Annotated in this window: 47 protein-coding genes and 1 pseudogene (1 of these 48 running past the window's edge); 23 read left to right on the top strand and 25 right to left on the bottom strand. The window is 70.9% G+C overall.

Annotated features, from left to right (window positions below; translation table 11 throughout):
- The 3 genes and pseudogenes from NQ165_RS09995 to NQ165_RS09985 all read right to left on the bottom strand — a co-directional run.
- A pseudogene (locus tag NQ165_RS09995) lies at window positions 1-910 on the bottom strand (hypothetical protein); the annotation flags it as partial.
- Between the two features lie 2 nt (window positions 911-912).
- Complete coding sequence (locus tag NQ165_RS09990) at window positions 913-1,905, bottom strand: electron transfer flavoprotein subunit alpha/FixB family protein (RefSeq protein ID WP_257533134.1); 993 nt, start codon at window positions 1,903-1,905, stop codon at window positions 913-915.
- 14 nt (window positions 1,906-1,919) lie between these two features.
- Complete coding sequence (locus tag NQ165_RS09985; protein ID WP_257533133.1) at window positions 1,920-2,696, bottom strand: electron transfer flavoprotein subunit beta/FixA family protein; 777 nt, start codon at window positions 2,694-2,696, stop codon at window positions 1,920-1,922.
- 158 nt (window positions 2,697-2,854) lie between these two features.
- Between NQ165_RS09985 and coaE the strand changes: the two genes are divergently transcribed.
- A complete protein-coding gene (gene coaE, locus NQ165_RS09980; protein ID WP_257533132.1) occupies window positions 2,855-3,511 on the top strand; it encodes a dephospho-CoA kinase in 657 nt (218 codons plus the stop codon).
- A 32-nt stretch (window positions 3,512-3,543) separates the two neighbouring features.
- Here the strand turns inward: coaE and NQ165_RS09975 are convergent, their stop codons facing one another.
- Genes NQ165_RS09975 through NQ165_RS09965 form a run of 3 tightly spaced genes read right to left on the bottom strand, consistent with a single transcriptional unit; the run spans window position 3,544 to window position 6,145 of the window.
- Window positions 3,544-4,467 (bottom strand): NAD(P)-dependent oxidoreductase, encoded by a 924-nt coding sequence (locus NQ165_RS09975; protein ID WP_257533131.1) that lies wholly within the window; start codon window positions 4,465-4,467, stop codon window positions 3,544-3,546.
- Window positions 4,464-5,246, bottom strand: a complete 783-nt coding sequence (locus NQ165_RS09970; protein ID WP_257533130.1) for a MaoC/PaaZ C-terminal domain-containing protein — start codon at window positions 5,244-5,246, stop codon at window positions 4,464-4,466. Before NQ165_RS09970 ends, NQ165_RS09975 begins: the two co-directional genes overlap by 4 nt.
- Entirely contained in the window at window positions 5,243-6,145 is a 903-nt protein-coding gene (locus NQ165_RS09965) for an SDR family oxidoreductase (protein WP_257533129.1), read from the bottom strand. Before NQ165_RS09965 ends, NQ165_RS09970 begins: the two co-directional genes overlap by 4 nt.
- 127 nt (window positions 6,146-6,272) lie before the next feature.
- On the opposite strand from NQ165_RS09965, the gene NQ165_RS09960 reads away from it, so the two are divergent.
- Genes NQ165_RS09960 through NQ165_RS09945 form a run of 4 tightly spaced genes read left to right on the top strand, consistent with a single transcriptional unit; the run spans window position 6,273 to window position 9,710 of the window.
- Complete coding sequence (locus NQ165_RS09960; protein ID WP_257533128.1) at window positions 6,273-7,031, top strand: enoyl-CoA hydratase family protein; 759 nt, start codon at window positions 6,273-6,275, stop codon at window positions 7,029-7,031.
- Window positions 7,028-7,891, top strand: a complete 864-nt coding sequence (locus NQ165_RS09955; protein WP_257533127.1) for a CoA transferase subunit A — start codon at window positions 7,028-7,030, stop codon at window positions 7,889-7,891. Before NQ165_RS09960 ends, NQ165_RS09955 begins: the two co-directional genes overlap by 4 nt.
- The gene (locus NQ165_RS09950) at window positions 7,888-8,640 is read left to right on the top strand and encodes a CoA-transferase subunit beta (RefSeq protein WP_257533126.1); all 753 of its coding nucleotides are present in this window, start codon (window positions 7,888-7,890) and stop codon (window positions 8,638-8,640) included. Before NQ165_RS09955 ends, NQ165_RS09950 begins: the two co-directional genes overlap by 4 nt.
- Window positions 8,637-9,710 carry a nitronate monooxygenase family protein gene (locus NQ165_RS09945; RefSeq protein ID WP_257533125.1) on the top strand — a complete coding sequence of 358 codons (1,074 nt, stop codon included), beginning with the start codon at window positions 8,637-8,639 and terminating at the stop codon, window positions 9,708-9,710. Before NQ165_RS09950 ends, NQ165_RS09945 begins: the two co-directional genes overlap by 4 nt.
- Before the next feature lie 12 nt (window positions 9,711-9,722).
- On the opposite strand, the gene NQ165_RS09940 is transcribed toward NQ165_RS09945, so the two are convergent.
- From NQ165_RS09940 to NQ165_RS09930, 3 genes are read right to left on the bottom strand one after another with little or no spacing between them, the layout of a single operon-like run.
- Window positions 9,723-10,874, bottom strand: a complete 1,152-nt coding sequence (locus tag NQ165_RS09940; RefSeq protein WP_257533124.1) for an acetyl-CoA C-acetyltransferase — start codon at window positions 10,872-10,874, stop codon at window positions 9,723-9,725.
- Window positions 10,875-10,892: 18 nt separating this feature from the next.
- Window positions 10,893-11,684: an SDR family oxidoreductase gene (locus tag NQ165_RS09935; RefSeq protein ID WP_257533123.1), complete on the bottom strand. Its 792-nt coding sequence runs from the start codon at window positions 11,682-11,684 to the stop codon at window positions 10,893-10,895.
- Window positions 11,681-12,847 (bottom strand): acyl-CoA dehydrogenase family protein, encoded by a 1,167-nt coding sequence (locus NQ165_RS09930; RefSeq protein ID WP_257533122.1) that lies wholly within the window; start codon window positions 12,845-12,847, stop codon window positions 11,681-11,683. The genes NQ165_RS09935 and NQ165_RS09930 overlap by 4 nt, the downstream gene beginning before the upstream one ends.
- A gap of 103 nt (window positions 12,848-12,950) precedes the next feature.
- Between NQ165_RS09930 and NQ165_RS09925 the strand changes: the two genes are divergently transcribed.
- From NQ165_RS09925 to NQ165_RS14660, 4 genes are read left to right on the top strand one after another with little or no spacing between them, the layout of a single operon-like run.
- Entirely contained in the window at window positions 12,951-13,805 is an 855-nt protein-coding gene (locus NQ165_RS09925; protein ID WP_257533121.1) for an enoyl-CoA hydratase, read from the top strand.
- Window positions 13,802-14,971, top strand: coding sequence for an acyl-CoA dehydrogenase family protein (locus NQ165_RS09920; RefSeq protein WP_257533120.1), 1,170 nt, complete (start codon window positions 13,802-13,804; stop codon window positions 14,969-14,971). Before NQ165_RS09925 ends, NQ165_RS09920 begins: the two co-directional genes overlap by 4 nt.
- A complete protein-coding gene (locus tag NQ165_RS09915) occupies window positions 14,971-15,939 on the top strand; it encodes an acyl-CoA dehydrogenase family protein (RefSeq protein WP_257533119.1) in 969 nt (322 codons plus the stop codon). The genes NQ165_RS09920 and NQ165_RS09915 overlap by 1 nt, the downstream gene beginning before the upstream one ends.
- 13 nt (window positions 15,940-15,952) lie before the next feature.
- The gene (locus NQ165_RS14660; RefSeq protein ID WP_257533118.1) at window positions 15,953-17,062 is read left to right on the top strand and encodes an acyl-CoA dehydrogenase family protein; all 1,110 of its coding nucleotides are present in this window, start codon (window positions 15,953-15,955) and stop codon (window positions 17,060-17,062) included.
- On the opposite strand, the gene NQ165_RS09905 is transcribed toward NQ165_RS14660, so the two are convergent.
- Window positions 17,048-17,662, bottom strand: coding sequence for a gamma carbonic anhydrase family protein (locus tag NQ165_RS09905; RefSeq protein WP_257533116.1), 615 nt, complete (start codon window positions 17,660-17,662; stop codon window positions 17,048-17,050). The genes NQ165_RS14660 and NQ165_RS09905 overlap by 15 nt on opposite strands.
- Window positions 17,662-18,405, bottom strand: coding sequence for an SDR family NAD(P)-dependent oxidoreductase (locus tag NQ165_RS09900; RefSeq protein ID WP_257533114.1), 744 nt, complete (start codon window positions 18,403-18,405; stop codon window positions 17,662-17,664). The genes NQ165_RS09905 and NQ165_RS09900 overlap by 1 nt, the downstream gene beginning before the upstream one ends.
- Before the next feature lie 47 nt (window positions 18,406-18,452).
- Here NQ165_RS09900 and NQ165_RS09895 point away from each other — a divergent pair, with 47 nt between their 5' ends.
- Window positions 18,453-18,890 carry a VOC family protein gene (locus NQ165_RS09895; RefSeq protein WP_257533112.1) on the top strand — a complete coding sequence of 146 codons (438 nt, stop codon included), beginning with the start codon at window positions 18,453-18,455 and terminating at the stop codon, window positions 18,888-18,890.
- Here the strand turns inward: NQ165_RS09895 and NQ165_RS09890 are convergent.
- Complete coding sequence (locus NQ165_RS09890) at window positions 18,884-19,771, bottom strand: aldo/keto reductase (RefSeq protein WP_257533110.1); 888 nt, start codon at window positions 19,769-19,771, stop codon at window positions 18,884-18,886. The two genes, NQ165_RS09895 and NQ165_RS09890, sit on opposite strands and share 7 nt — an antisense overlap.
- A gap of 100 nt (window positions 19,772-19,871) precedes the next feature.
- Here NQ165_RS09890 and NQ165_RS09885 point away from each other — a divergent pair, with 100 nt between their 5' ends.
- Together NQ165_RS09885 and NQ165_RS09880 are read left to right on the top strand one after the other, a co-directional pair.
- Window positions 19,872-20,741, top strand: coding sequence for a CoA transferase subunit A (locus NQ165_RS09885; RefSeq protein WP_257533108.1), 870 nt, complete (start codon window positions 19,872-19,874; stop codon window positions 20,739-20,741).
- A complete protein-coding gene (locus tag NQ165_RS09880; protein WP_257533106.1) occupies window positions 20,738-21,490 on the top strand; it encodes a CoA-transferase subunit beta in 753 nt (250 codons plus the stop codon). The genes NQ165_RS09885 and NQ165_RS09880 overlap by 4 nt, the downstream gene beginning before the upstream one ends.
- A 13-nt stretch (window positions 21,491-21,503) precedes the next feature.
- Here NQ165_RS09880 and NQ165_RS09875 read toward each other — a convergent pair whose 3' ends face one another.
- A complete protein-coding gene (locus tag NQ165_RS09875) occupies window positions 21,504-22,115 on the bottom strand; it encodes a TetR/AcrR family transcriptional regulator (protein WP_257533104.1) in 612 nt (203 codons plus the stop codon).
- A 116-nt stretch (window positions 22,116-22,231) separates the two neighbouring features.
- Here NQ165_RS09875 and NQ165_RS09870 point away from each other — a divergent pair, with 116 nt between their 5' ends.
- On the top strand, window positions 22,232-23,848 hold the full coding sequence (locus NQ165_RS09870) for an AMP-binding protein (RefSeq protein WP_257533102.1): 1,617 nt from the start codon (window positions 22,232-22,234) through the stop codon (window positions 23,846-23,848).
- Window positions 23,849-23,916: 68 nt separating this feature from the next.
- Here NQ165_RS09870 and NQ165_RS09865 read toward each other — a convergent pair whose 3' ends face one another.
- A complete protein-coding gene (locus tag NQ165_RS09865; RefSeq protein WP_257533100.1) occupies window positions 23,917-25,137 on the bottom strand; it encodes an acetyl-CoA C-acetyltransferase in 1,221 nt (406 codons plus the stop codon).
- Entirely contained in the window at window positions 25,134-26,000 is an 867-nt protein-coding gene (locus NQ165_RS09860; protein WP_257533098.1) for an SDR family oxidoreductase, read from the bottom strand. The genes NQ165_RS09865 and NQ165_RS09860 overlap by 4 nt, the downstream gene beginning before the upstream one ends.
- A 25-nt stretch (window positions 26,001-26,025) precedes the next feature.
- Between NQ165_RS09860 and NQ165_RS09855 the strand changes: the two genes are divergently transcribed.
- Window positions 26,026-26,853, top strand: a complete 828-nt coding sequence (locus NQ165_RS09855) for an SDR family NAD(P)-dependent oxidoreductase (RefSeq protein ID WP_257533095.1) — start codon at window positions 26,026-26,028, stop codon at window positions 26,851-26,853.
- Here the strand turns inward: NQ165_RS09855 and NQ165_RS09850 are convergent.
- The 5 genes from NQ165_RS09850 to NQ165_RS09830 form a co-directional block, all read right to left on the bottom strand.
- Window positions 26,844-27,296: a nuclear transport factor 2 family protein gene (locus NQ165_RS09850; RefSeq protein WP_257533093.1), complete on the bottom strand. Its 453-nt coding sequence runs from the start codon at window positions 27,294-27,296 to the stop codon at window positions 26,844-26,846. The two genes, NQ165_RS09855 and NQ165_RS09850, sit on opposite strands and share 10 nt — an antisense overlap.
- Before the next feature lie 67 nt (window positions 27,297-27,363).
- The gene (locus NQ165_RS09845) at window positions 27,364-28,086 is read right to left on the bottom strand and encodes an ABC transporter ATP-binding protein (protein WP_257533091.1); all 723 of its coding nucleotides are present in this window, start codon (window positions 28,084-28,086) and stop codon (window positions 27,364-27,366) included.
- Window positions 28,079-29,896 carry a branched-chain amino acid ABC transporter ATP-binding protein/permease gene (locus tag NQ165_RS09840; protein ID WP_257533089.1) on the bottom strand — a complete coding sequence of 606 codons (1,818 nt, stop codon included), beginning with the start codon at window positions 29,894-29,896 and terminating at the stop codon, window positions 28,079-28,081. The genes NQ165_RS09845 and NQ165_RS09840 overlap by 8 nt, the downstream gene beginning before the upstream one ends.
- 2 nt (window positions 29,897-29,898) lie before the next feature.
- Complete coding sequence (locus NQ165_RS09835) at window positions 29,899-30,756, bottom strand: branched-chain amino acid ABC transporter permease (protein ID WP_257533087.1); 858 nt, start codon at window positions 30,754-30,756, stop codon at window positions 29,899-29,901.
- A 103-nt stretch (window positions 30,757-30,859) separates the two neighbouring features.
- Window positions 30,860-32,071: an ABC transporter substrate-binding protein gene (locus NQ165_RS09830; protein ID WP_257533085.1), complete on the bottom strand. Its 1,212-nt coding sequence runs from the start codon at window positions 32,069-32,071 to the stop codon at window positions 30,860-30,862.
- A gap of 135 nt (window positions 32,072-32,206) precedes the next feature.
- Between NQ165_RS09830 and NQ165_RS09825 the strand changes: the two genes are divergently transcribed.
- Entirely contained in the window at window positions 32,207-32,977 is a 771-nt protein-coding gene (locus NQ165_RS09825; protein WP_257533083.1) for an SDR family NAD(P)-dependent oxidoreductase, read from the top strand.
- Between the two features lie 15 nt (window positions 32,978-32,992).
- Here NQ165_RS09825 and NQ165_RS09820 read toward each other — a convergent pair whose 3' ends face one another.
- Window positions 32,993-33,535, bottom strand: coding sequence for a PadR family transcriptional regulator (locus tag NQ165_RS09820; protein WP_257533081.1), 543 nt, complete (start codon window positions 33,533-33,535; stop codon window positions 32,993-32,995).
- Window positions 33,536-33,653: 118 nt separating this feature from the next.
- Here NQ165_RS09820 and NQ165_RS09815 point away from each other — a divergent pair, with 118 nt between their 5' ends.
- The 6 genes from NQ165_RS09815 (at window position 33,654) to NQ165_RS09790 (ending at window position 39,282) form a co-directional block, all read left to right on the top strand.
- Window positions 33,654-34,586: an alpha/beta hydrolase gene (locus NQ165_RS09815; RefSeq protein WP_257533078.1), complete on the top strand. Its 933-nt coding sequence runs from the start codon at window positions 33,654-33,656 to the stop codon at window positions 34,584-34,586.
- Window positions 34,583-36,184: an NAD(P)/FAD-dependent oxidoreductase gene (locus NQ165_RS09810; RefSeq protein ID WP_257533077.1), complete on the top strand. Its 1,602-nt coding sequence runs from the start codon at window positions 34,583-34,585 to the stop codon at window positions 36,182-36,184. The genes NQ165_RS09815 and NQ165_RS09810 overlap by 4 nt, the downstream gene beginning before the upstream one ends.
- Window positions 36,185-36,254: 70 nt before the next feature.
- Window positions 36,255-37,001 carry an SDR family NAD(P)-dependent oxidoreductase gene (locus NQ165_RS09805; protein WP_257533075.1) on the top strand — a complete coding sequence of 249 codons (747 nt, stop codon included), beginning with the start codon at window positions 36,255-36,257 and terminating at the stop codon, window positions 36,999-37,001.
- Window positions 36,998-37,432, top strand: a complete 435-nt coding sequence (locus NQ165_RS09800; protein WP_257533073.1) for a thioesterase family protein — start codon at window positions 36,998-37,000, stop codon at window positions 37,430-37,432. The genes NQ165_RS09805 and NQ165_RS09800 overlap by 4 nt, the downstream gene beginning before the upstream one ends.
- Window positions 37,429-37,863 (top strand): nuclear transport factor 2 family protein, encoded by a 435-nt coding sequence (locus NQ165_RS09795; protein ID WP_257533071.1) that lies wholly within the window; start codon window positions 37,429-37,431, stop codon window positions 37,861-37,863. The genes NQ165_RS09800 and NQ165_RS09795 overlap by 4 nt, the downstream gene beginning before the upstream one ends.
- 9 nt (window positions 37,864-37,872) lie before the next feature.
- Entirely contained in the window at window positions 37,873-39,282 is a 1,410-nt protein-coding gene (locus NQ165_RS09790) for an MFS transporter (RefSeq protein ID WP_257533069.1), read from the top strand.
- A gap of 19 nt (window positions 39,283-39,301) precedes the next feature.
- On the opposite strand, the gene NQ165_RS09785 is transcribed toward NQ165_RS09790, so the two are convergent.
- Window positions 39,302-40,018: an SDR family NAD(P)-dependent oxidoreductase gene (locus NQ165_RS09785; RefSeq protein ID WP_257533067.1), complete on the bottom strand. Its 717-nt coding sequence runs from the start codon at window positions 40,016-40,018 to the stop codon at window positions 39,302-39,304.
- 70 nt (window positions 40,019-40,088) lie between these two features.
- Here NQ165_RS09785 and NQ165_RS09780 point away from each other — a divergent pair, with 70 nt between their 5' ends.
- Window positions 40,089-41,273 (top strand): NADH:flavin oxidoreductase/NADH oxidase, encoded by a 1,185-nt coding sequence (locus NQ165_RS09780; RefSeq protein ID WP_257533065.1) that lies wholly within the window; start codon window positions 40,089-40,091, stop codon window positions 41,271-41,273.
- Between the two features lie 21 nt (window positions 41,274-41,294).
- Here NQ165_RS09780 and NQ165_RS09775 read toward each other — a convergent pair whose 3' ends face one another.
- Together NQ165_RS09775 and NQ165_RS09770 are read right to left on the bottom strand one after the other, a co-directional pair.
- Window positions 41,295-41,765, bottom strand: coding sequence for a nuclear transport factor 2 family protein (locus NQ165_RS09775; RefSeq protein ID WP_257533063.1), 471 nt, complete (start codon window positions 41,763-41,765; stop codon window positions 41,295-41,297).
- Window positions 41,750-42,502: a hypothetical protein gene (locus tag NQ165_RS09770; protein ID WP_257533061.1), complete on the bottom strand. Its 753-nt coding sequence runs from the start codon at window positions 42,500-42,502 to the stop codon at window positions 41,750-41,752. Before NQ165_RS09770 ends, NQ165_RS09775 begins: the two co-directional genes overlap by 16 nt.
- 84 nt (window positions 42,503-42,586) lie before the next feature.
- On the opposite strand from NQ165_RS09770, the gene NQ165_RS09765 reads away from it, so the two are divergent.
- Window positions 42,587-43,060 carry a nuclear transport factor 2 family protein gene (locus tag NQ165_RS09765; protein ID WP_257533060.1) on the top strand — a complete coding sequence of 158 codons (474 nt, stop codon included), beginning with the start codon at window positions 42,587-42,589 and terminating at the stop codon, window positions 43,058-43,060.
- Window positions 43,061-43,081: 21 nt separating this feature from the next.
- Here the strand turns inward: NQ165_RS09765 and pulA are convergent, their stop codons facing one another.
- A protein-coding gene (pulA, locus tag NQ165_RS09760; protein ID WP_374940941.1) for a pullulanase-type alpha-1,6-glucosidase crosses the window boundary here: on the bottom strand, window positions 43,082-46,927 show its 3' portion. It continues 2,202 nt past the right edge of the window; the window shows 3,846 of its 6,048 coding nt (coding positions 2,203-6,048); its start codon lies off the right edge, out of view; its stop codon occupies window positions 43,082-43,084.

Here is a 46,927-nt window from a genome sequence, read left to right as displayed (position 1 = left end):
CGGGGGTGGCCGTGGCCACCGGGGCGGCGGCGGATGCCGCGGCCGGGGCTGCGGCCGGTGCGCTGGGCGCGGCCGGGGCTGCGGCCGGTGCGCTGGGCGCGGCCGGGGCTGCGGGGGTGGCCGCTGCCGGCGCGACGGCGGGTTCGACCGGGGTGGGCTCGGCCGGGGCCGGCTCGTTCAGGGCGGTTTCGGCCGGGGTCGCCGGCTCGGCGGCCGCGGCGGCGCCGGTCGCTCGGGGGTGCGCGAATCCGGCGGGCGGCCAGGGCTCGCCCCCGACGACGCGCGGCAGCCCGCGACGCAGCGCGACGGCGTCGCCGTCTCCGGTGGCGGCAGCGGCCTGCGCGGCTGCGGTGGCCGCTGGGCCCGCGGTCGCGGTCGCGGTCGCGGTGCGGGGCTGCTCGAGTGTCGCTTCCGCACGGTCCGCGGCATCCGCACCCACCGTTTGCGACACCGGAGCCGCGCCGGCGGGCGCGGGCGCGCGGGTCGCGGGCGCGGGTGCGGCGCCGGCGGGTGCGGCGCCGGCGGGCGGCCAGGGCTCACCCCCCGGTACGCGCGGGAGTCCACGGCGCAGCGAATGGGTGACCATGGACTGCTCGGGTGTCGCTTCCGCACGGTCCGCGGCATCCGCACCCACCGTTCGCGACACCGGAGCCGCGCCGGCGGGCGCGGGTTCGGCGGGCGCCGGCTCGGCGGCGTCCGGAGCGGGGGCAGCGGGCGCCGCGGCGGCAGCGGGAGCGGGCGCCGCAGCGGCGGGAGCAGGAGCGGCAGCAGCGGGGGCACCAGGAGCGCCCGCCCCAGCCTCCGGGGCTGCGGCCGCGAGCGCCGCGGGAACCTCGCCGGCCGGCGGCCACGGCTCGCCACCGGTCACACGGGGAAGTCCCCGGCGCAGCGTCCGCCCGTACGTCGCCATACCTACTTGGCCTTGTTCGCCTCGAGCGCCGCGATCAGCTGCGGCACGACCTGGAACAGGTCGCCCACCACGCCGAAGTCGGCGATCTCGAAGATCGGGGCGTCGCCGTCCTTGTTGATCGCGACGATCGTCTTCGCCGTCTGCATGCCCGCCTTGTGCTGGATCGCGCCGGAGATGCCCAGAGCGACATACAACTGCGGCGACACGGAGACTCCGGTCTGACCGACCTGGTAGGAGTACGGCACGTAGCCGGCATCCACCGCGGCACGCGACGCGCCGATGGCAGCGCCGAGCACGTCGGCGAGCTGCTCGACGAGAGCGAACTTCTCCTGCGAGCCGAGACCGCGGCCGCCGGAGACGACCTTGCCGGCGCCGCGCAGTTCGGGACGGGTCGACGTCACAGCCGCTTCCTCGAAGGACTCGATCGTCGCGGCGGGGGCTCCGGATGCCGTGACCTCGAGAGCCGTGACGGCGGGTGAGCCCACAGCCTCGGCGCGGGCGTCGACGGCGCCCTGGCGAACCGTGACGACGTACGCACCGAATGTCGGCGCCGACGTGACGTTGTACGCGCCGCCGTAGACGGAGTGCTGAGCCAGCACGCCCTCGTCGTCGCGGGAGACGCCCACCGCGTCGACCGACAGCGCACGCCGCGTGCGGGCGGCGAAGCGACCCGCGATATCGCGACCCTCGATGGAGTTGGAGATGAGCACCGCATCGGGCTGCACGAGGTCGGCGGCCGCGGTGAGGGCGTCGACGAGCGGCACGGTCAGCGCGGTGTCGGCGCCGCCGAGGTCGGCCACGAGCACCGCCTGCGCGCCCAGGGCGCCGGCGGCAGCGGCGAGCTCGTCGTGGCGCTCGGCGCCCGCGACGATCAGTGCGACGGGGGTCCCCACCGACGCGGCCGCTCCGAGCAGGCCGGCCGCCGACTTGGCGAGCTCACCGCTCGGCAGCACGTCGAGGTGGACGAGGATCGAATCTGCAGCGAAGTCACTCATGGTGCCGATACCCCTCACGCCAGCCGGTTCTCGATGAGGAACGCGGCGAGCTTCTCGCCCGCATCGCCCTCGTCGGTGATCTTCACACCCGCCGAACGCGGCGGTTTCTCGCTGACCGCGGTCATGATCGAGCGGGCGACGGTGTCGACACCGGCATCCACGTCGAGGTCGGCGAGGGAAATCGTCTCGAACGGCTTCTTCTTCGCCGCCATGATGCCCTTGAAGTTCGGGAACCGCGCGTCAGGCAGCGCCTCCGTCACGGAGATGACGGCGGGAAGCTGCGCCGTCACGCGCGCACTGCCGGCATCGGTGATGCGGGTGCCGGAGACGGATCCCTCGGAGATCTCGACCGAGCCCAGCGCTGTGGCGTGCGGCACGTTCAGGTGCTCGGCGATCATCGCGCCGATGACACCGCCGGAGCCGTCGGTGGACTGGTTGCCCGTGATGACCAGGTCGAACCCGGTGCGCTTCACCGCAGCTGCCAGCACTTCGGCGGTCAGACCCAGGTCGGCACCGGCGAGGGCCTCGTCGACGACCTGCACGGCGGATGCCGCACCCATCGCGAGTCCCTTGCGGATCGTGGCCGCAGACGCCTCCGGCGCCATCGACAGCACGACCACCTCGGTACCCGGGTTCTTGTCGGCGTAGCTCAGCGCGACCTCGAGCGAACGCTCGCCGATCTCGTCCAGCACCCGCTCACTCGCGTCACGGTCCGCCAAGCCCGTTTCGAGACTCAGCTTGCGGTCACCGTAGGTGTCTGGCACCTCTTTGACCAGCACGACAATCTTCATCGACTCTCCTCACGCCTGCCCTCGCAGTCTAGGCGTGCGGCGCACTATGTACCCAATCAGCCCGATGAGCGCGGGCTTCGCGCCCATCGACGGCTTCTGTGTATGCATAAGCGCCACTTCGGCGGCGAAGCGGGCATGCACCGTCCTACAGTCTGTGCATGCACATCCCCCACCCACGCGCGGATGACGCGGCGGTGCTCGTCGGGCTCACCGGTGGGATCGCGGCCGGAAAGAGCACCATCGCGCGCGCCCTCGCAGAGCGTGGCGCGCGGATCATCGACGCAGACGCGATCGCGCGCTGGATCGTCGATCCCGACCTTCCGGAGGGACGCACGCTGCTGGAGGACATCGCCGCGCTGCTCGGCCGGACATCCCTCACCGCTGAGGGCGCCCTGGACCGAGACCGGGTGGCGTCGATCGTCTTCGGAGACGACGATCTCCGGCGCAGGTACAACGCGATCGTGCACCCGGCACTTCGCCGGGAGATAGGCCGGACCATCGATCGCGAGCGCCGCCGGGGCCCCGGCGTCGTCGTTCACGAATACCCGTTGCTGACGCGCCACAGCCCGCCCGTGCCTTGGACCTACAACGTGATCGTCACCGTCGAAGCCGACGCGGACCTGCGCATCCGCCGACTGCAAGACAGTCGCGGACTGTCCGCCGCCGACGCGCGTCGCAGAGTCGCCGCGCAGGGGGACGAGGCGGACCGCGTCGCGATCGCCGACATCGTCATCCGCACCGACAGCGGCAGCGGCGACACCCCCGGCACCAGCGACACCGTGGCGGAGCTCTGGCGTCTTCTGACGAACGGGTAGCCGCAGCCCCGCGGTGACCGGCTCAGCGAGACTCAGCGGCTCCGGTCCACGGCCGCGACGATCTCGCTCAGCTCGCGCTCGACATCGTCGCGTGCGTAGCCCAGCAGCCGCACCTCCGCCTCGTCCGGCTCATAGCGGATCACTGCCCCTCGCCCCTGGACGATGAACCGATCCGGCTGGTACGGATGGTCCTCGTCGCGCTCCTCGACGACCCGCGTGCTGCCTGCGACGTCCGCCAGCAGCTGGAAGTACTCGCGGTAGGTGAAGTTCCGGTCGCCTACGAGGTACGCGCGCCCCGACTCTCCCGCGGCCAGCGCGCCCAGCACAGCCTGCGACAGCGACCGCACCGACATGTAGTTCGTGCCGCCGGTGGGCGCCCACAGTTCCGGCTCCTCGATCTCGCCGCGGACCCAGGAGACCAGGCGAGCGAATCGGCGCAGCGCCCGGGCATCGGAGACACCCACGATGGATGGCGGGTTCAGCGTGATGGCCGCGAATCCGGCATCGCTCAGCGCGCGGCTGCGGTCGTCGGCGTTCCTACGTGCCGCGACGTAGGGCAGACGATGCGCCCACTCCGGATGCAGGTGATGGTAATAGCTTCCGATCTGCACGAACCGGCCCACGCCTGCCTCCTTGGCCAGGGCCGCGAAGCGCGGCACGCCGACGCTCTGCACCCTGTCCCAGAACTCCGGGTCCTCGTCCTCGGCCCGCACGTGGCGAATGTCGTTCCCTGCGGCGAAGACGATCGCGTCGAACCCCTCGAGGTCGCGAGGCGACAGGCTCGGAGAGCTGTAGTCCGCCACCAGCCGCGGCATCCCCACCACCGCAGGCGGGTCGGTCTCGCTCGCGGGGCGGCGGGACTGCGCCGTCACGTGCGCGCCGGCGGCGGCCAGGTCGGCGGCGATACGGCTGCCGATCATGCCGGTCGCGCCCACGACGAGGATGCGGCCGGTCACGCGAAGTCCGCCCGCGCGTCGGTCAGCACCGCGCGACCGTCGTGGTCCAGCTGGAACCGGCCGTCGTCCCACAGGCGCACGTCGAGCACGTCCCCGGGAACGACCGCTCCGCTGAACCGTCCCTCGAGCCGCACCAGGTCGGCAGGGTGGGCGTCGCGCAGCCGAGCGACCTCGAGTGTCGCGGCAGCGAGGGTGCACAGTCCCTGCAGGATCGGCTTCGGCTGGCCGATGCGGGCGGATGCCGCAGGGTCGATGTGGATGTGGTGCTTGTCCCCCGTCAGCCGGTACAACGCGGCCTGAGCCGGGAACGTGCGCAGCAGGCTCCGCCGCGGTTCCCCGGCGGCATCGGCCGCGGCCCGTGAAGGCCCGCGCTCGCCACCGAAGCCCCCGAACCCGGGCGCGAACAGGGCCCAGGTCGCCGTGAACTCCGCGCATTCCACGATCACCTCGAAGACGGCGGCGCTGCCCTTGTCCCACACCTCGCCGACCCGCGCCGCCAGCCGCAGCTCGCCGGCGGCCGGAAGGGGACGGTGCACCACCAGCGTCTGCGTCCCGTGCAGGGCACGATCGTCGAATGCCCCGGCATCCGCCAGCACGTCGGGCGCCCACTGCGCCAGGGTCAGTCCGAACGTGGGGAGAACCCGCAGCCGGTCCTCGAATACCAGGTCGAGGTCGTCCGCGGAGGCGCCGACGGCGAGCGCGTAGAGGATCGCGTCGTCCGCGTCGTAGCCCACGGTGCGGGTGCCCAGCTCCCGCCCCGCCCACTCAGCGGCGCTCATGCGCCGTACACCGGCTCTGGCGCAGCGGCCTCGGCCACCATCGCCCGCACGGCGTCGCCGACCTCGGCGGCACGCCAGCGTCGGTCGACGTCGCGAACCGGCCCGTGGCGCCAGCCTTCCTCGAGGCAGATGCGTCCGCCCTCGATCTCGAGCACACGGCCCGTGATGGAGCAATCGGCGCTGGCCAGCCACGCCACCACGGGCGAGACGTTCGCGGGATCCATGCGGTCGAAGCCGTCCTCCGGCGCGGCCATCTCCGCCGCGAAGACTCCCTCGGTCATGCGCGTGCGCGCGGACGGCGCGATGGCGTTGACCGACACCCCGTACCGGGCGAGCTCCTGTGCCGCGACGAGCGTGAGCGAGGCGATTCCGCCCTTCGCCGCCGAGTACGCGGCCTGTCCGACGCTCCCCTGCAGCCCGGCGCCGGAGGAGGTGTTGATGACGCGCGCGGACGGCATCCGCCCGTCCTTCGCCTCTGCGCGCCAGTACGCGCTCGCGTGCCGAAGCGGGGCGAAGTGACCCTTGAGGTGCACGCGGATGACGGCATCCCACTCGTCCTCCTCCGCGTTCACGATCATGCGATCGCGGACGAATCCGGCGTTGTTGACGAGGATGTCGAGCCGGCCGAACTCGGCGATCGCCTGCGCCACGAGCTCGCCCGCCTGGGCGTAGTCCGCGATGTCGGACCCGTTCGCGATGGCGACGCCGCCCTCCGAGCGGATGACGTCGACGACGTCCTGGGCGGGACCGGTGGAGACGCCGTCGCCGTCGAGCGACGTTCCGAGGTCGTTGACCACGACCCGCGCTCCCTGCCGTGCCAGCTCCAGCGCGTGCTCGCGCCCGAGCCCGCGCCCGGCGCCCGTGACGATGGCGACCCGGCCCTCGAGTATTCCGGTCATTCGACTCTCCTTTGAGACAGCACAATGCAGACACCACCATACCAACCAAGCAATTGCTAGGTAAACTCTTCACAGACAACCAAGCAAGTGTTAGGGTGCAGAGCAAACGTTAGGTTAGGTGGCGACGATGTCCCTGAGTTCCGAGGTGCGGCCCGACGGCGTGCGCATCATCACGATGTCCTACCCTCCGGTGAACGCCCTGCCGGTGCAAGGCTGGTTCGACGTGGCCGCGGCGATGCGCGAGGCATCCGCCGACGATGCCACGCGAGCCGTGGTCCTGAGGGCGGAAGGGCGCGGCTTCAACGCCGGCGTGGACATCAAGGAGATGCAGCGCATCGAGGGGTTCTCCGGGATCCTCGGCGCCAACCGCGGATGCTATGAGGCGTTCAAGGCCATTTACGAGTGCGCCGCGCCGGTCGTCTCCGCCGTCAACGGCTTCTGCCTCGGAGGCGGAGTGGGCCTGGTGGGCAACAGCGATGTCATCATCGCCGCCGACGACGCCTACTTCGGCGTGCCCGAGGTCGACCGCGGCGCCCTCGGCGCCGCCACGCACCTCTCCCGCCTCGTGCCCCACCACATGCTGCGGTCCATGTACTACACCAGCCGCACCGTCACGGCGCAGCGACTGGCGGAATTCGGCTCGGTCACCGCGGTGGTCCCGGCCGCCGAGCTGACCGACGCCGCCGTCGCGTTCGCCGCCGAGATCGCGGCGAAGGACCCGCGCGTCATCCGAGCGGCGAAGGAGGCGCTCAACGGCATCGACCCGATCGACGTCAACCGCAGCTACCGCCACGAGCAGGGGTACACGTTCGAGCTCAACCTGGCGGGCGTCGCCGACGCGCACCGCGACGAGTTCGTCGCATCGGGGGGATCGCCGACCGCATGAGCGCGCTCGCCCGCGCCGCCAAGGTCGCCGCTCACATCGACGACGGCGCCACCATCGGCATCGGCGGCTGGGGCTCCCGACGCAAGCCCCTCGGCCTGGTGCGGGCGGTGGTGCGCTCCGGCGCCCGCGACCTCACGGTGGTCAGCTTCGGCGGCCCGGACGTGGGCATGCTGTGCGCGACGGGACAGGTGTCGACGGTGGTGCACGGCTTCGTCAGCCTCGACTCGATCGGCATCGATCCGCATTTCGCTGCCGCCCGCGAGGCGGGGCGCATCCGCACCGTGGAGCTCGACGAGGCGATGCTCGTCGCCGGGCTCCGCGCCGCGGCGCGTCGCCTGCCGTTCGAGGTGACCCGGGCGGGCGCAGGGTCGGATGCCGTGACGCGCAACCGCGGGATCCGCACCGTCGTCTCCCCGTACGCCGACGGCGAGGAGCTGGTGGCGATGCCCGCGATCACGCTCGACGTGGCACTGCTGCACCTGGACCGCGCCGACACGGCGGGCAACGCGGTGTGCACCGGACCGGACCTCTTCTTCGACGACCTGTTCGCCGGCGCGGCGGCGAAGACGATCGTGAGCGCGGAGCGCATCGTGCCCACGGCGGACCTGCTGTGGGACGCCCCTCCGACCACGGCCATGCTCAACCGCACCCTCACGGACGTCGTCGTCGAGCTGCCCGGCGGTGCCGGGTTCACCGCCCATCCCCCGCATGCGCCCCGCGACGAGCGCCTGCAGCGCGCGTATGCGGACGCCGCAGCCTCCCCTGAACACTGGCGGGCGTTCCGGGAGCGCTTCATCGACGTCGACGACGACGCCTACCGGCTCGCGGTGAGCGCCTTCCACCGGGAGGAAGCGCGGTGACCGCGCCGACGACCCGGGCCGAGGTGGCCGCGACGGCCTGCAGCGACCTCTTCCGAAACAGCGGCACGATCCTGGCCAGCCCCATCGGCGTGATCCCGTCGATCGGGGCGCGGCTGGCGCGCCTCACGCACGCTCCCGACCTGCTGCTCAGCGACGGTGAGGCCGGGCTCTACGCCGACACGCCCGCCGTGGACGAGCCCTTCCGGGAGCTGGAGTGCCTCTTCCCGTACCGGGAGCTGTTCGAGCTCATCGCGCGAGGACGCCGCCACGTCGTCATGGGCGCGGCGCAGCTCGATCGCCACGGCAATCAGAACCTCTCGGCGATCGGCGACCGCGACCGCCCGACTCGTCAGCTGCTGGGCGCGCGCGCCGCAGCGACGAACACCGTGAACCACGCCACGAGCTACTGGGTGGCGCGGCACAGCACGCGGGTCTTCGTCGAGCAGGTCGACGTCGTCACCGGGGTCGGGCCCGCGCGCGCGGCGGCGACCGGGGCGTCCCGCCACCAGGACCTGCGCCGCGTGGTCACGAACCTCGCCGTCCTCGACCTGTCGGGCGCCGGCGGCACGATGGCGCTCGTCAGCACCCACCCGGGCGTGACCGTCGACGAGGTCGTCGCGGCGACCGGATTCGCGCTTCACCTGCCCGCCGACATCCCCGACACCCGTCTTCCCACCCGCGAAGAGCGCGACCTGATCCGCACCCGGATCGACCCCCGCGGCCTTCGATACCGAGAGGTACCCGCATGACGACCACCCCGATGATCTCCACGGCGCTCACCGAACTGACGGGGGTCGATCACCCGATCGTCCAGACGGGAATGGGCTGGGTCGCCGGCGCACGCCTGGTGTCGGCATCCGCCGAGGCCGGCGCGCTCGGCATCCTGGCGTCGGCCACCATGACCGCGCAGGAGCTGGAGGCCCAGATCATCGAGGTCAAGGAGCGCACCTCCCGGCCTTTCGGTGTGAATCTGCGCGCCGACGCCGGCGACGCCGCCGAGCGCGTGGAGCTGCTCATCCGCCACCAGGTGAAGGTCGCGAGCTTCGCGCTGGCGCCCAGGCGGGAGCTGATCGACCGGCTCAAGGACAACGGCATCGTCGTCATCCCCTCGATCGGGGCCGTGCGCCACGCCGAGAAGGTGGCCTCCTGGGGTGCCGATGCGGTGATGGTCCAGGGCGGCGAAGGCGGCGGCCACACCGGCGCCGTGCCGACGTCGATCCTGCTCCCCTCGGTGGTGTCGGCCGTGGACATCCCGGTGATCGCCGCCGGCGGGTTCCACGACGGCCGCGGACTCGCGGCAGCGCTCGCGTACGGCGCGGTGGGCGTGGGCATGGGCACGCGCTTCCTGCTCACCAGCGACAGCTCCGTCCCCGATGCCATCAAGCAGCGCTATCTCGGCTTCGGGCTCGACGGCACGGTGGTGACCACGAAGGCCGACGGGATGCCGCATCGCCTCCTGCGCACGGAGTACATCGAGCAGCTCGAGAGCCGTGGAGCTGTGGGTCGGCTGCTGCCGACTCTGAAGCGCTCGCTCGCGTTCAAGCGCATGTCGGGACTCACCTGGCGCGCGCTGATCGGTGACGGACTGGCGATGCGCAAGGCGGGCGAGCGCAGCTGGACCCAGATGGCCCAGGCCGCCAACACCCCCATGCTGCTCAAGGCCGGCCTCGTGGACGGCGACACCCGCGCCGGCATGCTCGCCGCCGGCCAGGTCGTGGGGCTCATCGACGACCTGCCCAGCTGCGAGGAGCTGGTGGACCGCATCGTGCGCGACGCGGTCCACCACCTGCGCGCGGCCGCGGCTCGCGTCATCGCGTGAGCCGCGGCGGCGTCAGAGCCGCTCGATGATGGTGACGTTCGCGACGCCGCCGCCCTCGCACATCGTCTGCAGTCCGTAGCGGCCTCCGGTGCGCTCCAGCTCGTGCAGCATCGTCGTCATCAGGCGCGTCCCGGTCGCTCCGATGGGGTGACCCAGGGCGATCCCACCCCCGTTGACGTTCACCCGCTCGCGCTCGACGCCGGTCTCCTGCATCCACGCCAGCACGACCGACGCGAACGCCTCGTTCACCTCGAACAGGTCGATGTCGTCGACGGTCATCCCCGCCTTGTCCAGGGCGTGGGCGGTGGCCGGGATGGGAGCGGTGAGCATCCACGCCGGATCCGCGCCGCGCACCGAAAGATGATGCACGCGGGCACGCGGGGTCAGCCCGTGCGCCTGCACCGCCCGCTCCGAGGCAACCAGCACCGCGCTGGAGGCATCGGAAAGCTGCGAGGCGACGGCGGCGGTGATCCGCCCTCCCTCCACCAGCACGGGCAGGCCGGCCATCCGCTCCAGCGACGTGTCGCGGCGCGGGCCTTCGTCAGCGGCGAGGCCCGCGATCGGCGCGATCTCCCGGGCGAACCGTCCCTCGTCGGCTGCGGCGGCGGCACGTCGGTGACTCTCCAGCGCGAACTGCTCCATCTGCTCACGGCCGATGCCCCAGCGCGCGGCGATCATCTCGGCCGCGCGGAACTGGGAGATCTCCTGATCGCCGTAGCGCGCCAGCCACCCGGGCGACTCGGCGAAGGGCGTGGTGAACCCGTACTCCGCCCCCGCGACCATCGCGGCCGAGATCGGGATGGCGGACATGTTCTGCACGCCGCCCGCGATCACGAGGTCGTTGGTGCCGCTCATCACGGCCTGCGCCGCGAAGTGCACCGCCTGCTGGCTCGACCCGCACTGCCGGTCGATCGTGACGCCGGGGACGTGCTCCGGGAACCCGGCGACGAGCCACGCCGTGCGCGCGATGTTGCCCGCCTGCGAGCCGAGGGTGTCAGTGCAGCCGAGGATGACGTCGTCGACGGCCCCCGGGTCGATGCCCGCACGTTCCACGAGCGCACGCAGCGAGTGCGCGGCGAGATCGGCGGAGTGGATGCCGGCGAGGGAGCCGCCGCGCTTCCCGACGGGAGTGCGGACGGCCTCGACGATGTAGGCGGTTGTCATCTCAGATCTCCTCGGGGCTCACGCGTGCTGGCTGCTGACGGAGACGACTTCGCCCGTCATGTAGGACGAATAGCCGCTGGCGAGGAAGACGATGACGTTCGCGACCTCCCACGGCTCGGCAGCCCGCCCGAACGCCTCCCGCGCCTTCAGCTGCTCGAGCAGCTCGGGCGAGGTGACCTTCTCGAGGAACGGATGCATCGCGAGGCTCGGTGACACGGCGTTGACGCGGATGCCGTGCGCGGCGAGATCCATCGCGGCGCTGCGCGTGAGCGCCATCACACCCGCCTTCGCCGCGGCGTAGTGCGCCTGATCGCGCTGGGCCCGCCAGCCGATGACGGAGGCGTTGTTGACGATCACCCCGCCGCCGCCGGCCGCGACCATGCGGCGACCGGCCGCCCGCACGCAGCGGAAGGTGCCCGTGAGCGTCACCGCGAGTACCGTGTCCCACTGCTCGTCGGTCATCTCCAGGATCGAGGCCGAACCGCCCAGCCCGGCGTTGTTGATCATCGCGTCGATGGGCCCGCCGTCCTCGCCGAGGTCGAGCAGGGCGGCGACGTCGTCCTCCTTCGTCACGTCGCAGACGCGCGTGCGCACCCGGTTCTCACCGAAACGCGCACCCAGCTCCTCCTGCGCCTGTGCGAGCCGGCCCGCGTGCGTGTCGCCGAGGACGACCAGCTCCGCCCCCTCCTCGAGGCAGCGCACGACCGTGGCCGAGCCGATTCCGGCGCCGGCCGCCGCCGTGACGACGATCCGCTTGCCCGCGAGGAGCTCGTGACCGGGGACGTAGGGAGGGGGTGCGCTCGCGCTCATGGACGTGCCTCTCGGGGTAGGCCGAGCACGCGCTCGGCGATGATGTTGCGCTGGATCTCGTCGGAGCCGCCGTAGAGCGTGTCCGCGCGGCTGAAGAGGTAGAGGGTCTGCAGGTCGGTCAACCCGTAGCCGTCGCCGACTGTGAGGCCCTCCGGCCCCGACACGGCCATCGCCAGTTCACCCAGCGAGCGGTGCCATTGCGACCACAGCAGCTTCGCCACCGACGCCTGGTGGCCCTGCTCTCCGCCGAGCGTGCGCAGTGCGTGCTGGCGGATCACCTCCAGCTCCATGTGCGCTTTCGCCAGGCGGTCCCGTAGCACAGGGTCTTCGGCCGCGCCCGTGCGGCGGGCGGTCGCGATGACGGCATCGAGCTCGCGGCGGAAGGCGATCTGCTGGGCGAGGGTGGACACGCCGCGCTCGAAGCCCAGCGTCGCCATGGCGACGCGGAACCCGTCGCCCTCCGCGCCGACGACCATGTCGGCATCCGTGCGGGCGTCGTCGAAGAAGACCTCGTTGAACTCGCTCGTCCCGGTCAGCTGCACGATGGGGCGCACTTCGATGCCCGGCTGGTCCATCGGCACGAGCAGGTAGGACAGGCCGGCATGGCGGACGGACCCCGGCACGGTGCGCGCGATCACGAAGCACCACTGCGCTTGCTGCGCGAGGGACGTCCACACCTTCTGGCCGTTGACAACCCACTCGTCCCCCTCGCGCAGGGCCTTCGTCGCGACGTTCGCGAGGTCCGATCCCGCCCCGGGCTCCGAGTACCCCTGGCACCAGAGTTCCTCGACGGCGAGGATCTTCGGCAGGAATCGCGCCCGCTGCTCCGGGGTGCCGTGTGCGATGAGCGTGGGGCCGAGCAGCTCCTCGCCGAGGTGGTTCACGCGGGCCGGCGCGTCGGCCCTGGCGTACTCCTCATGGAAGATGACCTGCTGAGCCAGGCTCAGCCCACGGCCGCCGAACTCCTCCGGCCACGCGACGCATGTCCAGCCGGCGTCCGCCATATGGCGGTTCCAGTCCCGGCGCGCCTCGAACTCCTCATGCTCTTTTCCGGAGCCGCCTTTGCCGCGCAGGTGGGCGAAGCGCCCGACGAGGTTGAGCTCGAGCCACCGACGGATCTCCGCACGGAAATCCTCGTCGGCTACGGTCTGAGTCGCGCCCATCTGTCCTCCTCGTCGAGATCGTGGTCACCGAGATCCGGTTCACGTATAGTATCGCCTAAACCAAGCGATTGTTTGGTTGATTGCGAGTTCAGAGAGGAACGCCATGACCAGCGATCCCACCGCCGAGGTGGTCACCTATGAGCTGCACGGGTCCACGGCGATCATCCGGCTGAACCGGCCCCGGTACCGCAACGCGCAGAACTCGAAGGTCACCTACGCGCTGGACGCCGCGTTCGTGCGCGCCGTGGACGATCCCGCTGTGGCGGTCATCGTACTGGGCGGGCACGGCGACCACTTCTGCGCGGGCCACGACATCGGCACGCCCGAGCGCGACATCGACGAGAGCTTCGCACGCAAAGCCGTCATCTGGTGGGATCACGTCGGAGCCCCCGGCGTGGACGGACGCCTCGCCCGTGAGTCCGAGGTCTACCTCGGCATGTGCCGGCGATGGCGCGAGATCCCCAAACCGGTCATCGCGATGGTGCAGGGCGCGTGCATCGCCGGCGGGCTCATGCTCGCGTGGTCCTGCGACTTCATCGTCGCCGCGGACGACGCCTTCTTCCAGGACCCGGTCGTGACGATGGGGATCCCCGGCGTCGAGTACTTCGCGCACCCCTGGGTGACGAATCCGCGCGCCGCGAAGGAGATGCTCTTCACGGGAGACCGCGTCCCCGCGGCCCGTGCCCGCGAGCTGGGAATGGTCAACCACGTCGTGCCGCGCGCCGAGCTCGAGGAGCGCACCCTCGAGCTCGCAGAGCGCATCTCGCGCATGCCGCGCCTGGGTCTCGCCCTGGCGAAGAAGGCCGTGAATCAGGCCGAGGACCTGCAGGGCATGCGGGCGGGCATGGATTCGGTGTTCGGCCTGCATCACGCCGCACACGCGCACAACGCGGAGGTCGGCGGCGACTCGCTCGGCGGCGTCGGCGTGAAGGCGATCCGAGACGAGGCCAAGGCGTGAACCTCGATCTGACACCGCAGCAGCAGCAGTTCGCCGCAGAGGTGCGGCAGTGGCTGGAGGAGAACGTTCCGGCCACACCCCTGCCCTCCATGGACACCGAGGCCGGGTTCGCCGCGCACCGGGAATGGGAGGCGACGCTCGCCGACGGCCGCTGGTCGGTCGTCTCCTGGCCCGAACAGTACGGCGGGCGGGATGCGGACCTGGTGGAGTGGGTGCTCTTCGAGGAGGAGTACTACCGCGCCGGCGCACCCACCAGGGTGGCTCAGAACGGCATCTCCCTGCTGGCGCCCATCCTCTTCCAGCACGGCACCCCGCAGCAGCAGGAGCGGTACCTGCGCTCGATGACGGACGGATCGCTCATCTGGGCACAGGCCTGGTCCGAGCCGGGCGCGGGGAGCGATCTGGCGGCCATCCGCAGCACCGCCCGTCGCGACGACGCCCGCGGCGGATGGGTGCTCAACGGGCAGAAGATCTGGAGCTCGCGCGCCGTGTGGGCGGACCGCGGCTTCGGCCTGTTCCGCTCCGATCCCGAGGCGCAGCGCCACCGAGGGCTCACCTATTACCTCTTCCCCCTCGATGCCGAGGGCATCACAGTGCGGCCGATCGCCCAGCTGGATGGGACGACGGGATTCGCCGAGATCTTCTTCGATGACGTCTTCGTACCCGATGAGGACGTCCTCGGGGCGCCCGGCGATGGCTGGCGCGTCGCGATGAGCACCGCCGGCAACGAGCGCGGGCTGTCCCTGCGCGCTCCCGGCCGGTTCCTCGCGGCTGCCCAGCGCCTGCTCGACCTGCACGACGCCCGGCCCGATGTCCGGGAGGTCGACGCGGTCGTGGATGCCTGGATCGGCGCGGAGGCCTACCGGCTGTTCACCTGGCAGACCGTCAGCGCCGTGCAGCAAGGCCACGAGGTCGGCGCGGAGGGCAGCATCAACAAGGTGTTCTGGTCCGAGCTGGACCTGCAGATCCACGAGTCGGCCCTGCGGCTGCTCGGCGCCGACGCCGAACTGCGCGGCGCAGGCGCCGTGGACGACGGCCGCTGGGCGGAGGACTACCTCTTCTCCCTCGCCGGCCCCATCTACGCGGGCACCAACGAGGTGCAGCGCAACATCATCGCCGAGCGCATCCTGGGACTCCCGCGCGGCGCGGACGGAAGGCGAGCCTGATGCGGTTCCTGCCCACAGACGAGCAAGTCGCCTTCGGCGAGGCGATCGATGAGATCGTCACCGACCACGGCGGCGCCGACATCGCCCAGCAGTGGGCGGCCGGCGACAGCGCCGCCGGCCTGAGCCTCTGGCGCACGTTCGCGGAGATGGGACTCACCGGCCTGCGCGTCAGCGAGGCGGACGGCGGGTTCGGGGGGTCGCTCGGCGATCTCGTCGTCGTCTTCGAGCGGTTGGGGTACCACGGAGCCCCCGGCCCGTACCTGGAGTCGGTCTCCCTGCTTCCCGCCCTCGTCGACCCCGAGACGCGGCGGGACCTCGCCGGCGGCGCCATCGGCACCGCGAGCGTGGCGGGCATCGCCCCGGCGGCGCTCGACGCCGACGTCGCGACGCACCTGTTCGCCCTCGATGGCGACACGATCCGTCGCGCGACGATCGCGCGGAGCGTCGACTCGCTCGCCCCCACGCGCCGGCTGTCCCTCCTCGCTCCCGAGGGTGAGACGCGCGACCTCCCGGCCGGGATGCGACACCGCGCACTCAACGAGGCGAGCCTGGCCGCGGCCGCGCTCCTCCTCGGCAGCGGCGAGCGCCTGCTGCGCGAAGCGGTCGCCTACGCGGGGCTGCGCGAGCAGTTCGGCCGCCCCATAGGCGAGTTCCAGGCACTCAAGCATCAGCTGGCGGACGTGCGCGTCGCCTTGACCTTCGCACGCCCGCTGCTGTGGAACGCCGCGCTGGAGGCAGCGGACGGCGACGGCGACCGCGCGGTCTCGGCCGCGAAGGTGGCCGCGTCCGACGCCGCACGCCTCGCCGCCCGCATCGCGCTGCAGGTGCACGGCGCGATCGGCTACACCGCGGAGCACCATCTGCGGATCTGGCTGGGCCTCGCGCCCGCCCTCGCCGGCGTCTGGGGGACCCCCGCGGCCCACCGGGCCCGCATCGCCCGCACCCTCCTCTCCTCCGACACGATCTGATCCGGGAGCCACCGTGGCACTTCACCTCAGCGACGAGCAGCAGGAGCTCATCAGCCTCCTGCAGGACGTGCTTGCCCAGCGCGCGGACAGCGCCGCGACACGACGGGTCCTCGACAGCGGCCACGGCTTCGACGAGGAACTCTGGACGCTGCTGTGCGGCGAGATCGGGGTCGCCTCGTTGGCCATCCCCGAGCAGTACGGCGGCGCCGGGTACACCGTCGAGGAGACGCAGCTCGTGCTGGAGGAGCTGGGCTACTCCCTCGCACCCTCGCCGTTCCTCGGCTCGGTGAGCATCTGCGCCCAGGCGATCCTGCTCAGCGGCGACGAGGATGCCGCGGCGAGACTCCTGCCGGCGATCGCCGACGGGACGACCATCGCGGCGCTCGGCTGGGCCGATGCCGTCGGCCGGTGGAACCCGTCGAGTGCGTCGGTCGACGCCACGCCCGGCGATACCTGGCGGCTGAACGGTGACGTTCCGCTGGTGCTCGAGGGGGAGACAGCAGGCATCCTCGTCGTCATCGCCCGCACGCCCGAGGGGCCGCGGCTGTTCGAGGTGCTCGATGCCGCCGCCGTGCCACGCACCGCCACGCCCGCGATGGACCTGACCCTGCGCGTCGCGACGCTGCATCTGCGCGACGCCGCCGCCCGCCCGCTCGGGCACGGCGGCTCGTCGGTGCTCGACGAGCTGCACGCGGTCGCTCTCACCGCGGTGGCGGCGGTGCAGGCCGGAACCGCGCGCCGCGCGCTGGATATGACGGTGGAGTACGCGAAGCAGCGCGTGCAGTTCGGCCGCCCGATCGGCTCGTTCCAGGCCATCAAGCACCGCCTGGCCGACATGCATGTGCGGGCAGAGACGGCACGCACCGCGGCCCGCGCGGCCGCGCGAGCGCTCGCCGACGGCGACGGGCAGCGGCATGAGCTCGCCGCGACAGCCAAGGCGACGTGCTCGGACGCGCTCGAGCTGATCGCGTCCGAGACGGTGCAGCTGCACGGCGGCATCGCCATCACCTGGGAGCACGACGCGCACCTGGTGTTCAAGCGCTCGCACGCTCTCGGTCAGCTGTTCGGCACCGCGCAGGAGCAGCGCGCCCGCCTGGCCGACGCGCTGCTAGCGGTGTCCTGAGCGAGCGATGTGCAGCGGGTGCGCGGCATCCGCGCTCCACTGGACGCGGGTCCGGTCGGGCTCGACCTGCGCGAGCGGGTCGGCCCGATGGAGCGTCAGCCGGCTGCGCCGAGCGAGCTCCTGATACAGCCGCACGCCGTTGCGCTTCCATTCCACCGCGTCGTCGTCCAGGCCGCCCGTCACCTTGGCCGGGCACCCCAGCGCCATGCTGCGGGCGGGGATCACCTGCCCGGCCGTGACGACCGCTCCGGCCCCCACCAGGGCGTTCTCGCCGACCACCGCACCGTCCAGGACCACGGCGCCGATGCCGATGAGCGCGTAGGACCCGATCCGGCAACCGTGCAGCGTCGCGCCGTGGCCGACGTGGCTGTTGGGCTCGAGGACGGCGTCCACGCCGGGGAACGCGTGGAGCACGCAGCCATCCTGCACGTTCGAGCCATCGCCGATCACGATGCGCCCGAAATCCCCGCGCGCGCTCGCGAACGGACCCACGTAGCATCCCGGCCCGACGATGACGTCGCCGATGAGGCTCGCCGTCTCGTGGACGAAGGCCGTGGGATCCACGACCGGCACGACGCCGTCGAACGCATAGACGGGCATCAGGCCACCTGGCCGCCGTCGATGATGAAGTCCTGCCCCGTGCAGTAGCTGCTGGCATCGCCCGCGAGGAAGGCCACCAGCCGCGAGACCTCCTCCGGCCGCCCCGCCCGAGGGATGGGGATGCGCGAGATGAAGCCCCTGCCTTCACGGGTGTCCTCCGAGATCATCGGAGTGTCCACCGCCCCGGGGCAGATCGTGTTGACGCGGATGCCGTGGGGTGCCAGCTCGCGCGCCGCCGAGCGGGACACTCCGCGCAGCCCCCACTTCGAGGCCGAGTAGGCCACCCGGTTCTCATAGCCGGCGACGCCTGCCGTCGAGGAGATGTTGATGATCGACCCCCCGGTGGCCTTCATCAGCGGTAGCACCGCCCGGATGCCGAGCATGGGACCGATCAGGTTGACGTCCAGCGTGAGCCGGATCGTGCGCTCGTCCGCCTCCTCCAGCGGTCCGACCGGGCAGAAGCCCGCATTGTTGACCAGGACATCGATGCGCCCGAAGCGCTCAGCGGCCGCTTCGACCACGGCGCTCCAATCGCCGTGCGACGTGACGTCGTGCCGCAGCCCGACGGCGTCGTCGCCGAACTCCGCTGCGGCCTCGCGGACGGCGTCGGGGTCGAGGTCGGTGAGCACCAGCCGCGCTCCGACCTCGTGCAGGAGACGGGCGTGCGACCTGCCCTGTCCGCCGGCGGCCCCGGTGATGACGACGACCTTGCCGCTGAGATCGATGATCTGCGTTGCGCTCATGAATGCTCCTCTGTTTGACTGCCTAACAAGCACTTGTTTGGAGTGAGATGACACGTCTGCATCACGTGGGGATCACCGTCAGCGACGCCGGCCGGGCGGCCGCGTTCTATGCGGCCGCGACCGAGGGCACCGTGATCGGCCCGCTCGTCAAGAGCGGTCCGGCCGTCGAGGCCGCGGTCGGCCATCCCGGGGTCGAGGTGGTGCTCACGTTCGTGGAGGGCCAGGACGGGGTCTTCATCGAGCTGGCGGAGTATCGCCACGCCCCCGCCCGCGCCATCGACCCCGACACCGCACATGTGGCTGCCGCGCACCCGGCGATCGTCGTCGACGACCTGGAAGCCGCGCTGGCGCGCGTCGCCGTCCTCGGCTACTCGCCACTCTCCGCGACGATGACGGCGACCCAGGGTCCGATGGAGGGCTACCGCTACGTGTACGTGCTCGGACCCGATAGCGTGCGCGTCGAGCTGCTGCAAGAACCTCACTGAACCGCACCGCCCAGCACGCGCATCTCGTCGTCGTCGAGCACGACGCCGGCGGCGGCGGCCGAATCGACGATGCTCTCCGGACGGCTCGCGCCGGGAATGGGGATGATCACCGGAGACAGCCGCAGCAGCCATGCCAGCGCGATGCGCTGCGGGGACACGGCGCGGGCGCGTGCCACCGCGGCGATGGCGCGCGCCCGATCGCCGAGAGCCTTGGCTTCGCGCATGCCGCCCAGCGGCCCCCAGGCCAGCAGCGCCAGCCCGTGCGCCTCGCACTGGCGCAGCACATCCGCCGCCGGCGGCGCGAGCGGCGACAGTTCGTTCTGCACGCTGACCAGAGCCGGCCCGACGATCTCGATGGCCTCCGACAGCTGCGCGGAGTCGACATTGGACACCCCGACGCGCTGCGCGATCCCGTCGTCGACGAGCGCTCGCAGCGCCCCCATCGAATCCGCAAAGGGCACCCTCGGGTCCGGCCGGTGGTGCTGATACAGCGGCAGGGCGTCCAGACCGAGCCGACGCAGCGATGCGCGGGCGGCTCGGGCGAGGTGCGCGGGGCTCCCGTCGATCCACCATGTGGCATTCGGCCCGCGGGTGTGGCCGCCTTTGGTGGCCACCACGACGCGGCTGAGGTCACCCGGATGCGTTCGCAGCGCGGCGATGAGCGCGCGCTCGTTGACCCCCATCTCCTCGGTGGGGCCGTACGAGTCGGCCGTGTCGAACAGCGTCACTCCGGCGTCGAGTGCGGCGTGCACGGCGCGCACGCCTCGCGCCGTGTCCGCATCGGGCACCTGCGTCAGCGTCATCGCCCCCATGCCGATCGCGGACACCTGAAGATCACCCAGAGGCCGCAGGGCAAGCTCCGCAGGGATCGGTTCACCCACAGCTGTCCTCCTCGACGATGGGCCTTTCCGACATGCTACTGTGATTCCCAAACAAGCGCTAGGTTTACAGCGCTTCGCAGCGTCGCGAAAGGAAAGCCGGATGTCGGACAAACGGTCGAGTATCGAGGAGGCCGTCGCCTCGCTGGAGAGCGGGATGACGATCGGCATCGGCGGATGGGGGTCACGGCGCAAGCCGATGGCGCTCGTGCGCGAGATGCTCCGCCGCGACGACCTCACCGACCTCACCGTCGTCGCATTCGGCGGCCCCGACGTCGGTCTGCTCGCGGCCGCCGGTCGGATCCGACGCCTCGTCTACGGCTTCGTCTCCCTCGACAGCATCCCGCTCGATCCGCTGTTCACCCGCGCCCGCGAGCAGGGACTGCTGGAGATCGAGGAGTACGACGAGGGCATGTTCGTCACGGGCCTGCGCGCGGCGGCGGCGCGGCTGGACTTCCTCCCCATCCGCGCGGGCCTCGGCTCCGACGTGCTGCCGGCGAACCCGCACCTGCGCACCGTGCGCTCGCCCTACTCCGACGCGGAGTACGTGGCCATGCCCGCCCTCCCCCTCGACGTCGCGCTCGTGCACATGAACCGGGCAGACCAGAGCGGCAACGCGCAGTTCCTGGGCCCGGACCCCTACTTCGACGACCTGTTCGCGATGGCGGCGCAGCGCACGATCGTGTCGGCCGAGCAGGTGGTGCCCACCGAGGACCTGCTGTCAGAGGGCTCATTCCACACGCTGCTGTTCAGCCGCATGTACGTCTCGACCGTGGTCGAGGCCCCCCGTGGCGCGCACTTCACCACCTGCGAACCCGATTACGGGCGCGATGAGGCCTTCCAGCGCCACTATGCGACCAGCGCCAAGGACCCGGATGCCTGGCAGCTCTTCGATCGCACCTTCCTCCAGACCGACGAGGCGGGATACCACCGCGCCGTCGCCCAGTTCCATGCTCCCGAAGGAGACGCATGACCACCGACGCCACCCTCGCCGAGATCTGCATCGCGGCGTGCGCAGACACCTACCTCGACTCCGGCGAGATCCTCGCCCACGCCGTCGGCGTGATCCCGACCCTCGGCGCTCGACTGGCGAAGCTGACCAGCGCACCGGACATCGTGCTCACCGATGGCGAGGCCTTCCTGCTGAGCGGACCACCGACTCCCGGCCTGGCTGACGCCTCGGCACCGGCGGTCGAGGGCTGGGCTCCGTTCCGGCGCATCTTCGACATCCTCGCCACCGGGCGCCGCCAGTCCATGATGGGCGCCAGCCAGCTCGACGCGTTCGGAAATCAGAACATCTCGCTCATCGGGGACTGGGATCGGCCCACCCGCCAGCTCATCGGCGTGCGGGGCGCACCGGGGAACACGGCGAACCACCGCGTGGATTACTGGATCTCCCGGCACAGCGCGCGCATCTTCGTGGAGTCCGTCGACATGGTCTCGGGCGTCGGCAACGACCGTGCCCGTCAGGCATCCCTGCAGTTCCACCACCTCGGCGTGATCGTCACCAATCTCGCCGTGTTCGACTACGACACCGCGGGCCGCGTGAAGGTGCGCTCGATCCACCCCGGCGTCGACCCGCAGAGCGTGGTGGATGCCACCGGCTTCGCCATCGACGTCGCTGGCTCACCCGAGACGCGCCGCCCGGACGCGGAGGAGCTGCGGCTCATCCGCGACGTGCTCGACCCCCGGGGCAGCCGCTCCCGCGAAGTCGCGGACTGACGCGGCGCGCGTGTCAGCCGGCGAGGAGTCCGTCGTGAAGAAGTCCCAGGTAGTTCTCACTGAGGCTGGCCGCCGTGTGCCCTCGGCCGGGGCGGAACCAGCCGACGGTGGACCACACCGCGTCGCGGATGAACCGGTAGGTGATGCCCGCATCCAGGGACGCGCGGAAATCTCCGGCGCGCTGCCCCTCTTTGATCTGGTCCAGCCAGATCGTCTCGATGCGGGCGCTGTACTCCTGCAGGAACTCGAAACCCGGCTCCTTCACGAGGAACGACAGCTCGTTCTGGTACAGCCCGACGGCATCCGGCTGCCGCTCGATGGTGACGAAGGCGTGCTCGATCAGCTTGTCGAGCACCTCCCGCGGGGTCCCCGCCTCGGCGACGATCTGCTCGAAGCGCTCGACGAGGCTGGTCATGAAGCCACGGAGGATCTCCTGGAGGATCGCCTCCTTCGACGAGAAGTGGTGGTACAGACTCCCCGAGAGGATCCCCGCCTCGTCAGCGATGTCGCGGACCGTCGTGGCGGAGTACCCGCGCTGCGCAATCAGCCGGGCGGCGATCGAGAGGATCTGCTCCCGCCGTTCGGACGTCTGCTCCTGGCGGCCCGCACGTGCTTTCGGTGGCATGGTGCTCCTTCGGTGGAGTTCTATTATGACAAGCGTTTGCTCAAAAATGCTGCACACCGGCGTGCATCGGCCTGTCGCCGCGCCGGGGTGTTCGCACGATACTCGAAGGGACGTGCATGAGCACCACAATCTCCGAAGCCACCACCATCCCGGCTCTCCTCGCGGAGATGGCCGAGCTGGGAGACCATCCCGCGATCGTGGACGGCACGACCACCGTGACCTACCGCGACCTCGAGACGCGCGTGCGCGAGGTCGCTGCGGCATACCTCTCCCAGGGGGTCGTCCGCGGTGATCGCGTCGCGGTATGGGCACCGAACCGTGCGGAGTTCATCCTCGCCATGCTCGGCGCGCAGCTCATCGGCGCGTCGGTCGTGCCGCTGAACACTCGCTACACCGGCAACGAGGCCGCCGTCATCCTGAGCCGCTCACGCGCCGTCGCCCTGGTGATGGCCGAGGGCTTCCTGGGCCGCTCCTACGCGTCGGCACTGCGCGACGCGGCATCCAGCCTCGGCGCCGCAGGCGCCGTCTATCCCGGCCTCGAGCACCTGCGCGTGGCCGTCACACTCCCGGGAGCGGACTGCGCCGAGGCCGGCCACCTGTGCTGGGAGGAGTTCCTCGCAGCGGGGACCGCGCTGAGCGCCGCCGGGCTGCAGGACGCCATCGATCAGGTCACCCCCCATGACGTCATGGACATCCTCTTCACGTCCGGCACCACGGGCATCCCCAAGGGGGTCATGAGCGCGCACCGGCAGACGCTCAGCGTCGCGCGCGCCTGGGCCCTGGGGGCGGAGCTCTCCGCCGACGACCGCTACGCCATCGTCAACCCGTTCTTCCACGGCTTCGGCTACAAAGCCGGGGTGATCACGGCGCTGATGGCGGGGACGACGATCTACCCCGTTGCGGTGTTCCAGCCCGATCAGCTGCTCGAGCTCATCCAGTCCGCGGGGATCACCGTGCTGCCCGGAGTCCCCACGATCTTCACGTCGCTGCTGGACCACCCGCGCCTGTCCGAGTATGACCTGTCGTCGCTGCGGTTCGCCATCGCGGGAGCCACCGCTGCGCCCGCCACGCTGTTCCACGACATGGTCGGCATCCTCGGCTTCCGCACGGTCGCGCAGGCGTACGGGCTGACCGAATGCGTCGTGGCGACCCTGTCGCGCCCGGGCGAAACCCTGGAGCATGCCGCTCAGACGACCGGGCCCGCCGTCCACGGCGTCGAGATCCGCGTCGTGGACGAGGACGGGCGAGACGTCGAGGTGGGGACGGACGGCGAGATCCTGCTGCGCGGCGACAACGTGATGCTCGGCTACTTCGAGGACGAGGAGTCGACCAATGCCGCCATCGACCCGCAGGGCTGGTTCCGCACCGGCGACGTCGGCCGCTTCGACGAGCACGGATGCCTGAAGATCACGGACCGACTCAAGGACATGTTCATCGTCGGCGGCTTCAACGTCTATCCGGCAGAGGTGGAGAACGTGCTGCGCAAGCATCCCGCCGTCAACGAGTCGGCCGTCGTCGGGATCGATGACGACCGCATGGGCACGGTGGGTCGCGCGTACGTGCTGCTGCTGCACACCGCGGAGGACAAGCCGGACGCCGTCGAGCTGGACGCGTTCTGCCGCGCGCACCTGGCCAACTTCAAGGTGCCGCGGGAGTTCGTCTTCGTCGAGGACTTCCCCCGCAATGCGACGGGCAAGATCCTGAAGTCCGACCTGCGCCAGGTCGCACACTGAGCCACGACGCCGGAATCGACGAAGCGGCCCGCCCTCGATGAGGCGGGCCGCTTCGTCGTGCGCGGGCGTCAGCTGAGTCGCTCGAGCACGAGCGCCATCCCCTGCCCGCCGGCGACGCACATCGTCTCGACGGCGAACTGCTCGTCACGCTCCTGCAGTGCGTGGATCGCGGTGGTCGCGATCCGTGCGCCGGTCATGCCGTACGGGTGCCCCAGGGCGATGGCACCCCCGTTGACGTTGACCTTCTCGGGATCGATGCCGATGTCGTCGATCGCCGGCAGGACCTGAGCGGCGAACGCCTCGTTGATCTCGAGGATGTCGATGTCGGAGATGCTCATGCGCGCGTGCGCCAGCGCCCGCTGCACGGCATCCACGGGACCCAGCCCCATGATCTCGGGCGACAGCGCGGAGACGCCGGTGGCGACGATCCGCGCGAGAGGGGTCAGGCCCAGCTCGGCGGCGCGCACATCGCTCATGATCACGAGCGCCGCCGCACCATCGTTGAGCGCGCAGCAGTTGGCGGCGGTCACGGTGCCCGTCGGGCGGAACACCGGCTGCATCCCGCTGATCTTCTCCAGCGTCACGCCGGCGCGCGGACCGTCATCGGCGCCGACCCACGAGCCGTCCGGCAGCTGCACCGGGGTGATGTCGCGCTGCCAGAATCCGCGCTCCGCCGCCGCCTCGGCCCGGTTCTGGCTGAGCACGGCCCACTCGTCCTGGGCGCGACGGGACACACCGCGCAGCGATGCCACGTTCTCCGCGGTGTCGCCCATGGCGATGTAGATGTCGGTCTGCTCGCCCCGCCCCCGAGGGTCGGACCAGACGAAGTCGGGATCCTCACCCTGCACCCGCGTGCGATCCGCGGCGTCGAGGTAGCCGGGGTGCTTGGTGTCGGGCATCCCGTCCGACTTGCCGAACGCGAACTGCGACACGGTCTCCACGCCCGCCGAGATGAAGACGTCGCCTTCGCCCGCCTTGATCGCGTGGAACGCCATGCGGGTGGTCTGCAGCGACGAGGAGCAGTACCGGTTCACCGTCGTTCCGGGCACCGTGTCGAGCCCGAGCTGCAGCGCCACCATGCGGCCGATGTTGTAACCCTGTCGCCCCGCGGGCTGCGCGCAGCCCATCATCAGGTCCTCGACCGTGGCCGGGTCCAGCCCCGGGGCGCCGTCCAGCGCGGCCCGGACGATCTGGGCCGCCAGGTCGTCGGCGCGCATGTCCTTCAGACTGCCTTTGTAGGCCCGCCCGATAGGCGATCGCGCGGCGGAGACGATTACGGCTTCGGTCATGACGGAGCTCCTCGGGAGGTGTCGGTTCGATCGGCCCGCATCACCATGTCGGCGTGCGGGGTGTGGCTGAGGAAGGCAGGCCATTCGCCGCCGCCGTCGACGGCGAGCACCGCTCCGGTGACGTGGGCGGCCAGCGGGGAGGCGAGCATGACGCAGACGCGCCCGACCTCCTCGGGCGTCGCGAGCTGTCCGCGCGGGATCGTGCGGGCGATCTGCGCGTACTGCTCGGGGCTGCCGTAATGGTCGACGGCGCCCTCCGTCGCGACGAGCCCGCAGCTGATGGCGTTGACGCGCACGTCGGGGGCCCACTCCACGGCGAGGCTCGCGCTCAGGCTCTCCAGCGCCGCCTTCGCGGCGCCGTACACGGCGGTGCCGGGGCTCGGGCGCCGGGCGCTGATGGAGGTGATGTTGACGACCGACCCCTGCGCGGCCCGGAGGGCGTCGTAGGCGGCGCGGGACGTGAAGGCGGCGGAGAGGAAGTTGAGCTCTGTGATGGCGGTGAGATACCGCGGCGAGCCGGCCTCGAAGCGGCCGAACGGCGACCCGCCGACGTTGTTGACCAGCACGTCGAGGCGGCCGTGGCGCTCGAGGATGTCCTGTATCCAGCCGTCGACCCGGTCCGGATCGCGCACGTCGACCGAGCGGAAGACGGCCGTGCGCCCGCCGACGGTGGGCAGCTGCTCGGGCTGCGAGCGCCCGCACAGCTCGACGTCTGCGCCGGCTTCGAGGAACGCCGCGGCGATGCCCCGTCCCACCCCGCGCCCGCCGCCCGTGATCGCGATGACCATTCCCGAGAAGTCGATGACCAGACTCACGTCGTCTCCTGTGTCCTGACGCATCTGCGCGTCATGCTCGTCCAGCATACCAACCAAATGCTAGGTTGCTGATATGGATGCCGCCGACGTCTCCCCCGCCCGCACCGTCGTCGTCACCGGAGGAGCACTCGGCATCGGCGGAGCCATCACCCGGCGATTCGCCCGTGACGGCGACCGCGTGATCCTCGTCGACATCGACGAGACGGCTGCCCGGACGGCACACGAGGAGATCCGCACGGCGGGCGGCGACTGCACGGTCGTCGTCGGCGACATCACCCGGGACGAGACCGTCGACGCGCTGCGGGCGGCGGTGGAGGCCGGTCACGGCCGGGTGGACGTGCTGGTCAACAACGTGGGCGACTTCCGGCCGGCCAAGTCGTTCTTCGCCAAGAGCTCGGCCTCCCAATGGGATCGGCTGCACGAGCTCAACCTCCGCCACGTGTTCACCGTCACCCACGCGCTGCTGCCCTGGATGCTCGCCCGGGGCAACGGCGTCATCGTCAACGTGTCGACGGTAGAGGCCTTCCGCGGCATCCCCGGACACGCCGTCTACTCCGCGTACAACGCCGGTGTGTCGGCGTTCACCAAGAGCCTGGCCGTCGAGCTCGGACCGTCCGGCATCCGGGTCAACGCCATCGCCCCGGACCTGGCCGACACCAAGCAGACCCCGGCGGCGCTCATGCTCGCCGGCCGGGACCCCGCGCTGCTGCGGTCGTGGCTGCCGGCCGGCCGCTTCGGCATCCCCGAGGACTTCTCCGGCGTCGTCGCCTTCCTGGCCTCACCGGACGCCGCATTCATCACCGGGCACACGATCCCCGTGGACGGCGGCACGCTCGCGGCATCCGGGTGGTACGGAAAGGCCGGCGGCCGCGGCTGGACGAACCTGCCCGATCAGGCCTGAGCGGCCCCGGGATAGCCCAGCACGGTGCGCTGATCCCGGCTGTACGCGGTGGTGATCCGACGGGCGATGCGCCACCGGCCGCCCACGCGGGCATAGTCCACGTCGTAGACGCCGACCATGATCAGTCGCGGCGCTCCGGGCTGAAGCGCCCAGACCCCGTGGAACTCGAGATGGATGCGCGCGGTCGCCCGGTCGCCATCGAGCGTGATCTGCGGCAGGTGCATCATGTGGATGCCGTCGAAGGGCGCCGAACTGCAGAAGTCCCGCAGGGCCGAGGTGCCCTGCACGAACGTCACCGGCGGCGCATCGCCCTCCGCCCACGACTGGTAGATGCCGTCCGCGGTGAACAGCGCACTCCAGGCGGCGCCGTCCCTCTCATCGAAGGACCGCGCGTAGGCGCCCTCCAGCTCGTGGATCGCCAGTCGGTCCTCGAGCAGTCGCACCCGGCCTTCGAGGTCGCACCCGACGGCCCCTCCGCACCCGGCCGCGTCGGGACCGCGGCCGGGTGCTTCAGGCAGCCGCACCGAAGTACGCCCGCTGGATGTCGTCCACGGAGATCGTCGAGGCCCGGCCGGAGAGCACCGTCCTGCCCATCTCGATGACCGACACCTCGTCGGCGATCGCCACCGAGTCCTGCACAGCCTGCTCCACCAGGAGGATGCCGATGCCGGTGTCGCGCAGCTCATGCACCCGCTCCATGACCTCCTTCACGACGACCGGCGCCAGCCCTTGGCTGGGCTCGTCCAGGATGAGCAGCCGCGGCTTCGCCATGAGGGCCTGGCCGATGGCGAGCATCTGCTGCTGACCTCCGGACATGCTCCCCGCCGTCAGCGAGCGCTTGGCCGCGAGAATGGGGAAGAGCTGGTAGATCTCCTCGACAGCCGACGCGAGCTCCCGCTTGCTCTTCTTGCGCGAGAATCCGCCGAGCAGCAGGTTCTGCTCGATCGTCAGCTCGCGGAAGACCCGCTTGCCCTCCTGCACATACGAGATGCCGAGGCTGACCCGGCGATGGGCGGGCGCGGTCAGCGGCCCTCCAGCGAAGGAGATCGTGCCGCCCGACACCCGGTTCAGACCGGTGATCGCGCGCAGCGTCGTGGTCTTGCCCGCACCGTTGCGCCCGAGCAGCACCGTGATCTGGCCGGGTCGCACCGTGAGCGAGACGTCTCGCACGACCTTCAGGTCGCCGTAGCCGGTCTGCAGGCCGGATACCTCCAGCAGGATCTCGTCACTCATCGCCGCCTCCTGTGTGCGCGTTGTGGTCCGCCGTCACGCCGAGGTACTCCTCCATGACGCGGGTGTTGCGTTCGATCTCGGCCGGCGTCCCGTGCGCCATCACGGCGCCCTGGGCCAGCACGTAGATCTCGTCGGCCATGCGCAGCACCAGCTGGAAGTTGTGCTCGACCAGGATGACGGTCATGCCGGCGTCGCGCAGCCGGAGGATGAGGCTCTCGAGCACGTCGAGCTCGTCCTCATCCAGGCCCGAGGCCACCTCGTCCAGCAGCAGCACCTTCGGCGCGGCCACCAGGCTTCGGGCCACCTCGAGCAGCCGGCGGTTGCCCAGCGGCAGCGAGTCGGCCATCTGGTCGCGCTGATCGGTCAGCCCTACCAGGGCGAGCGCCCGCTCGGCCTCGGCACGGTCCACCCGGTGGGTGCGCCAGAACGAGGGCAGCCGCAGAATCGAGGCGAGGATGCTCGCCCGCGTTCCGGCGTATCGCCCGGCTTCGACGGCTTCGAGCACGGTGAGCTTCTCCGGCACGTTGGGCGTCTGGAACGTGCGGGACACGCCCGCACGCGCCACCTTGTAGGCGGGCAGCCCCTGCACGGCCTCGCTGTCGATGGAGATCGTCCCGGAATCGGCCCGGTAGAAACCCGAGATCATGTTCAACAGCGTCGTCTTGCCTGATCCGTTCGGGCCGATGATCGCCGTGACGGCGCCCGGCTTGGCCTCGACCGAGACCTCGGACAGCGCCTGGTTGCCGCCGAACGCCTTCGACACCTGATCGGTGCGCAGCAGCGCGCCGTCGAGCTTGCCGATCTCGGCGGGCACAGGTTGCGGCCGCACCGTGCCGACCTTGACGTGCGCGGCCGCGTCGGCGCGCCGCACGAGCGCCCGCATCAGTCCGGACAGTCCGCCGGTGAAGGCCACACCGCCCAGCAGCAGGAAGGCGCCGGCGATGATCAGCCCGAACTGCTGGAAGTTCGTCGACTGGTTCATGCCGAACTGCAGCACTGCCGCACCGACGATCGCACCGTAGATGCTGGCGGACCCCCCGAAGATCGACGCCGCGAGGATCGTCATCGCGAAGGAGAACGCGAAGGCCTCGGGCGAGATGAACAGGTCGAGGTTGGCGAAGAGCACACCGGCGAGGCCGGCGGGCAGAGCGCCGATCGCGTAGGCGGTGAGCTTCGCCCGGAACACCGAGATCCCCATGGAGGATGCCAGCACGGGGCTCTGTTTCAGCACACGGAGGGCCGACCCGTGGCGCGAGACGATGAGGTTGCGCACCATCGCGAAGATCAGGATGGTGATCACCACGAGGATGACGTAGTAGGTGTCGCCACTGATCGGCTCCCCGAACATCGTCGGCGGCTGGATGCCGGCGAGTCCGTTGCGTCCGCCGGTCTGCGCCTTGAAGATCGACAGCACGTCAGGGAGCAGGATGATGAGGAAGAACGAGGTCATCGCGAGCGACCAGCTGCCCAGGCGCAGGCCAGGGATGCCCGAGATCAGCCCGACGACCAGCGCGACCGCCGCTCCCGCGAGCAGCTGCACCCACAGTTCCGTGACGCCGGCCTTGCTGACCATGCCAGCCGTGTAGGCGCCCGCCGCGTACATCGCGACCTGGCCCATCGCCAGTTCGCCCGCGTAGCCGAGCGACAGGTTCAGTCCCACCACGATGAGCGCGAGGATGAGCGTCAGTTCGATCTGCCGGGTGATGGCATAGCTCATGCCGAGCAGCGGGACCACGAGCAGGACCGCACCGGCCGCGAGCGGCCAGAGCCAACCGGGTACCGCGCGCAGCTTCAGCCAGAGAGCAGCCATGGTCACACCGTCCTTTCCATGCGGCGGGTGAAGAGCCCGCCGGGCTTGACCATGAGGATGAGGATGAGGATCGCGAAGATCGTGAGGTTCGCGAAGTCGGCGCCGATGTAGCGGCTGGACAAGGCCTCGGCGAGGCCCACGATCAGCCCGCCCGCGAGCACGCCCCACAGCGACCCGAAGCCGCCGATGGCGAGGACGACGAAGCCCTTGAGCGCGAGCGAGGCACCGAGGGTCGCGACGGCGAAGGTCTTGGGCCCGACGAACACGCCGAGCATGCCGGCCAGGACACCGGTGAAGATGAAGGCGACCATGGCGAAGGTGCGCACGTTCACGCCCCGCAGCCGCGCGGCCTCACGATCCTCGCTCATGCCCAACAGCGCGATCCCGGTCATGCTCCGCTTGGCGTACTGCGTCAACGCGACCACGATCAGGATCACCAGAACGATCAGCACGATCTCGACGGGGTACACGCGACCACCGAAGACCTCGAGCACCTGGTCGCCCATGAAGAAGGGGACGCGGCGGGGCTCGCCACCCCAGATGACCTGGGCGACGCCCTCCATGATCAGCGAGGCGCCGAGAGTGGTCACCAGCAGGTTGTGCGGATCCTTGACCGGGCGGATCGCGACGCGCTCCTCGAGGGCCGCGATCCCCCCGACGATCACCCCGGCCGCGAGGCCCACGATCCACCAGGGAAGGCCCATGACGGCGATGCCCATGTAGGCGAGGAAGGCGCCGAGCATCATCAAGGCGGCCTGCGCGAAGTTGAAGGTCTTCTGAGACAAGAAGACGATGTTGTAGCCGATCGCCACCAGCGCGTAGACGGCGCCGAGAGCCAGACCGGACCAGATGATGGTCATGGGCGTCGGGTTCCTTCCCTCAAGTGTGGTGAGCGCAGCCCGTCGAGGGGCACGGGGGCGAAGCCTCCGCGACCCTCGACGGCTGCGGCCATCGGGATGCCGGTTACGGCTGGTACTGGCCGTTGACGAGCTTGCCCGGCGGGATGAACTTGAAGTCCGAGGGAGCCACGTGCGGGCTGTGCTCGTCGGCGGTGAACGCGTAGTTGCCCAGGATCGCCGTCTGGGTCTCCGCCTGCACCTCAGGGTCGACCAGGGCCTTCACGATCTCGTCCGGGTCCAGCGATCCCGCCGCCTCGGCCGCGGCCTTGATCAGCAGCATGGAGTCGTAGTTGTAGGCGAGAATCAGCGACGACTTGATGTCGCCGGCGGCGAGCATGCGCTCGACGGCCTCGTTGACCGTCGTGTCATTCGGGTCGAACTGGGTGCTCGTGTAGACCTGCATCGTCAGGTTGGCCACCTGGGGCGTGCCCAGCACGCCCGCCGGCGGCTCCGTGGCGATCAGACCGGTCGCCGCGACAGAGGAGTTGCCGATCACCGGAACGTCCCAGCCGAGCTTGTCCAGACCCTGCAGCACGTAGCCCAGCGGTGCACCGTAGGCGTCGAGGACGAGGGCGTCGGGGTCAGACTGACGCAGCGCCTCGAGCTGAGCGGTCATGTCCAGAGCCGCGTTGTCGAAGCCCTCCATGTCGGTGACGGTGAAGCCTTCTTCGGTGAAGATCTTCTCGGCCATGGCTCCGAAGGACTCGCCGTAGGCGCTGGAGCCGTGCAGGATCGCGATGTCCTCGTAGCCCTTGTCATCGAGCTCGGTGACGAAGGAGTGGATGTAGTCGGGCACCGACGCGGAGAGGTTGAAGCTGTACGGGTACACCGTGGGGTCGCCGGAGGTCTCGGTCGGGCCGATGTTGAACGACACCACCTTGTTCTGCGTCAGGATCGGCAGCATGGCCTCGGTGATCGTCGACGGACCCGAGTTCATGACGAAGTGCGGCTTCTCGTCACTCGCGAAGAGCTCGCGCAGCTTCGTCACGGCCACGGTGGGATCTGCGGTGTCGTCGATGACCTCGATGACCACCTCCCGGTCGAGGATGCCGCCCATCTCGTTGACGGCATCCACCGATGCCAGCGCCGCGGTGACCGCGGTGGTGGCGTTGTCGGCCAGGATGCCCTCGGCTCCGATGCCGCCGAGCACCACGACGCGCACAGGGCCGTCGTCGGTGGTCTCTGCGGCGGGGGATGCGTCCCCGGCGCATCCGGCGAGGACCAGGGTGGATACAGCGACGCCCGCGGCGACTGCTGCGATTCTGCTGAGACGCATGAGAGTGTCCTTCTCGTCATTGAGTACGGGTAGCGACCAAACGCTTGCTTAGTAAAGCACAGGGCCCTCGGCGCGTTCAATACATTACCGAACAATTGCTTGGTGGGTTCTCCGCATCGCTGTTAGATTCCGGTCATGCCCACGACTTCACCAGCGCAGCCCACCGCCCCCGAGGGTGTCGCCGTCGTCACCGGCGGCACCGGCGGGATCGGATCCGCGATCGCCCGACGGCTCGTCGCCGACGGCATCCGCGTCGCCGTGACCTACCGTCGCAGCACGCCGGAAGCGCTGATCGCCGAGCTGGGCGACCTGGCCACAGCCCACCCGCTCGACGTGCGCGACGAGCGCGCGACGACCTCCCTCGCCACAGAGCTGGCGCAGCGGCACGGCCGAGTGCATACCGTTGTGCACGCCGCTGGGCCGCACGTGCCGATGGTGCATCTGTCGAAGGTGTCCGTCGAGCAGTTCGCACAGCAGGTCGACGACGATCTGGTGGGCTTCTTCGCCGTCGCCCGGGCATTCCTCCCCGCGCTCCGCGAGGCCTCCGGCTCGCTCACCGTCGTCACCAGCGCCGCCACCCGCCGCTACCCCGTGCGCGACGGCCTGTCGGCCGCGCCCAAGGGCGGGGTCGAAGCGCTCGCACGCGGCCTCGCCGCCGAGGAGGGCCGATTCGGCGTGCGGGTCAACAGCGTCGGCCCGGGCATGCTCTGGGACGGCATGTCCGCCCGCCTCATGGCCTCCGGAGATCTCGACGAGCGCGCCCTGGACGCCGCGATGTCGCACATCCCGCTGCGCCGCTTCGGCACGGCGGACGACATCGCCGAGGCGGTGGCCTTCCTGGCGTCGCCGCGCGCAGGGTTCATCACCGGCCAGAAGCTCGACGTCGACGGCGGCTACGGAGTCTGAAACCTCGGCGGCGACTCAGCCCACGCCGCGCAGCCGCTCGATGAGCCAGTCGATGCGGGCCGCCTCGTCGAGGTAGAACCGCTCCGACCACTCCAGGGCGATCTGCGAGTAGGCCCAGGAGGGCTCGCGCTGCGCCCCGTGCGCGTGATCCCCAGCCGCCTGCGCCGTGCGCAGGACTGATTCGCGGTATTCGAGGAGTTCCGCACGCAGGGCGTCGAGGCTGCCGTTGTGCGCGGCCCACAGCCGCAGCACATGCGAGTGCTTCAGGACCACCGGGTCGGCCGGGACCTCTTGCATCCATGCCGCCATGTTCGCCCTGCCGAGGTCGGTGATCTCGTAGATGCGCCGACTCTTGGCCGCATGCGTCTGCTCGATGCGCGACCCGGCCAGCCCCAGCGACTCCAGACGGCGCAGCTCTGTGTAGATCTGGCTCTGCGAGGGGGCCCAGTAGAAGAAGGCCAGACTCTGGTCGGCCCACCGCTTGATGTCGTACCCCGAGAGCGGGGCGTCGAACGACAGGATTCCCAGCACCGCCCATGAGGTCGCGGGCAGATTCATCGGCGCTCGCGGCGCACTCGCGTCCCGCTCCACTTGACCCCCTCGGCATCGCGTGCCATATTCCTGACTTGAGTATGACTGTTAGTCATACCTTTGTCACCGATCAAGGGAGATCGTATTGGACGCGACCCAGCGCATGCTCGCCCTGCTGAACGAGGGCTTCCCCGACATCACGGCGCTCGAGCCGCACCGTGCGCGCGAGGTGGTGGACGCGCGGGTCCGCCCCGCCGACAATCTCGACGACGTCGAATCGACCGCCGACGCCGAGGTGGATGCCGGAGGGCACCGTGTTCCGGTGCGGGTCTACCGCCCGCGCGCTCCGCGGCCGGGCGCGCCGGTGACGGTGTACGCGCACGGCGGGGGCTTCCTGCACGGCTCCATCGCGAGCCACGACGGGTTCTGCCGGAGATGGGCCAAGGGCACCGGCTCCGTCGTCGTCTCCGTCGGCTACCGCCTGTCGCCGGAGCACCGCCCGCCGGCGGCGCGCGACGACATCGTGGCCGCGGTCGACTGGTCGCGCCGCACCGGCTTGGCGGGCGATGGAGTGATCCTCGCCGGTGACAGCTCCGGCGCCACCCTCGCGGCCCTCGCCACCAGGGCGCTGCGCGATCGCGGCGACTCGCCTGTCGTGGGGCAGGTGCTGCTGTACCCCTTCCTCGATCCCACCATGAGCTCGGCGAGTCATGTCACGCGCGGGCAGGGCTACTTCGTCACCTCGGCGCTCCTGTCCTACTACTGGCGCAGCTACCTCGGCCCCGATGCCGACCCGGCCGCCCCGGGTCCCGCCGCCACCCCGTGGGGCTGCACCGACGCGGCAGGGCAGCCATCCTCGATCGTGGTCACCGCCGGGCTCGATCCGCTCTGCGACGAGGGGACCGCCTATGCGGCGCAGCTGCGCCTGGCCGGCAATCACGTGCTGGAGCGCCGCTACCCCGACCAGTTCCACGGCTTCCTCACCATCGCAGGCCACCCTCCTGCAGCGAGCGCTCTCGACGTGCTGTGGGCCGACATCCGCACCCTCCCGACACCGACGGCAAAGGACCACCGATGACCACCACCGAGCACGACCTCATCGTCGTGGGAGCCGGCTTCGCCGGCATGTACACGACGATCCACGCCGCGCGGCGCGGCCTCGACATCCTCGGCATCGAAGCAGGCGACGATGTGGGCGGGACCTGGTACTGGAACCGCTACCCGGGTGCGCGCTGCGACGTGGAGAGCATCGACTATTCCTACTCGTTCGACGACGAGCTGCAGCGCGAATGGCGGTGGCGCGAGCGGTATGCGACCCAGCCCGAGATCCTCGAGTACCTCTCCCACGTCGCCGACCGCTTCGACGTCCGGCGTCACTACCGCTTCGGCGAGCGCGTCGCCGGCGCCACGTGGGACGAGGCGGCCCACCGATGGACCGTGCGCACGCAGAACGGACTGACCGCGTCCGCGCGGTGGCTTGCGATGGCCACCGGCGGACTGTCCCAGCCCCAGCTGCCGGACATCCCGGGTCGCGACTCGTTCACCGGCGAGGTGCTGCAGACCTCGGCCTGGCCCCACCGGCAGGTCGACTTCACCGGCAAGCGCGTGGCCGTGATCGGCACCGGGTCATCCGGGGTCCAGGCGATCCCGCTCATCGCCGCCACAGCCGCCGAGGTGGTCGTCTACCAGCGCAGCGCGAACTACAGCATTCCGGCGTTCAACCACCCGATCGACGACGACGAATGGGATCGGCAGCAGCAGAACCTCCGCCGCCGGCGCGAGCTGTCGTGGAACGGGAGCGCCGGCTCGCCGTGGACGAGCCATCCCGTCCCCTTCGACGAGGCCACCCTCGCCGAGCGCGAGGCCGTCTTCGAGGAGAGCTGGCGGCGCGGTGGCGTGCTGTTCGCCAAAGCCTTCCAGGGACTGACGGTCGAGCCGAGGATCAACGACGCGGCGCGCGAGTTCTTCGAGCGCAAGCTCGCCGAGCGCGTTCCCGACCCGCACGTGCGCGCCGCTCTCACCCCGACGGACCATCCTCTGGGCACCAAGCGGATCTGCACCGACAGCTCCTACTACGAGACGTTCACGCTCCCCCACGTGCGCCTGGTGAACCTGCGCGAGGATCCCCTCGTCGCGGTGGATCCGACAGGCATCCGCACCGCGACGGGACTGCGGGAGCACGATGCCATCGTCTACGCCACGGGCTTCGACGCGATGACCGGAGCCCTGACGGCGATGGACATCCGCGGCAGGGACGACCGCTCCCTCCGGGACGAATGGCAGGGATTCCCCGTCACCTACCTCGGCATCGGCCTGCCCGGCTTCCCCAACCTGCTCGTCCTCAACGGCCCCGGCAGTCCGAGCGTGCTGTCCAACATGGCCTTGACCTCGGAGCAGCAGGGCGAGTACGCGCTGCGCCTCATCGACCACTGCCGGGCCGAAGGGCTGACTTCGGCCGAGGCACGCGCCGACGCGGCGACCGCGTGGACCGAGCATTCGCTGGAACTGGCGGACCGCACCCTCTTCGGCTCGGCACCTTCGTGGTACACCGGGTCGAACATCGAGGGCAAGGCCCGGGGCTTCCTGCCGTACATCGGTGGATTCCGCGCCTATATCGACCGCGCGGACCAGGTCGCCGCCGAGGGGTACCGCGGATTCATCCTCAGCACCCGGTGAGCGTGATGGCGGCGCGGGCGGTTGATCGCTACTGTGATCAGCAAGCAAGTGCTTGGTCAAAGGAGACGAGATGACTGCGATCGATCTGGGCTTCCCCTCCGACGGGGCGATCCTCATCACCGGCGCGGGGAGCGGCATCGGCCGCGCCACCGCCCTGCGCGCGGCGCAGATGGGGCTGGCCACCAGCCTGTGGGACCTGAGCGCGGAAGGACTGGAGCAGACGGCCACGCTGATCCGCGATGCCGGCGGCGCGCGGGTGCACACCTGGGTCGGCGACGTGTCCGATCGCGCGGTGGTCGAGGCCGGCGTCGCCGCCGCCGTCAACGCCGTCGGCCCCGTGCGCTACCTGCACAACAACGCGGGCCCCGCATCCCGCTCCGCCCTCCCCTTCGACGACGCACTGCGGATCAGCGTGGGCAGCGTGCGACTGATGACCGAGGCGTGGGCCGGCACCGACCCTGGTCCGGGCGCCGCCATGGTGGTCACGGCATCCGTCGCAGGCAACCTCGTGGGCACGGACAGCGACTGGTACTCCGCGTCGAAGGCCGCCCTGACCGGCTACGTCCGGCATCTCGCCGCACACCGGGGCGGGCAGTTCCGCAGCAACGCCGTGGCGCCCGGGATGACGGACACCCCTCGGCTGGCGGACTTCGCCGCGAGCGAGATGGGCCATCGTGTGCTCGAGCGCATTCCGCTGCGGCGCATGGCGGCAGCAGACGACATCGCCTACGCGACGCTGTTCCTGCTGTCGCCGATCGCCGGATACATCAACGGCGTGCTCCTGCCGGTGGACGGCGGCTGGACGGTGACGCAGTGACGGATGCCGTCGGGCGTGTGCTCCACGAGCACGTGGTGCGCCTGAGCTACGCCGACACGGATCCCGCCGGCATCCTGTACTACGCCGCCTGGTTCCCCAAGATGGAGGCTCTGCAGTCCGAATTCCTGTATCTGCAGGGCCTGCGGCAGGACACCCTCGTCAATCGCTTCGGATGGTGGACGGTGTCACGCGCGACCCAATGCGAGTACCTCGCCGCGGCGCGGCTGTTCGATCAGGTGCGGATCGAGCTGCGGATGGGCAGGATCGGCTCGAGCTCGTTCCGGTTCGCGTTCCGCATGGTGCGCGTCGACGACGGGGTGCTGGTCGCCCGTGCCGAGAACACCGTCGTGACCGTCTCACCGGAACAGACGCCCGTGCCGATCCCCCGGGATCTGCGCGCTCATCTGACCTCCTGGGCGGCCGTCGCATGACCACCACGCCGGATGCGCTCGCGGATCACCAGGCCATCCTCACCCTGCTCGCGCGCATCGCGCAGTCGGCCGACACCGGCGAGCCGGAGGACTACGTGGAGCACTTCACCGAGGACGCCGTGTGGGATCTGACCGACGCCACGGGACTGCCCCTGCGCACGCAGACCCTGCGGGGCAGGCACGCTCTGCTTGCCGGAGTGCGCGAGCGCCGCGCGGCCGGCGTGCAGGGGCCGGGAAGCGCCACGCGACACGACGTCTCGACCGTCGTCGTGGATCTCGACGGCGACCGGGCGAGGTCGCGCAGCTACTTCCGGTACTACCTCGCCACCGACGCGCAGCCGCAGTTGGCGGCGATGGGAACCTACGACGACGAGTTCGTGCGCACGGAGGCCGGGTGGCGCCTGCATCGCCGGGTCATCGGGCGCGGCTGAGCGGGGCCGGTGTCTTACACGTCGGCGGCATACCGCGGCGAGCGCCGCATCGTCGGCGTGCTCGCGGCGTGCGGCATGCTCAGCTCGCTGCAGTTCACCCTCGTGGTGCCGATCCTGCCGGAAGCTTCCCGGCTGCTCGGTGTCAGCGCGGGTGACGCTGCCTGGCTCGTGACGATCACGCTGCTGGTGGGCACCGTGGGCACGCCGGTGCTGTCTCGGCTCGCCGACATGTACGGCAGGCGGCGGATGCTGCTGGTGGCGATGACGCTGCTGGTGGCCGGATCGGTGCTGGCCGCTGCCGTCCCGACCTTCACCGCGATCCTCGTCGGCCGAGCGCTGCAGGGTTTCGCCGTCGCGGTGGTGCCCATCGGCATCAGCCTGCTGTCGGCGCTGGTGAAGCGCCGTCGCGCCGAGATGGGCATGGCGCTCATCAGCGGCACGCTCGGCGTGGGGTCCGCCGTGGGGCTCGCCCTGGCCGGATCGCTCGTGACCTGGGGCGGGCTGCCGGCGATCTTCTGGCTGTCGGCGGCGGCCGGGTCGGTGTTCACCGCACTCGTGGTGCTGTTCGTGCGGGAAGCGCCCGCGCGCGACCCCGGCAGGTTCGACCTGATCGGCGCCGTGCTGCTGTCGCTGGGGCTCGTCGCTCTGATGCTCGTGCTGTCGCGAGCCGCGGCGTGGGGCCCGGCGACCGGGACGACCATCGGCACGCTCGCGGTCGCCGCGTCGGCGTTGACCGGGTGGCTGCTGTGGGAGCGGCGCCACCCCTCTCCCGTCATCGACGTCCGCACATCGCTGCGCTCCCCGGTGCTGCAGATCAACGTGGCCTCGTTCGTCGCGACCTTCGGCATGTATGCCAACCATCTGCTGACCGCGCAGGAGGCGCTCGCCCCGACCTCGACCGGGTACGGCCTGGGCCTGCCGCTGACCACGGCCGGGTTCCTGCTCGCCGCTTCGGCGGTCTCGATGATCCTCCTCTCCCCCGTCGCAGGCCGGATGCTGAGCCGGTTCGGCGGCCGCATCACCCTCGCGGTGGGCGCCGCGGTGATGACGGCGGCGTTCGTGTTCCGTCTGCTCTTCCACGGCAGCGTGCCGCTCGTCGCAGTCGGCGCAGCCCTCGTCGGATCGGGTGTCGCGCTCGCGTTCGCCGCCATGCCCGCGCTGATCATGGCATCGGTGCCGGCGCACCAGACGGCCGGCGCGAACGGCGTGAACTCCCTCGCACGGTCACTGTCGGGCGCTGTCGCCGGAGCGGCCTTCGCCCTCGTCATCATGGCGGCGCCGGCCGGCCCCGAGAGCGCCTACCTCTCGGCGTCCGCACTGAGCTGGTGCTTCGCCGCGGTCGCGGTGTGCGCCGCGGTCACGTGCCTGCTCGCGCTCGGCCTCGCCAAGACCGGCATCACGCGCCCGCCATCTGCCTGACCGGCGGGCGCCGCCGCACCTATTTGCCGACAGCGGTCCATCCGCCGTCGACGGCGAGGCACTGCCCGGTGACGAACGTCGCATCCTCGAGCAGGTGGACGATCGCCCCGGCCATCTCGTCCGGCTGCGCCAGCCGCCCGAGCGGCGTGCGTCGCTCGACCGTCGAGATGTCGTAGCCGCCGGCGATGAGGTCCTCGACCATCGGAGTGAGGGTGTGCCCAGGCGCCACCGCATTGACCCGCACCCGCAGCGGCGCCCACTCGACGGCGAGGTTCTCGGCGAGCTGGCGGACGGCCGCCTTCGCCGTGCCGTAATCGATCTGGTTCGCCCAGCCGCGATACGCGGTGGTGGAGGACAGCAGCACGATGGACCCCGGCGCGCCGTGCAGTCGCCTGACGACCTCCCGGCATACCGCGACGGTGCCGACGACGTGCACGTCGTACAGCCGCCGCATGGCCGCCAGGTCCATCTCGAGCGCCGGCACGAAGGCACCCCGGATGCCATGGCACGCCACCACGCCGGTCACGGTTCCCCCGCGCTCGATCGCCGCCTGCACGGCTGCGCTCACCGCGGTCTCGTCCGTGACGTCCACGGACGCCGCGAAGGCGCCCGGGTGGGCGTCGGCGCTCAGGTCGAACACGGTCACCCGGTGCCCCCTGCGGAGCAGCTCCGCGACGACGGCGGCACCGATGCCGCTGGCGCCGCCCGTGACGATCGTGTGCGGTCGTGCGTTCATGCGTCCTCCTCGACGGCGGGCGGAGGTCGAAGGCTCGACCGTTGCCCCAAACAAGCGTTAGGTTAGCAGGGTGACCACCGCCGACGCCGGATCCGCACTGTTCGAGCCTCTTCGCCTGCGCGGCGTGACCTTGCCCAACCGCATCGGCGTCTCGCCGATGTGCATGTACTCCTCGCGCGACGGCTTCGCCACCGACTTCCATCTGGTGCACCTCGGACGCTTCGCCCTGGGCGGAGCGGGCCTGGTCATCATGGAGGCGACGGCCGTCTCACCGCGCGGCCGCATCTCGCCGCGGGACGCAGGCATCTGGAAGGACGCCCACATGCCCCGCCTGGCGCAGGTGGCGCGGTTCCTCACCGACAGCGGCGCGGTCGCCGGCATCCAACTGGCGCACGCCGGGCGTCGCGCCGCGGTGCGCGAGCCCTGGCGGGCAGGCGCCCCGCTCGATGAGCAGGATGCCGCAGCGGGGTTCCCCCCGTGGCAGACCGAGGCGCCCAGCACCCTCGCCCCGGGCGCCGGCTGGCCCGAGCCAAACGCGATGAACGACACCGACATCCGGCGCTCTATTCGGGAATGGCGGGATGCCGCGCGCCGCGCGGTCGCCGCAGGCTTCCGGTTCATCGAGCTGCACGGCGCACACGGCTACCTGCTTCATTCGTTCCTGTCCCCACTGTCGAACCGGCGGACCGACGAATGGGGAGGCAGCGCTGCCGCGCGGCAACGCTATCCCCTCGCCGTGGTCGACGCCGTGCGCGAGGCCATCGGCCCCGACAACGCCCTGTCGTACCGGGTGTCCGCTGTGGACGGCATCGACGGAGGACTGGGCATCGAGGACACCATCGAGTTCGCGCGGGCGCTCGCAGCACACGGAGTCGACATCGTCGACACCTCCTCCGGCGGCATCTCCACGGATCGAACCGCCGACACGCGGGTGCGCCGGGGCTTCGCCTTCCATGCCGACTTCTCGCGCGCGGTCAGGCACGGCGCCGGGGTGGCCGCCGCCACGGTGGGCTTCGTGGTCGACCCGCGGCAGGCCGAGCTGCTGGTGGACAGCGGCGATGCCGACCTCGTGCTCCTCGGGCGGGAGATGCTGGACGATCCCAACTGGGCGCACCACGCGCGGCGCACGGTAGCACCCGGCCATGAGGCGGCGCACTGGGACATCCGGTTCGGCAGCGCCCTCACTCCGCGCCAGGGCACACTGGCCAGACTCGCGGCATCCGGAGAGACGCCGCTGACCCGCTTCGGCCACTGAACCCCACCGGTCGACGAGCGCCTATGGCGCGAGCAGTGCCCGCGCCTCATCGGACCCGGTCAGCAGGCGATTGCTCCGATTGCACGCCCGCCAGCCGCCGGGCGTCCTCACGAACAGCCACCGGTTGGCACTCACCCGAACCGGCGTCCAGGCGCCCCCGATGCTCTCCAGCACGATCGAGTGGTGCACGACGGTCGCCCGGTCGCCATCGAGATCGATGCGGGGCGGCGAAAGGACATGCGCGCATCCCGCCGCCATGAGCCGACGATGCGTGGGGTGGTCCACGACATCGGCGATCTCCGGCCCTGTCAGCACCGCGTCATCGAACGCGTACTCGCCGTCGACCGTCCACAGCGCCGCCACGGCGTCTCCCGAACCGGCGTCGACGGCGGGTCCGTAGCGGGCGATCAGATCGGCGATCTCGAGGCGGTCCTCGATCCTTCGCAGACGCCCGTCGAGGTCGCTGGGCGCGCCGCTCACCAGTCCTGCCACGGGATGATCGTCTTCACCGGCCCGGACAGCAGCACCCGCCCCACAGGGCTCTGGCGCTCATCGTCGATGCGGTGGATGTGGGCCGCCATCTCCGCCGGATCCTCCTCGAGGTAGACGACGCGGATCCGGATGCTCCCGGAGGCCTCTTGCGCGGTGGGGTCGAAGGGAAGGCTCGAGTGGCGCTGCGGGTGGGAGTACGAGAACGTCCACGCCCCGGCCACGCCGTCGAGGGCGAGGATCGCCGGGACGGTCTCACGATCTTCCACCCGGTGCGCCTCGTGGGTCCCGGTCGCGTGCGGCTCGTCGAATCGGGTGACAGTCACATGCAGCCCCCGGTTCGGTCGGTAGGGGAGGATCTCCGGGGCGACGAGGGCGCGAGGCGCGGCGTAGCCCTTCACGGGCCTGAAGAACGCCAGCATCGGTCGGCTCACCCCGGGGATGAGAGGGCCGCGCCCCCATTGGAACGAGGCCTCGCCCAGCGCATCCCACTCCGCGACCGACTGCTCGACGGGTGGGCGGAACCAGTACATGGCGACGTAGCTGACGTCCTCGAACTCGCCACTGCTCCGGGTGAGGGGCACGTAGTCGCTGGGCCTCGCCCAGCGGTCGCCCCACGCGACGCCGGGGAGCGCGAGGTTCTCGGGCCGATGGTCGAGCTGGTGCCATCGGTTGTAGGCCCCGCTCTGCTCGGCGTCAGCGAGGGAGACGAAGGAGAAGAAGGCCAACTCAGCGAACATATCGCCATACAAACGCTTGGTTGGTTAATATGCAAGCGCGGCACGGTCATCGACGACGCAGGCCGCCGTCGCAAAGGAGACGCCATGCACATGCACGCCGGTGACCGCAGCGATCTCGCGGACCTCGTCGCCCGCTACGCCCTCGCGGTGGACGAACGGCGCTGGGACGCCGTGGCCGGTCTGTTCGCGCACGACGGCGTGCTGTCGCTGCCCGACCCGCCCGTTCAGCTCGACCCGGTGATCCACCACCACGGCCGCGTCGAGATCGCCGCGGCACTTCAGACGCTGACCGCCGTCCCCGTCACCGTGCACGCCATCGTCGGTGCGGTGTTCGACGCGGCCGACGACCCCGATGCGGCGGTCGGCACGATCACCTGCGTCGCACACCACATCACCGGCGACCAGGGCGCGGCCAGGGACCTGACCTGGTACGTGCGGTACCGCGACATGTACGCCCGCGTCGATGGCCGCTGGCTGCTGCGCCGCCGCGCGCTGCATCTGGACGCCATCACGACCGGCAAGGTCGCCGCGCGGCGCGCAGCCGTGACCGACCGCTGACGGACGGCCCCCGCGCGCGCCCTAGAAGACGATCACCGGCACCGGCAGCAGCGCCCGCGAATCGCCGTGCCCTGCACCGCCGGTGAACGACACGCGCAGCAGGTGGATGCCGCGGGTCAGCGGCGGCAGTTTCACCGACACCCGGCCCTTCGCCGTAGCGGGCACGTCGGCCGTGGCCAGCACGCGGCTGCCATCGGTCACGGAGACCGTGCCCACCGGCGCGCTGCGGTCGGCGCTGGAGACCCGCGCGGTCACGGTGACCTGCTGGCCCGCCTTCACCAGAAGTCGGTCCGCCACGGCCGCCACCGAGGTCGCGACCGGCTCGCGTTCGACCAGCACGACCGCCGTGCGCGGCGGCACGGTGAGGGTGCCGGAGGCGGCATCCCACGTCGTCGTCTTCACGACGGCGTCCGCGCCGTTCGCGAGCGCCGGGGTGAGCGCGAAGCCACGGCCCGACAGCTCGGGAAGCGTCTGCGTGATCGGCTCGGGCGAGGCGTTGAAGGCCACGAGCGCGCCATCGAGGCGGCGGTCGACGTCGGCACCCACCCGGTCGTCGATGAGCATGACGAGCGCGCCGGGAGCCGCGTCCGGTCCGCTGCCCGGGAACGACACCTTCTGCTGGATCTGCTCCGCCGACCCCAGCCGCAGCAGTCCGACCTCTTCGCGCACGCGCAGGAGATCCAGCGCCGCGGCTTCGGCAGCGGCGATGTCGGATGCCGCGGGCTTCAGCGCCGGATCGGCCAGCAGCGGCGCCATGATCGGCCACTTGTCCTCGTTGTCGGCCGCGCGGGGCAGCCCGGAGCCGAACGTCGACTCCTGGCCGGTCCAGTCGATGCGGTTGAACCAGTCGCCGGAGTTGTAGCTGTTGCGATCGAGCGACTTCGAACGCAGCAGTTCGGTGCCGGCGTGCCAGAACGACGGCGTCTGCGCGAAGGCGGTGGTCGCCAGCGACAGCGTGTTCATGCGCACGCGATCGGCCATGGGCGTGTCGGTGGGAAGCTTGAGCACCGACAGGTCGTACAGCGTCTCATTGTCGTGCGCGTCGACGTAGGTGATGATCTCGTCGGGCTGCTCGGCGTAGCCGGCGGGGGCGCCGCGGTAGTCGAGTTCGTCACCGGCGCGCACGGTGCCGGTGGAGTCGGTGAGGGTGAAGTCCCGCAGGTTGCCCGCGAGGCCCAGCTTCACCAGGTCGGTCTGGTGTGCGAGGTCGGCCAGCGCCTGCTCGGGGGTGCCGTTGATGGGATTGCCGTTCGGGTCGGTTCCGAGGCCCGTGCCGAAGCCCTGCTGCTGCACCGTCTCGCCTGCCACCGGGCTGCCGCCGTGCACGGCGTCGCGCAGGCGGTCGCTGAAGGTGCCGACGCCGGTCCCGCCGAGGTTTCCCTGCCGGGCCTGCGGGAACAGGGCGTCGTCGGCGACCTCGCCGAAGTTCCATCCCTCTCCGTAGAGGTAGACCTTCGACCCGTCGACGCCGTCCTTCTTCATCGTGAGCGCGTCGAGCGCGTCGCGAACGGCCTGCATGTTCGCCGTCGAGTGGTGACCCATGAGGTCGAACCGGAACCCGTCGACCTTGTAGTCGCGCGCCCAGGTGACGACGGAATCGACCATCAGCTTCTCGGCCAGCTCGTGCTCGGTGGCGACGTTCTGGCAGCAGGTGGAGGTCTCCACGCCGCCGGTGAGGTTCAGCCGGTGGTAGTAGCCGGGGACGACCCGGTCGAGCACCGACTTCTCACCCTGGCCCGACTGCGCGGTGTGGTTGAACACCTGGTCGAGCACCACCTGCAGGCCCATGCCGTGAAGGGCACCCACCATCTCGCGGAACTCGTGCACGCGCGCCCCGCCCTCGGGGTCGACGGCGTACGAGCCTTCGGGAGCGGTGAAGTGGTAGGGGTCGTAGCCCCAGTTGAAGCCGTCGGCGTCGGCGATGGCTTCGACGCACGCCTGCTGCTCGGCGGACGCCGGGCCGTACGACGCCAGGTCGCACGCGGGCTGCGCCTGCGCCGCCCGATCCTCCTCGATCGTGGCGATGTCGAAGGTGGGGAGCAGGTGCACGGTGTTGATGCCGGCATCCGCCAGCTGTCGCAGCTGCTGGGTTCCGGCGCTGTCGCGGGTGAAGGCGCGGTAGGTGCCCCGCTCCGCCTCGGGCACCGATATGTCGGTGAGGGAGAAGTCGCGCACGTGCAGCTCGTAGATCGCCCGGTCCACGGGGCGATCGATCACGGGTGCCTTCGTGCGCTCCCAGGCCCGCGGCTTCCACTCCTTGTCGGCCAGGTCGACAGCGACCGACCGCACGGAGTTCGTCGTGAGCGCGTGCGAGTACGGGTCGGTGACAAGATTGGTCTCGATCGCCCCGGTCTCGGGGGCGTAGACCACGACCTCCCACAGGAACTCGTCGCCCGTGAGGTCGCGCTTGCCCGCCACTTCCCAGACACCGGATGCCGCATCGCGCGTCGCCTCATGGCGCGTCGGCGTGCCTTCGTCGCGCGCGGTGTGGCCAGTGGGGCCGTCCCAGGTCAGCAGGGTCACCGACTGCGCGGTCGGGGCCCACAGCCGGAAGGTGGGCTTGTTGCCGCGGAACGTCACGCCGAGGTCGGCGTCGGCCGCCGCGTCGGCGTAGAGGTCGTCGAGCACGCCCGGGATCTGCACGCCGGTGGCCGCGGAGAGCGCACCGTCACCGCCCTGCTGCGACACCATCAGCTGGCCGCGCAGCAGCTCGCCGGCGGCATCCGCATCGGGGACGCGCAGCGCGACGAACCCGGCCAGCGCCGGGAACCGCTCGCGCTGGGACTCGGTGAGACCGCCGTCGACCCGCTCGAGGTCGATGCTCTCACCGCCGGTGACGCCGTCGTCGGTGACGGCCAGTGACGCGTCGGCTGCGGCGTGCAGCTGCCAGGTGGCATCCGCCGCGTCGGCGCCCAGGTCGGCCGGCCACGCGAGGGTCTCGGCGTCGATCCAGTGCGCGCGCGACTGGCCGACTCCCGCCAGCGGCGGGTCGGCGACGTCGATCTCGAGCACATGGGTCGCCACGGTGTAGCGGAAGACCACGACGGTGCCCTCGGCGACGGTGAACGCGTAGTTCGCGCCGCCCGGCGCGCCGCCGACACCGTAGTTCTCGTCCCAGCTGAGGCCGTGCGCCACCTTGATCTCGTAGGCACCGGCGGGGATCGCGTCGGTGGTGAACTCGTACACCCCGTCGCGGTCGGCGTCGGCCATGAGGGTCGCGAGGCACTCCGGCATCCAGTCGCCGGCGCAGCCCAGCTCGCTCTGCACGGAGCCGGGGAGCGTGACGATCGGGCCCTCGGCGCTGGACTGCACGATGTTGCTGCGCGGGTCGAAGTAGAACGAGATCGCCCCACCGGCGTGCGAGATCGCGATGTTCGCGCCGTTCGCCACGCCACCGGCGCCGTAGTTGAGGTCCCACGAGCCGTTGAGCGCAGCCTTGTACTCGTAGTCGCCGGCGGGCAGGTCGAACGTGCGCGCCCAGATGCCGTCGGCGCCGAGCGTCAGGTTCGCCGCTTCACAGCCGGGGGTCCAGTCGCCAGGGCAGCCGAGCTCGGAGTTGAGGCTGCCGGCGATGGTCACCATGTCGATCGGCTGCTCGGGCTCTTCGGGGACCTCGAGCGAGACGGCGTTGCCCACGGAGGCGTAGGTGGATGCCGCGGCGCGGTCGCCGCCGGCATCCGTCGTGACGGCCCGGTACTCCACGAGAGTGCCCGGGGCGAGGTCGCGGATGTCGTGGAAGACGCGCGGGCTGGTGCTCTCGGCGGTGCCGAGCGGCTGCCACTCGTCGGAGCCGACCACGCGCCAGGCGAAGCTCGTCTCCTGCCAGGTGGTGTCGTCGACGTCGGCCGAGACGGCGACGGACCCGCT

Source organism: Microbacterium sp. zg.Y1084, from assembly GCF_024623595.1.
GTDB lineage: Bacteria > Actinomycetota > Actinomycetes > Actinomycetales > Microbacteriaceae > Microbacterium > Microbacterium wangruii.
Note: the sequence above shows the minus strand (reverse complement) of the source record. Positions and strands in the feature narration are given on the sequence as shown.

Coding starts and splice junctions, on each gene's coding strand:
- NQ165_RS09990 (WP_257533134.1), bottom strand. CDS start 1,905: ATGAGTGACTTCGCTGCAGATTCGATCCTCGTCCACCTCGACGTGCTG.
- NQ165_RS09985 (WP_257533133.1), bottom strand. CDS start 2,696: ATGAAGATTGTCGTGCTGGTCAAAGAGGTGCCAGACACCTACGGTGAC.
- coaE (WP_257533132.1), top strand. CDS start 2,855: ATGCACATCCCCCACCCACGCGCGGATGACGCGGCGGTGCTCGTCGGG.
- NQ165_RS09970 (WP_257533130.1), bottom strand. CDS start 5,246: ATGAGCGCCGCTGAGTGGGCGGGGCGGGAGCTGGGCACCCGCACCGTG.
- NQ165_RS09965 (WP_257533129.1), bottom strand. CDS start 6,145: ATGACCGGAATACTCGAGGGCCGGGTCGCCATCGTCACGGGCGCCGGG.
- NQ165_RS09960 (WP_257533128.1), top strand. CDS start 6,273: ATGTCCCTGAGTTCCGAGGTGCGGCCCGACGGCGTGCGCATCATCACG.
- NQ165_RS09955 (WP_257533127.1), top strand. CDS start 7,028: ATGAGCGCGCTCGCCCGCGCCGCCAAGGTCGCCGCTCACATCGACGAC.
- NQ165_RS09945 (WP_257533125.1), top strand. CDS start 8,637: ATGACGACCACCCCGATGATCTCCACGGCGCTCACCGAACTGACGGGG.
- NQ165_RS09940 (WP_257533124.1), bottom strand. CDS start 10,874: ATGACAACCGCCTACATCGTCGAGGCCGTCCGCACTCCCGTCGGGAAG.
- NQ165_RS09935 (WP_257533123.1), bottom strand. CDS start 11,684: ATGAGCGCGAGCGCACCCCCTCCCTACGTCCCCGGTCACGAGCTCCTC.
- NQ165_RS09930 (WP_257533122.1), bottom strand. CDS start 12,847: ATGGGCGCGACTCAGACCGTAGCCGACGAGGATTTCCGTGCGGAGATC.
- NQ165_RS09925 (WP_257533121.1), top strand. CDS start 12,951: ATGACCAGCGATCCCACCGCCGAGGTGGTCACCTATGAGCTGCACGGG.
- NQ165_RS09915 (WP_257533119.1), top strand. CDS start 14,971: ATGCGGTTCCTGCCCACAGACGAGCAAGTCGCCTTCGGCGAGGCGATC.
- NQ165_RS09905 (WP_257533116.1), bottom strand. CDS start 17,662: ATGCCCGTCTATGCGTTCGACGGCGTCGTGCCGGTCGTGGATCCCACG.
- NQ165_RS09900 (WP_257533114.1), bottom strand. CDS start 18,405: ATGAGCGCAACGCAGATCATCGATCTCAGCGGCAAGGTCGTCGTCATC.
- NQ165_RS09895 (WP_257533112.1), top strand. CDS start 18,453: ATGACACGTCTGCATCACGTGGGGATCACCGTCAGCGACGCCGGCCGG.
- NQ165_RS09885 (WP_257533108.1), top strand. CDS start 19,872: ATGTCGGACAAACGGTCGAGTATCGAGGAGGCCGTCGCCTCGCTGGAG.
- NQ165_RS09880 (WP_257533106.1), top strand. CDS start 20,738: ATGACCACCGACGCCACCCTCGCCGAGATCTGCATCGCGGCGTGCGCA.
- NQ165_RS09875 (WP_257533104.1), bottom strand. CDS start 22,115: ATGCCACCGAAAGCACGTGCGGGCCGCCAGGAGCAGACGTCCGAACGG.
- NQ165_RS09870 (WP_257533102.1), top strand. CDS start 22,232: ATGAGCACCACAATCTCCGAAGCCACCACCATCCCGGCTCTCCTCGCG.
- NQ165_RS09865 (WP_257533100.1), bottom strand. CDS start 25,137: ATGACCGAAGCCGTAATCGTCTCCGCCGCGCGATCGCCTATCGGGCGG.
- NQ165_RS09860 (WP_257533098.1), bottom strand. CDS start 26,000: ATGCTGGACGAGCATGACGCGCAGATGCGTCAGGACACAGGAGACGAC.
- NQ165_RS09855 (WP_257533095.1), top strand. CDS start 26,026: ATGGATGCCGCCGACGTCTCCCCCGCCCGCACCGTCGTCGTCACCGGA.
- NQ165_RS09845 (WP_257533091.1), bottom strand. CDS start 28,086: ATGAGTGACGAGATCCTGCTGGAGGTATCCGGCCTGCAGACCGGCTAC.
- NQ165_RS09840 (WP_257533089.1), bottom strand. CDS start 29,896: ATGGCTGCTCTCTGGCTGAAGCTGCGCGCGGTACCCGGTTGGCTCTGG.
- NQ165_RS09835 (WP_257533087.1), bottom strand. CDS start 30,756: ATGACCATCATCTGGTCCGGTCTGGCTCTCGGCGCCGTCTACGCGCTG.
- NQ165_RS09830 (WP_257533085.1), bottom strand. CDS start 32,071: ATGCGTCTCAGCAGAATCGCAGCAGTCGCCGCGGGCGTCGCTGTATCC.
- NQ165_RS09825 (WP_257533083.1), top strand. CDS start 32,207: ATGCCCACGACTTCACCAGCGCAGCCCACCGCCCCCGAGGGTGTCGCC.
- NQ165_RS09820 (WP_257533081.1), bottom strand. CDS start 33,535: ATGAATCTGCCCGCGACCTCATGGGCGGTGCTGGGAATCCTGTCGTTC.
- NQ165_RS09810 (WP_257533077.1), top strand. CDS start 34,583: ATGACCACCACCGAGCACGACCTCATCGTCGTGGGAGCCGGCTTCGCC.
- NQ165_RS09805 (WP_257533075.1), top strand. CDS start 36,255: ATGACTGCGATCGATCTGGGCTTCCCCTCCGACGGGGCGATCCTCATC.
- NQ165_RS09795 (WP_257533071.1), top strand. CDS start 37,429: ATGACCACCACGCCGGATGCGCTCGCGGATCACCAGGCCATCCTCACC.
- NQ165_RS09785 (WP_257533067.1), bottom strand. CDS start 40,018: ATGAACGCACGACCGCACACGATCGTCACGGGCGGCGCCAGCGGCATC.
- NQ165_RS09770 (WP_257533061.1), bottom strand. CDS start 42,502: ATGTTCGCTGAGTTGGCCTTCTTCTCCTTCGTCTCCCTCGCTGACGCC.
- NQ165_RS09765 (WP_257533060.1), top strand. CDS start 42,587: ATGCACATGCACGCCGGTGACCGCAGCGATCTCGCGGACCTCGTCGCC.